Below are 56,390 nucleotides of genomic sequence, written 5' to 3'. Positions count from 1 at the left end.
GCGCCATGCCGTCGAGGAGCTCGACGCGCTTGCGCCGCAACCCGGCGAGGAGGCCGAACTGGCTACCCGGCGACAGGAGATGATGCAGGCCGAGAAGGTCACCACCGAACTCTCCGAAGCCCAGGACGTCCTCACCGGCCAGGCCTCTCCCGTCCCCGCGATCTCCGCTGCCCTGCGCCGCCTGGAGCGGCGCACCGAGCAGGCGCCGCAGCTGATCGAGCCGAGCGTGCGCGCGCTCGATGCCGTGCTCGTCGCCTGTGACGAGGCGCGTGATGCGCTCGAACAGGCGCTGCGCGATGCGCAATTCGACCCGCGCGAGCTCGAGAATGTCGAAGAGCGGCTTTTCGCCCTGCGCGCAGCCGGCCGCAAATACGACGTTCTGCCCGATGATCTCGCCGATCTGCGCGCGCGTTTCGCCGCAGATGTCGCCACAATCGATGCCGGCGAAGAGGAACTCGCCTCCCGCGAGGCTGCGCTGGCGCAGGCCGAGGCCGGATACCGCGAAGCTGCACAACGCCTGAGCGCCGCCCGGGCGAAGACGGCTGCGACGCTCGATGCCGCCGTCGAGAGAGAATTGCCGCCGCTCAAGCTGGAGCGCGCGCGCTTCATCACGCATATCACGGTCGATGAACAGTCGCGTGATGCCAGCGGCTTCGACCGGGTCGAATTCTGGGCCCAGACCAATCCCGGAACGCGCGCCGGACCGATGATGAAGGTCGCTTCCGGCGGTGAGCTGTCGCGCTTCATGCTGGCCTTGAAGGTCGTGCTGGCGGATCGGGGCTCCGCGCCGACCCTCGTCTTCGACGAAATCGATACCGGCGTCGGGGGCGCCGTGGCGGATGCGATCGGCCAACGCCTCGCGCGCCTCGCCGCAAGCACACAGGTGATGGCCGTCACCCACGCCCCGCAGGTCGCAGCGCGCGCCGAACGTCATTTCCTCATCGCCAAGGAATCCATCGCCGAGGAAGAGCGGGTGGCGACGCGCGTCGCACCGCTCATCGAGGAAAGCCGCCGCGAGGAAATCGCCCGTATGCTGGCCGGCGCCACCATCACCAGCGAAGCCCGCGCCGCCGCCATCAAGCTCCTCGAAGGCGCCCTCGCCCGGCACTAGGCCACGCGAGTGCGCGCGCGAGAGTCCAGAGAGCGTGCGCAGGCCCCGTAAGGTGATGTGGTTCAACGGGATCACAGCGATTCGGATCGGGCTGCGATCGCGCAACCCGGCCCGGGTTATACGCCGCCCCATGCCTGGGCTCTGGTTTGAACGCGGTTCGGATGATAAGGGAAAACGGGCAAGGCGGGCGGCATGAAATGCGCCGTATCTGCCGACTGGGCACGGGATCAATGAACGTCACCACCACACGCACCGCACTCGTCACCGGCGTTGCCGGTTTCATCGGCTTCCACCTCGCGCGCCGCCTCCTTGCCGATGGCTGGGTGGTGATCGGCATTGACGGGATGACCGATTATTACGATGTGCGCCTCAAGCAGGCGCGGCTGACCCAGTTGCGCGGCGCGGGCGGCGAGGGCACCAACGCCTTCCGTTTCCATGAGGTGATGCTGGAGGACGCCGCGCGCATTGCGGAGATCTTCGGCGAGGCAAAGCCGGATACGGTGGTGCATCTCGCAGCCCAGGCCGGCGTGCGCTATTCGCTGGAAAATCCGCGCGCCTATATCGATTCGAATCTCACCGGGACCTTCAACGTCATGGAGGGCGTGCGCGAGAGCGCGCCGCGGCATTTCCTCGCCGCCTCGACGAGCTCCGTCTACGGCGCCAACACCGAAATGCCGTTCGGCGAGACGGATCGTACCGATCATCCGATCACGCTCTATGCGGCCACCAAGAAAGCCAATGAGGCGATGCTGCATTCTTATGCGCATCTGTGGAACCTGCCGACGACGGCGTTTCGCTTTTTCACCGTCTATGGCCCCTGGGGCCGCCCGGACATGGCTTTGTTCAAATTCGTCAAGGCCATCCTCGCGGGCGAGCCGATCGATATCTATGGCGAAGGTCGCATGAAGCGTGACTTCACCTATATCGACGATCTGATCGAATCCGTCACCCGCCTGATCGAGACCCCGCCGGAGGCGGGCAAGCCCGTGGAGGGCATCGATGATTCGCTCTCCCCTGCCGCGCCCTGGCGCGTGGTCAATATCGGCGGTGGTCAGCCGGTGGGGCTCCTGCCCTTCATCGAGACCATCGAGCGCGAGCTCGGCCGCGAGGCGATCCGCAACATGCTGCCCATGCAGAAAGGCGATGTGCGCGAAACCGTCGCCTCCGCCGATCTGCTCCAGGCCCTGACCGGCTATCGCCCCGGGACAACGGTCGAGGAAGGCGTGCAGCGTTTCGTGGCCTGGTATCGGGACTATTACGCGATCGGGTGAGCGGACTGAAACAGCCGTTTCGCTCCCGCGTTTTTGCCACACAACCCCATCTTGGCCCACACGCCCCGCCCCTGCACTTGCCCCCGCGTCCCGCGCAGGCTTAATTGCGCGCTGCGAAATCGAAACGGGAGCACGGCGAGATGGCGTGGGATTTCTGGGTGGATCGGGGCGGTACGTTCACGGATGTGATCGGCAAGGATGCGCAGGGCGCGCTCACCTCGCGCAAGCTGCTCTCGGAAAATCCCGGCGCCTATCGCGATGCGGCGGTGCAGGGCATCCGTGATCTGCTCGGCCTCAAGGATGGCGAGCCGATCCCGAAAGGCGCCATCGGCGAGGTGCGCATGGGCACCACCGTGGCGACGAACGCCCTGCTCGAACGCAAGGGCGACCGCACGCTGCTCGTCACCACGAAGGGTTTTCGCGACGCCCTGCGCATCGGTTATCAGGGCCGGCCCGACATTTTCGCCAAGGCGGTCAGGAAGCCCGACGAGCTTTATGACGGCGTCATCGAGATCGACGAGCGCGTTCTCGCCGACGGGACGATCGAGGCGGCACCCGATCCCCGGTCCGTGCGCGCGGCTTTGGAACAGGCGCGCAGCGAGGGCTATCAGGCGGTCGCCATCGTCTTCATGCATGCCTATCGCTATGCGGATCACGAAAAGCTGGTGGCGGGCATCGCGCGCGAGATCGGCTTTCCGCAGGTCTCCGTCAGCCACGAGACCAGCCCGCTGGTGAAGCTCGTCGGGCGCGGTGACACGACGGTGGTCGATGCCTATCTCTCGCCGATCCTCGCGCGCTATGTGCAGCAGGTCTCCGATGCGCTGGAGGTTGAGCGCATCGGCGCGCGGCTGATGTTCATGATGTCATCGGGCGGGCTCACCGCCGCCGATCTGTTTCAGGGCAAGGATGCCGTACTCTCCGGCCCCGCCGGCGGCGTGGTTGGCCTCGCCGAGACGGGACGATCCGCCGGGTTCGGCCAGGTGATCGGCTTCGACATGGGCGGCACCTCCACCGATGTCGCGCATTATGACGGCGAATACGAGCGTGCCTTCGAGACGGAAGTCGCGGGCGTGCGCATGCAGGCGCCGATGATGCTGATCCACACCGTCGCGGCGGGTGGCGGCTCGATCCTGCATTACGACGGTGCGCGGCTGCGGGTCGGCCCCGATTCCGCCGGCGCCGATCCGGGCCCCGCCTGCTACCGGCGCGGCGGGCCGCTGGCGGTGACCGATGCGAATGTCATGACCGGCAAACTGATGCCGGAATTTTTCCCGCGCATCTTCGGCCCCAACCGCGACGAGCCCCTGGATGCCGAGGCCGTGCGCGCGCAATTCGCCGATCTCGCCGCGCGCATCGGCGACGGGCGCAGCGCCGAGGAAGTCGCCGACGGTTTCCTCAAGATCGCGGTCGCCAACATGGCCGAGGCGATCAAGAAGATCTCCGTGCAGCGCGGCTATGACGTCACCCGCTATGCGCTCAACTGCTTCGGCGGCGCCGGCGGCCAGCATGCCTGCCTCGTCGCCGATGCGCTGGGCATGAAGACGGTGCTGATCCATCCGCTTTCAGGCCTGCTCTCCGCCTACGGGATGGGGCTCGCCGATATCCGCGCCACCCGCCAGGGCGCCCTCGACATTCCCCTTGACGACGAGGCACCGGCGGGCCTCGTCGAAACCGCCACGCCGCTCGTCGCCGAGGCTCTGGGCGAGATCGCCCATCAGGGCGTGCCGCTCGATCGCACCCGCATCGTCGTGCGCGCCCATATCCGCTATGCCGGCACCGATACGGCGCTGCCGGTCGAGGCCGCGATGCTGGAAGGCGAAGCCGTGCACGCGGCCTTTGCCAGCGCTGACGCACGAGCCATGCGCGGCGTGTTCGAGGAGGCGCATAAACGCCGCTTCGGCTTCGTCGACGAGACCAAGCCGCTCGTGATCGAGAAGGTCGAGATCGAGGCGATCGGCGGCGGTGCGCAATTCGTCGAGGACGAGGTCGCGGAAACCGCCTCGGGCACCGCGCCGCATGATCACGAGACACGGTTCTTCTCCGAGGGCTGGCGCGAGGCGCGGGTCTATCGCCGGGAGAACATGCAGCCCGGCCATCGCGTGCCCGGACCCGCCATCATCGTCGAGCCCAATCAGACCATCGTGGTCGAGCCGGGCTGGGAGGCGAAGTTGACCGGGCGCGACCATCTCGTGCTCGCCCGCGTCGAAGCTCTCCCGCAACGCGTCGCCGTCGGTACGAAAGCCGATCCTGTGATGCTGGAGATCTTCAACAACCTGTTCATGTCGATTGCCGAACAGATGGGCGTGACGCTGCAGAACACCGCCTATTCAGTCAATATCAAGGAGCGGCTCGACTTCTCCTGCGCCGTGTTCGCCCCGGATGGCCAACTCGTCGCCAATGCGCCGCATATGCCGGTGCATCTGGGTTCGATGGACGAATCGGTGAAGACCGTGATCCGCCTCAACCCGGAAATCAATCCCGGCGACGTCTTCACCCTCAACGCGCCCTATAACGGCGGCACGCATCTGCCCGACATCACCGTCTGCACGCCGGTCTTCGACGATGCAGGCGAGGAGATCCTGTTCTGGGTGGCGAGCCGCGGGCATCACGCGGATGTGGGCGGCGTGGCGCCGGGCTCGATGTCGCCGCTCGCGACGCATATCGAGGAGGAAGGCGTCTATATCGACAATTTCAAGATGATCGATCGCGGGCGCTTCCTGCGCAAGGAGCTCGAGGACCTTCTCACCGGTGCGGCCTATCCGGTGCGCAACGTCACGCAGAACGTCAACGATCTGATCGCCCAGGTCGCGGCCAACGAGAAGGGGGTGGCGGAGCTGCGCAAGATGGTCACCACTTTCGGCCTCGACGTGGTGCGCGCCTATATGGGCCACGTTCAGGACAATGCCGCAGAGAGCGTGCGCAATCTTCTCGACAATCTTACCGATTGCAGCTTCGCATATGAGATGGATCAGGGCTGCGTGATCAGGGTCGCGATCTCGGTCGATCGCAAGAACCGCCGGGCGAAGGTCGATTTCACCGGCACCTCGCCGCAACGCGAGGACAATTTCAACGCACCCATGCCCGTGACCCGCGCTGCAGTGCTTTACGTCTTCCGGGTGATGGTCGATGACGCGATCCCGATGAATGCGGGTTGCCTGCGCCCGATCGAGGTGGTGATCCCTGAAGGCTCGATGCTCTCCCCGCGCTATCCGGCAGCGGTGGTGGCCGGCAATGTCGAGGTCAGCCAGGCGGTGACGAATTGCCTCTTCGGCGCGTTGAAGGCGATGGGCGCCTCGCAGGGCACCATGAACAATCTTACATTCGGCGACGACCAGTATCAGTATTACGAAACGATCTGTTCCGGCTCGCCCTCGGGGCCGGGCTTCGACGGCACGGATGCGGTGCATGTGCACATGACCAATTCCCGCCTCACCGATCCGGAAATCCTGGAAACGCGCTTCCCCGTGGTGCTGGAGGATTTCCACATCCGCAAGGGCTCGGGCGGCAAGGGACGCTGGAAGGCGGGCGACGGCACCAGCCGCACCCTGCGCTTCCTGAAGCCGATGTCCTGCGCCATCCTCGCCTCCCACCGCCGCGTCCGGCCCTTCGGTGTCGATGGCGGCGAGCCGGGCGAGGTGGGGCGCACCTTCGTGCGGCGCAAGGACGGGCGGATCGACGAGCTCGGCGGCTGCGACCAGACGCAGATGGAGGCCGGCGAGGCGGTCACCGTGATCACGCCCACCGGGGGCGGTTACGGCAAGGCGTGATGTGGCAGTGCGCGCGGGCGGCTGAAGCCCCGCGCGCGCCGCGTCAGAAATTGACCCAGTACTGGTCGGCGTGGATCGTGCCGATATGGCGGTAGCCGAGACTCTTCAGGCTTTCGGCATTGTCGTCATCGAAAGCCTCGATCTGGATGAGGCAACGGTTGCGCCCAAGCGCCTGCCGCATGCCGGCGATCACCTCGCTCTCGAAACCCTCGCAATCCATCTTGATCATCAGGGTCTCGCCGGCGACATCCGCGACCCGATCGAACGGCATCACCGTAACCGCATACTGCCCGGCGCTCGCCCCATCCGACTCCCCTTCGCCGACGATGCGGGAGGTGCCGCGATTATCCTGCGCACCTTCGCGAAAGGCGAGCTCGGCCTCTTCCCGTCCCAGAGCGTAGTCGCGCACGGCGATGCGCTCCTCGAGCCGGTTGAGGGCGATATTGCGTTCGAGCAGGCGCCGGTTGTTGCGATCGGGCTCGAAGGCGACAGCGGAGGCGACGACGCCCTGCCCGACCAGCACGCAGGCGTAGAGACCGAGATTCGCGCCGATATCATAGAAGCGATCCGGCTTCTCGCGCCGCGCCCAGTCCATCAGAAAGCGCAGCTGGCGATTGTCGTAGGTATTGACCGCAATACCCTTGGACACGCTGTCGCCGAGGGTACAAACAAAGCGCGTATCGAAATAGCGGGTTTCAAAAGGCGCCTTCCCGTGCCGCCAGCGAAACCACAGCTTGCGGACACTGCCGATCTGGCGGCGCAGCCAGGAATGGCTGCGCGTGTGAACGAAGGGGTGCTTCATCTGTCGTCTCCGCAACGCGTCGAAGACGACTGAGTGCCTCGCTCCCCGGCGCGCGTCAAGCGGATCGCCCCTTACGCCCGCAGCCGCGCATTTTCCGGATCATAGGGGCTCTCGCCGAGCACCGTGGCGATGCAGGGCGCGCCGAGCAGATCCATCTCCATCTGTGTCCCCACCGCGGCGTGATCCGGGCGGACCATGGCGAGCGCCAGCGATTTGCCGACGCGGAAACCATAGGCACCGCTCGTGGTGCGTCCGATCATCTCGCCGGCGCTGAAGAGCGGGTTGTTGCCCAGCGAATCGGCGTCGTTATGGCCACTCACTTCGAGCGTCACGAAGAGATTGCGCAGCCCCTCGGCCTGACGCCGCAGCAATGCCTCGCGCCCGAGGAAATCGCCCTTGTCGAGGCGGATGAAGCGGTCGAGCCCGGATTCGAGCGCCGGATATTCGATCGACATCTCCGTGCCCACCATGCGGTAGGATTTCTCGATGCGCATGGATTCCATCGCCCGGATGCCGAAGGGTGCGAGACCGAGATCAGCGCCGGCCTGCATCAGGGTGTCGAAGATGTGATTTTGATATTCGATGCCGTGATGGATCTCGTAGCCGAGCTCGCCAACGAAATTCACGCGCAGCACCTTCGCCGGGGCGAGCCCGATGCTGGTCTCGATCCCCGCGAGCCAGGGCAGCGCCGCGTTGGAGACGTCGTCGGCGCAGACCCGTTCGAGCAGCATCCGCGCCTTCGGGCCGGCGATCACGAGCACGCCCATGGCGCTGGTGAGATTGTCGAAATCGACAGAGCCGTCGCGCGGCAGGTGCTTGCCGATCCAGTCATGGTCGAGCCGCTGGAAGCCCCCCGCCGAGACGAGGTAGAAGCTGTCATCCGCCTCGCGCTGGATGGTGAATTCCGAATGCACGCCGCCACCGGGCGAGAGTGAATGGCACAGGCCGACGCGCCCGGTCTTTCCCGGCAGACGGTTCGCCACGATCCGGTCGAGGAAGGCCTGCGCGCCCGGCCCCGAAAGCCGCGCCTTGGCGAAGGGGGTCATGTCGAGCAGGCCGACATTCTCCATGACATTGGCGCATTCCGCCCCCACCGCATCGAACCAGCGCGAGCGGCGGAAGGACCAGTGATCCTCCCGCGGCGTGCCGGCGGGCGCAAAGAAATTGGGGCGTTCCCAGCCAAATTTCTGCCCGAACACGGCGCCGAGCGCCTTCATCCGGTCGTGACAGGGGGCCTGGCGCAGCGGGCGCGCGCCGGGGCGCTCCTCATCGGGATAGTGGATGGTGAAGACGCTGGCATAAGCCTCCTCGTTCTTTGCCGCGAGATAGGCTTTCGACGCGTAATCGCCGAAGCGGCGCGGATCGACGCCAAGCATGTCGATCGTGGGCTCGCCCTCGACGATCCATTCGGCGAGTTGCCAGCCCGCCCCGCCCGCAGCGGTAATGCCGAAGCTGTGGCCCTCGTTGAGCCAGAAATTGCGCTTGCCCCAGGCCGGGCCGATGATCGGGCTGCCGTCCGGCGTATAGGCGATGGCGCCGTTATAGACCTGCTTGACGCCGACCTCCCCGAAGATCGGCACGCGCGCGATGGCGCTCTCGATATGTGGCGCGAGCCGGTCGAGATCCTCCTGAAAGAGTTCGTATTCGCTGTCCGCGCCCGGGCCGTCGCGGTAGCAGGCGGGCGCGCCGGCCTCGTAGGGCCCGAGCAGCAGCCCGCCGCGTTCCTCGCGCATGTACCAGGAGCCGTCGGATTCACGCAAAACCGCGAGCTCACTATCGCCCTGCGCGCGGCGCGCCACGATCTCGGGATGCGGCTCGGTGACGATATACTGATGCTCCACCGGCATGACCGGGATGTCGAGCCCGACCATGCGCCCGGTCTGGCGGGCGAAGCTGCCGGTGGCGCAGACGACGTGTTCGCAGGTGATCGCGCCCCTGTCGGTCGTCACGACCCATTCGTCATCGGGCTTCTGCGTGATCGACAGCACGCTGGTATGGCGATGGATCGAGGCGCCCAACGCGCGGGCGCCGGTGGCGAGCGCCTGGGTCAGATCGGCGGGCTGGACATAGCCGTCATCGGGATGGCGGATCGCGCCGACGAGGCCGTCTGGCACCGCGAAGGGCCAGATTTCGGCGACCTGCTCAGGCGTGAGAAATTCGACATTCACACCGATGGATCGCGCCACGCCGGCATATTGGCGGTACTCGTCCATGCGGTCGCGGCTGGTGGCGAGGCGGATATTGCCGACGCGCGAAAGCCCCACATCCTGCCCGGTCTCCGCCTCCAGCGCTCCGTAAAGCGCGACGGAGTATTTGTGGATCTGGCCGACCGAGTAGCTCATGTTAAAGAGCGGCAAAAGCCCCGCCGCGTGCCAGGTCGAGCCGGAGGTGAGCTCCTTGCGCTCGATCAGCACCACATCCGACCAGCCCTTGCGAGCGAGGTGGTAGAGCGTGGAGACGCCGACGACGCCTCCGCCGATGACGACGACACGGGCATGGGAGGGCATCGCGTTCTTCATCATCCACCTCGCTCGTTTCAGGCCATGTCGGCCGCTTGCGTCGCTATGAGAGCCCGACGATCTCTCCGTCCCGGTCGAGCCCGATCCCGAGTGCCGCCGGCTGTCGTGGCAGCCCGGGCATGGTCATGATCTCCCCGCACAAAGCCACGACGTAGCCTGCCCCGGCGGAGAGCTTCACGTCGCGCACCGGCAAAACGTGACCGGCCACGTCCGAGCCGCGCGCGGCATCGGCGGAGAAGCTGTATTGCGTCTTGGCGATGCAGACCGGCAGATGGCCGAAACCGAGCGCTTCGTATTCGCCGAGCTTGCGCGCCGCCATGTCGGACAGGGCGATGTCGGAGGCCTGGTAGAGACCGGTCGCGACCGCGCGGATCTTCTCGCCGAGTGGCGCATCGTCGGGATAGATCAGCCGCACCGGCTCGCGCGGCGCATCGAGTGCGTCGAGTACGGCCTGTGCGAGATCAGCTGCACCGGTACCGCCTTCCGCCCAGTGCCGAGCGAGGACGAGACGCACGCCTTCCTCGGCGCAGATATTCTCGATCGCCGCGCGCTCGGTATCGCTGTCGCCGGTGAAATCGTTGAGGCCGATGATCGGGGCGAGGCCGAACGCGCGCAGGATGCGGATATGCTGGCGCAGATTATCGCCACCGCGCCGCACGGCTTCGACATTTTCGCGACCGAGATCGGCTTTCGCCACCCCGCCCTGCGCCTTGAGCGCGCGTACGGTGCAGACAAGCACCGCCGCGTCCGGACGCAGATCCGCCTGGCGGCATTTGATGTCGAGGAACTTCTCGGCGCCCAGATCAGCGCCGAATCCGGCTTCCGTGACGACAATATCGGCGAGCGCCAAAGCCGCCTTGGTGGCGATCACCGAAGAGCAGCCATGGGCGATGTTGCCGAACGGGCCGCCATGCACGAAGGCGGGGGCATGCTCGATGCTCTGGACCAGATTGGGCTGGAGCGCATCGCGCAAGAGCACGGCCATCGAACCATCGGCACCGATATCACGGGCGGTGACGGGGGTCTTGTCGCGGCGATAGCCGATGACGATGGCGCCGAGCCGGCGTTGCAGGTCGTCGAGATCTTCGGCAAGGCAGAGGATCGCCATCACTTCCGAGGCAGCGATGATGTCGAAACCATCCTCGCGCGGCACGCCATGGGCCGGCCCGCCGAGGCCGATGGTGATGTTGCGAAGCGCCCGGTCGTTCATGTCAATGACGCGCTTCCAGGTGATGCGGCGCACATCGATATCCTGGGCATTGCCCCAGTGCAGATGGTTGTCGAGCATGGCCGAGAGCAGGTTGTGCGCGGCGGTGACGGCGTGGAAATCGCCGTTGAAATGCAGGTTGATGTCCTCCATCGGCAGCAATTGTGCCCGTCCGCCGCCAGCAGCGCCGCCCTTCATGCCGAAGCACGGCCCGAGCGCCGGCTCGCGCAGGCAGACGATGGAACGCGCACCGAGATGGTTGAGCCCGTCATTGAGCCCCACGCTCGTCGTGGTCTTGCCCTCGCCGGCGGTGGTCGGTGTGATCGCGGTAACGAGGACGAGCTTGCCGCGCGGGCGTTCGCGCAGGCCCGCGATCGCGTCATGGGTGAGCTTGGCCTTGTAATGGCCATGCGGGATCAGTGCATCCGGCGTGAGGCCGAGCTTTTCCTCCGCGAGGCCGAGGATCGGGCGCATGCGCGCGGCGCGGGCGATCTCGATATCGGGCGCGCCGGGCGGCGGGAGATCGGCCTGGCGCTTGGTCGCATCCTGCGAAAAGCGGGTCTGGGGAAAGGTGTTCATGATGCGGCATCCTCGACATGTGCGGTTTCTCGTTGGGCCGTTGCGCGCAGATCATCGAGGGCCTGCGCGCGCCAGGACAGAGCCTGCGCTGCGCCGCCGAAACAGTACAGGTGAACCCCTGCAAGGTTCGTGGGCGGGTTCGCGTCATCTGATCCGGCGAAGCCCGCGATCAAGGGCAGCGGATCAAAACGCTTGAGCATCTGCAGTGCATCGGGCCGCCGGCCCAGCAGCCGTGCCGAGGCACCGACACCGCAACGCATGGCAAAGCGGATCAGCGTTCCCATCCCGACAGGTGCGGGAATGCCGATGCGCACAGGCGCGTCGATCCCCGCTGCGCTCAGACGCGCGCACCAGGCGATGACGGGGGCGGCGTCGAAGCTGAACTGCGTCACGATCGTCAGCGACAGGCCATGCGCGCGGGCATGCGCCTGCTTGTACCGCAGGGCCGCCATCAGCGTCGCCTCATCCGCATGCGGATGGCCCTCCGGATGCCCGGCGACATGGAACCGGGTCAGGCCCGCATCGGCGAATTGCGGCATATCGAGGAGGCCGAGCGTATCGGCAAACGGCCCGACGGGCCGGGGCGCATCGCCGGCGATCAGCAAAAGCCTTGTGACATCATGCGCGGCGAGGCCGTCGAGAAAGCGTGCGAGCGTGTCGTTATCGGGCACGGCGCGGGCGGGCAGATGCGGCACCGGTGTGAAGCCGCGCAGCGACAGATCGCGACAGGCATCCAGCGTCTGATCGAAATCCGCACCGGGCAGGAAGGGCACGAAGACTTCCCCGATCGGATCAAGCGCGCCCGGTGCCGGGATACCCTCGGCAATCTGGCGCGGGGCGATCTCGATCGAGGCATCAGCCAGCAGCCGGGCCATCCGACCGGCGCGGGTGAGCGGCGCGGCATCTCCCGTGATCGCCTGAAATTCGCGAAATCCGTCCATGGCCGCCTCGCTCGGTTGCAGGCTGGTGGCGTGTCGCTCTTGGCGATTTTCGGGAAGCGCCCTGTACGGCGCTTCCCGATCTTGCGCTCAGTAGGCGTAGTCGCGCCCCTGGCTGCGTGCGCGTTCACGCGCATTGGCGTTGACCGATGGCCGGAACGGAATGTCACAGACCTCTGCCGCCACCGCGATGCCGGGCGTCTCGGCATATTCATCCGGCAGCCAGACATTGAGCGGCGTGCCGAGTTCCTTGTATTCCACCGGCACCCAGGCGAGCGCGATGTTCACGCCGAGCTCCGGCGAGTACCAGGGCGAGGTGACGTAGCCGATCGGCTCACCGCCCTGCGGGCCGGAGACCAGCCAGAAATCGGGCGCGTAATCGGTGATCGGTTTGCCCCCGAGCTTCATCCCCACCATGATGTTGCGGAAGGGATAGCGCCCGGCTTCGAGCTCGTCGCGCACGGCTTCGAGCTTCGCCTTGCCGATATAGTCGGCGGTCTTCAGGCGCGGCACCTGATAGGCCAGATTGCACTGGAAGGGCAGCGTCTCCTGGTCGATATCCTGCCCCCAGGAGAGGATCCCCGCCGCGATGCGCCGGTGGTGGGCCGGGGCGATCACCATGAGCTGGTGCTTCTCGCCCGCCGCGAGAACCGCATCCCACATCTTCTCCGCATGCAGCGTGGCATCGCGCAGATAGATCTCGTAGCCCTTCTCGCCAGTAAACCCCGTCTGCGAGACGATCACGTCGCAACCGGCAACCTTGCCTTCCATCAGCCCGTAGAAGGGCAGATCGCGCACGGCATCGCCGAACAGATCAGCCATCAGGTCTTCCGATTTCGGGCCCTGGATCTGCACCGGGGAGACGTCGATCTCTGCGATCGTGACATCGAAGCCCTTGCCGATATTGACGCCGCGCATCCACAGCTCCAGATCGCTGTCGGAGATCGAGAACCAGAACTCGTCTTCGGCGATGCGCAGCAGCACCGGGTCGTTGAGAATACCGCCATCCTCGTTGCACAAGATGACGTATTTGCCCTTCATGGGCTGGATCTTCGTCGCGTCGCGGGTGATGACGTAATTGACGAAGGCCTCCGCGTCAGGGCCCTTCACCTGGATCTGCCGCTCGACGGCGACGTTCCACATGGTGACGTGGTTGATCAGCGCGTCGTATTCCGCCATCGCACCGCCGTCATCCGGGCGGGTATAACCGCGCGGATGGTACATGCGGTTATAGACCGTGGCACGCCAGCAGCCGGCCTCGACCGAGAGATGCCAGTAGGGCGACTTGCGCACCCGCGTCGAAATCAGCATCTGGACCGGCGTGGGGCCGGATTGACGCAGATTGATCGGGACGCGTCTGTCGGATTGATCGACGCTCTCGCAATGACCCGCGACGTTGCGCATCAGGGTCGGGATATGCGCGTCAGTGGGCTCGAAGCCCTCGATCGCGGCGCCCTGCGTGACGGGCTGCTCGAGGCCCGTTGATTCCGTTGCATGTTCCGTTGCCATGATGACCCTCGCTTCCTGCTCGCGCTACGATGGAGCCGATGATGTCAGCATGCCTGCAAATGCGCCGGCGTGATGCTCTGGCAACGACGGCGAATACGCAGAAAACGTCGCATATACGTTCCGACTGGCACGTTTTCGTGAGCGACGACATGAATTGCCACGCTTTTTATTGAAAACGCGTGTCGTTTTCGTGATAGTTTCCGTCGCCGGCAAGTCGTTGCATCATGCGGCTTGCTGATTCACTTGAGGCGCGTATCATCGCGCAGGGCGGGATTCGGCGGGAAGGAGGCGGACATGTTCGGCGTACCGGCGGCCCATCAGACGCGGATGATCGACTTTCTGCTCTTGCCGGAATTCTCGATGATGGCCTTCACGGCCTCGGTCGAACCCCTGCGCGCGGCCAACCAGCTCTCCGGCAGGCCGCTCTATGCCTGGCGCAGCCTCTCTCTCACCGGCGATCCGGTCTCCGCCAGCAACGGCGTCGTGGTTCATCCAGCCGGCGGCATCGACGATGCGGGGCCGGGCGCGAGCCTGTTCGTCTGTGCGGGTCTGCGCGCCGAGCGTATCCGCGACAGGGCGCTGTTTGCGCGGTTGCGGGAACTGTCACGCATGGGTGTCGGGCTCGGCGCGGTCTGCACGGGCGCACTCGTGCTCGCGCGGGCCGGGCTGCTTGACGGCTATAACTGCACCATCCACTGGGAGCATGTTGAGGGCTTCGCCGAGGAGTTTCCCGAGCTGAAGATCACCGCAACCCTGTTCGAGATCGACCGGGACCGCTATACCTGCTCGGGCGGCACCGCCCCCCTCGACATGATGATCAACGGCATCGCCCGCGACCATGGCGAGGAACTCGCCGTCGCGGTGGCGGAGCTCCTGCTGCACAATCTGGTCCGCCATCCCCACGACACCCAGCGTATGCCCGTCCAGCACCGCACCGGCATCTCGCATCCCAAGCTGCTCGCCGTAATCGCGCATATGGAGGCGTATATCGAAAGCCCGGTGCCGCTGCGCAACCTGGCCGCCGATGCCGGTCTCTCGCCGCGCCAGCTGGAGCGGCTGTTTCGCGAGAAGATGGGCAAGACGCCATCGCGCTATTATCTCGAACTGCGCCTGCAGCGCGCAAGGCTGCTGCTGCTGCAGACCACCATGCCGATCCTGCAGATCGCGGTGGCCTGCGGTTTCACCTCCGCCTCGCATTTCGCGCGCTGCTATTCGGAACTGTTCGGCCACGCGCCACGGATCGAGCGCGCCCGCGCCGCACGCGTCCCGGGGCTGGAGAGCGAGCCGGGCGACGCCCTCGCCATGGAGGCGTGATGTCGCGGGTTCGTCGGCGCGCGATGTCGCTTCTGCGCAAGCAGCTGTCGCCTTTGCGCTATTGACGACAAGGGCGAATGCTATCGTGCGCGATGAGCTGATTGCGGGGGGCGCCGGCGAGCGAGGGCGGCATGACACGGTATTCCTTATGGTCGTTGCTGCGCGAGGGGCTCCGTGGCCACACGGGCTGGCAGCCGGTCTGGCGCGAGGCCGAACCGAAACCCGCCTATGACGCGGTGATCATCGGCGGCGGCGGGCATGGCTGCGCCACGGCCTATTATCTCGCGAAGGAGCACGGCCTCACCAATATCGCCATCGTCGAGAAGGGCTGGCTCGGCGGCGGCAATGCGGCGCGCAACACCACCATCATCCGCTCGAACTATCTCTATGACGCCAGCGCCGCAATCTACGATCACGCCCTGCAGCTCTGGAAGGGGCTGGGGCGCGAGCTCAATTTCAACATCATGATGAGCCATCGCGGCGTGCTCAATCTCGCCCATGACGATAACGAGGTGCGCCAGCTCAGGCGTCGTGTGGAGGCCAACCGCCTCAACGGCGTCGAGGCCGAATGGCTCGATGCGAAACAGGTGGCGGAATATTGCCCGATCATCAACATGAGCCCGGACTCGCGCTATCCCGTCATCGGCGCGACCCTGCAGCGCTCCGGCGGTGTCAACCGGCACGATGCCGTGGTCTGGGCCTATGCCCGCGCCGCGCATGATCTGGGCGTCGACATCATCCAGAATTGCGAGGTGACCGGGCTGAAGATCGAAGCCGGGCGCATTACCGGGCTCGAGACCAGTCGCGGCACCATCCGCACGCCGAAAGTCGCGAGCGTCGTCGCGGGCCATACCAGCGTGATCGGCGCCATGGCGGGCCTGCGGCTGCCGATCGAGAGCCACCCGCTGCAGGCACTCGTCTCGGAGCCGATCAAGCCGGTCAATCCCTGTGTCGTGATGTCGAATGCGGTGCATGCCTATTGCAGCCAGTCGGACAAGGGCGAGCTCGTCATCGGCGCCGGGATCGACGCGCATCTCTCCTATACCCAGCGCGGGGCGTTTCCGGTGATCGAGGAGGAGATCGCCGCCGTGCTGGAACTCTTCCCGATCTTTTCTCGGCTCAAGCTGATGCGCCACTGGGGCGGCATCGTCGATATCTGCCCCGATGCGAGCCCGATCATCTCGAAGACGCCGGTGAAGGGGCTTTATATCAACGGCGGCTGGGGCACCGGCGGCTGGAAGGCGACGCCGGCTTCGGGCCATGCGCTTGCCGATCTCGTCGCGCGTGACGAGCCCAACGCCATCGCCGCGCCCTATTCGCTTGAGCGCTTCACCACCGGCAGGCTCGTTGCCGAACACGGCGCCGCCGCCGTGGCGCATTAGGGGGAATTGCCATGTTTCGCATCCGCTGCCCCTATTGCGGCGATCGCGACCAGATCGAATTCGGCTATGGCGGCGAGGCGCATATCGCCCGTCCGCGCGAGCCGGAGGCGATCAGCGATGCGCAATGGGCCGATTACGTCTTCATGCGCACCAATACCAAGGGGCTCTTCGCCGAACGCTGGGTACATTCCGCCGGCTGCCGGCGCTGGTTCAACGCCCTGCGCGATACCGCGACGGATCGCTTCGTCGCCACCTATGTGATCGGCGAAAAACCGCCGCTGCCGGTCACGCAAGGCGGGGATGAAGGCGCACCCGTCGAAGAGGGCGCCGAAGCAGAAGCGGCGGAAATCGCAGGTGGAGGCCGGCCATGAGCCCACAGCCCGCACGCCTTGCGCAAAACCGCCTGCCCCAGGGCGGTCTGATCGACCGCACGAAGCCGATCACATTCTTCTTCGACGGCAAGCGCTATCAAGGCCATGCCGGCGACACGCTCGCCTCGGCGCTTCTCGCCAACGGCGTGCATCACGTGGCGCGCAGCTTCAAGTATCACCGCCCGCGCGGCATCCTCGGGGCCGGCCCGGAGGATCCCGGGGCGCTGGTGCGCATCGGCTCCGATCCGGCGACAATGGTGGTCAACCAGCGTGCCACCGAGGTGGAACTGTACGACGGGCTCAAGGCCTTCCCCCAGAATTGCTGGCCCTCGCTGCGTTTCGATATCGGTGTCGTCAACGACCTGATGCACCGGTTTCTGCCGGCGGGTTTCTATTACAAGACCTTCATGGGGCCGCCGGGAAACTGGATGGCCTTCGAACCCTTCATCCGCCGCGCGGCAGGTCTCGGCCCGGCGCCGAGCGCACCCGATCCCGCGCGCTACGAGCACATGAACCGCCATTGCGAGGTGCTGGTCATCGGATCCGGCCCCGCCGGTCTCGCGGCAGCGCGTGAAGCGGCGCGTACCGGCGCGCGGGTGATCCTCGCCGAGGAAAGCGCGGCCTGCGGCGGGCGCATCCTCGCAGAGGCCGAAGGCGATGCGCTGATCGAGGGGCTCGCGCCCCGCGCCTGGTGCGCGGCGGTGCTGGACGAACTCGCCGCGCATCCCGAGGTGACGCTTCTCACCCGCACCAGCGCTTCGGGCTATTATGCCCAGAACTGGGTGACGCTATTCGAGAATTGCACCGATCACCTGCCCCCATCCGAGGCGGGCAATCTGCCGCGCCATCGCCTGTGGCGGGTGCGCGCGCAGCAGGTGATACTCGCCACCGGCGCGATCGAGCGACCGCTCGTCTTCAACGGCAATGACCGCCCCGGCATCATGCTGGCCTCTGCCGCGCGGACCTACCTGCATCGCTACGGCGTGCGCCCGGGCGAGAACGCCGTGATCTTCACCAATAACGACGATGCCTGGCGCAGCGCCTTCGATCTGCATGATGCGGGGACACGCATCGCCGCCATCATCGATACACGACCCGATCCCGCCCATCGCGATGCGGCGCAGGCGCGCGGGATTCCGGTCAGGCTCGGCGCGACCATCCTCGCCACGCGCGGCCGTCGGCGCATCCGCAGCATCGATGTCGCGGCTTTCGATGCTGGCGGCGTGGCCGGCAGGCCCGAGCGCATCGCCTGCGATCTGCTCTGCGTCTCCGGCGGCTGGTCGCCGAACGTGGCGCTGTTTTCGCAATCGGGCGGCAGCCTGCGCCATGACGAGACGCTCGCCGCCTTCGTGCCCGACGCGGCGCGTCAGGCGGTGGTGCCGGTCGGCGCCTGTGCAGGAGATTTTGCGCTGAGCGACGCGATTTCGAGCGGCGCGGAGGCCGGGCGCGCAGCGGCGCGCAAGACGGGATTCGTTGCAGACGCAACCGATCATGCAGCCGGCGAGACCCGCAACGGGACGCCGCCCTACCGCGTCACGCCTGTCTGGGAGCTTCCCTCGAACCGCCCGAAATCGCGCATCCGCGCCTTCGTCGATCACCAGAACGACGTCACCGCCAAGGATCTGCACCTTGCCGTGCGCGAGGGCTATGGCGCGGTCGAGCATGCCAAGCGCTATACCACGACGGGGATGGGCACCGATCAGGGCAAGACCGTGGGCATCAATGCCATCGGGGTGCTCTCGGGCGTGCTCGACAAGCCGATCGGCGAGATCGGCGTCACCACCTACCGCCCGCCCTGGAAGCCGATCAGCTTCGGTGCCGTCGCCGGGCAACATGTCGGCGCGCTGTTCCATCCGCGCCGCACGACGCCGATGCATGACTGGCACGTGGCAAACGGCGCCGTTTTCGAGATCGTCGGCGACTGGTTGCGGGCGCGGGTCTATCAGCAACCGGGGGAGGATTTCGTGGCGGCGCTTCAGCGCGAATGCCGCGCGGCGCGCAACGCCATCGGCGTGCTCGACGCCTCCACGCTCGGCAAGATCGACATACGCGGCAAGGATGCCCGCGCCTTCCTCAACCGCATCTACAGCAATGCCTGGATGAAACTCGAGCCGGGTCGCTGTCGTTATGGTCTGATGACGAATGAGGACGGCATGGTTTTCGATGATGGTGTCACGGCCTGTCTTGCCGATGATCATTTCCACATGACCACGACGACGGGCGGCGCCGCGCGGGTGCTCGCCTGGCTGGAAGAATACCACCAGACCGAATGGCCCGATCTCGAGGTCTATATGACCTCCGTCACCGAACAATGGGCCGTCGCCTCGATCTGCGGGCCGCGCGCGCCGGAACTCGCGGCGGGTCTGTTCGACGATATCGATGCGGATCCGGAACGCTTCCCCTTCATGAGCCATGCATCCGGCCATATCGACGGGGTGCCGGCCCGGGTGTTTCGCATCTCCTTTACCGGCGAGATCAGCTACGAGATCAATGTGCCGGCGAGCTACGGGCTCTGGCTCTGGCGCACCCTGATGGAGCGCGGCGGGCCCTACGGCATCACACCCTACGGCACCGAGGGGATGCATCTGCTGCGTGCCGAGAAAGGCTTCATCATTGTCGGCCAGGAGACCGACGGCACGCTGACGCCGGTCGATCTCGGCATGGGCTGGGCGGTGAAGAAGAACGCGGATTTCATCGGCAAGCGCTCGCTCACCCGCTCCGATACGGCCCGCGACGACCGGCTGCAACTGGTCGGGCTCCTGAGCGATGATCCCGCCTTCGTCATTCCGGAAGGCTCCCAGATCATCGCCTCGGCGCGCGAGCAGAGCCCGCGCACGCCGATGATCGGCCATGTCACGTCGAGCTATTTCAGCCCCAATCTCGGGCGCGCGATCGCCCTCGCCGTCGTCGCCGGCGGGCATGGGCGCATGGGTGAGCGCATCCATGTCGCCCGCCGCGACGCCGAGCCCGTTCCCGCCACGATCACCGGCACCGATTTCCTCGCAGGCCTGAAGGACGCATCATGATCGACGAGCGCCGTGTTTCCCCGCTGGCTCACCGCGAGCCCCTCCATGCCGGCGATTTCGCCCATCTCGCAGAAGACGCCTTTCGCGGGATCGTGAGCGTGCGCGCCGCGCCGATCCATCTCGCAGCGCCCCTCCAGGCGGTGACGGGACGCATTCTGCCGATCCGCGCCGGCCATGCCGATCTGGGGCGTCGCTGCGCCGTGCTCTGGCTTGGCCCGGATGAATGGGCGATTCTTGCCGCGCCCGATACGGCAGCCGGGATCGCGCAGGATCTGTCGCAGGCGCTGGCGCTCTATCAGCATCAGGTGGTGGATGTCAGCGACTACAACACCGTGCTCAGCCTGCGCGGCAGCGCGGTGCGCGCGCTTCTCGCCAAGCTGATCACGATCGACCTGCATCCGCGCCATTTCGCCCGCGGCAGCGGCGTGGCCACCCTGTGCGGCAAGGCGCAGGTCTGGCTGATCTGCCGCGAGGACGAAAAGAGCGCCAGCGAGCCGCTCTTCGATCTCGTGGTGCGCCGCTCCATGGCGGATTACCTATGGTGCCTGATCGCCGATGCCGGTCGCGAATGGGCGTTGCCGCCGCAGGAGTCGATCGGCCAGGTCCCGCTGCACATGCCGGGATAAGGGCCGATCAGCCTGCGCGGATCATCCGCTCACAAGAGCTTCGCGCCGAAATTGCGGTCCGGGTCGAGCTCCATCGGCAGGTTCCCCGTCGGCGCGGCGGCGGGGCCGGCCTGGCGGGCGAGGAAACGGCCCGAGCCGGGAGCGGTTTGCAGCTTGCCCTCCTCGACGAGAGGATTGCCACGCAGGAAGACGCGCTCGGGCCAGCCCGTGACCTCCATCCCCGCATAGGGGGTATAACCCGTGCGGTCGAGCACCAGATCGTCTGATAGCGTGACGCGCTTCTGCGGATCCCAGATCACCAGATCGGCATCCATGCCCACGGCGAGATCACCTTTGTGGGGCAGATTGTAATGCGCCGCCGGCTGCGTCGCGGTCAGCGCGACGAAGCGTGACAGGCCGAGCCTCCCCTTCGAGACCATCGCATCGAACAGGAGCGGCATGCGCAATTGCAGGCCCGGCACGCCGTTGGCGATCTGCTTGAAGTTGACGTCCCTGCCCGCCAGGAACTTGCCGGTCTCGTCCGGAGCATAGGGCGCGTGATCGGATGAGATGGTCAGGAGATCGCCCAGTTCGAGCGCCCGCCACAAGGCGTCCTGATCCTCGAGCTCGCGCGGCGGCGGCGAGAACATCCATTTGGCGCCCTCGAGCCCCGGCTTGTCGAGCGCTTCCCTGGTGAAGAAGAGATATTGCGGGCAGGTCTCGGCGAAGACCTTGATCCCCTCCCCGCGCGCCCGGCGGATCACGGCGGCGCCCTCGCGGGTGGAGACGTGGAAGATCATCACCGGCTGGTCGAGCAGCGCCGACATCGCGATCAGCCGCTCGAACGCCTCCGGCTCGCTGGCGCGGGGGTGGCTGATCGCGTGGTATTTCGGCGCGGTATAGCCGCGATCGACGAGGCGCTTGGCCATCCAGGCGATCATGCCGTGATTCTCGGCATGAACGCAGATCATCGCGCCGTTCTCGCGCGCCACCGCCATCAGATCGAGCATCTGCTCGTCATGCAGGCGGATGGCGTCGTAGGTCATGAAGGCCTTGATCGAGGCATGGCCCTCGGCGATCAGCGCCGGCAGATCCTGCTTCAGGGTCTTCTGCGTCGGATCGGAGACGATCAGGTGGTAATTGTAGTCGATCACCGCACCCTTGCGTGCGAGCGCGGCGTAGTCGTCGACCACCTGGCGCATGTCCTTGCCGACATGCTGGGCGGCAAAGGCGATCACGCTGGTGGTGCCGCCATGGGCGGCGGAGGTGGTGGCGCTCTCCCAGGTATCGGCATTCATCACGCCGCCGCCGGAGAGCTGCTCGATATGGGCGTGGCTGTCGACACCGCCCGGCGTGACGATGCGCCCGCTCGCATCGATCTCGCGCTTGCCCGCGCCGAGACCATGGCCGATCGCGGCGATTCGCTCGCCCGAGACGGCGAGATCGGCCTCGACGCTGCCGGTCGAGCCGGCGAGAAGCGCGTTGCGGATGACGAGATCGTAGGCAGTGTCCGGCATGGTGCGTAAATCCCTTGTGCTTTTGTCCGACTGGACAATTTTCGCCCGCAGGTTTCAACTCCCGACAAGAGGAAAAGCAGATGAGCCGCCGCGCACGCATTCTGGTCATCAACCCGAATTCCAACGAGGCCGTCACCGACGGGCTCGCCGACGCGCTCGAACCGCTGGCCTTCACTGATGGCCCGGAAATCGTCTGCCGCACCCTGCGCGAGGGACCTTTCGGCATCGAGAGCCAGAAGGATGCCGAGAGCGTGACGCTGCCGCTGGCCCGCCTCGTCGCGGAGGATCCGGCGGATGCCTTCATCATTGCCTGCTATTCCGATCCCGGCCTGCATGTCTGCCGCGAGGCGACCCCGCGCCCGGTCTTCGGCATCGCCGAATGCGGCGTGCTCACCGCCCTGTCGCGCGCCGATCGCTTCGGCGTGATCGCCATCAAGGCCGGCTCGATCCGCCGGCATCTGCGCTATCTGCGCCAGATGGGGCTGATGGAGCGGCTCGCGGGCGAGCGTCCGCTGGAAATGTCGGTGGCCGAAACCGCTTCCGGCGAGGGAACGCTGGCGCGGATGATTGCGGTGGGCCGCGAATTGCGCGATCTCGACGGCGCCGAGGCGCTGGTCATGGGCTGCGCCGGCATGGCGCGCCACCGCAAGGCGCTGGAAGACGAACTCGGCATTCCCGTCATCGACCCGACGCAAGCCGCCGTCGCCATGGCGATCGGCGCGGTGCAGGTCGCGCAGATGCGGTGAAACACGGCTTGTCGCGGATCGAGCCGGGCAGGCCAGGCGTCGGAGCGCGACGCCTCCCGCATGGCTTTCCCTCCCGGCCGCGCGGTCGAGGCGGTCGCGCTCCGCTCCCTTGCGGGGGTCAATAAAACGCCACCCGCAGGCGCGGCTCGAGTTGGGCCAAATGATCGAAGTCCCCGAGATTGCGGGTTACCAACAGGCAGCCCAGCCGCGCGGCCTGCGCTGCGAGCACCGCGTCGCTTTGAGATTTGCGCCGGCTTTCCCGATCGTGACCTAGGAGCCGCGCCATGCATCCGGCAAGGATGTTGCCGCGCACGGCGTCTTCCGCCGTGAGATCAAAGATCCGGTGATCCGCGATGGCTGCCAGCAGATCCCGGATCGCGGCGATTGCATCGCTAGTCTCCGGATGTTTCGGGTCGAGCCTGCCGATCAGGAAACTCAATTCGCCGATCACCACCGGTGAATGCATGATCGTGCGCGCCGTTATGCGCTCCTCGATGACCTCAGGCAGCTTTCCCTGCAATTGATCGATGAAAATGCAGGTATCGAGCATGATCCGCTCGCCCGGTACGTCGCTCTCTGCAAAGCGATCCAGCTCCTCCGGCGGGCGAGCGGTGAATATCGTGGTGTGGCGTGCGGCGCGGCAGCGGCGGATGATCCTGTCGATATCCATCCAGTTCCCAGTTCCATGCGGTCAGAGGTCCAGATCGACCTTCGGGTCGATCCTGCCGCGCGCCGCACGAAACGCCTCGGGGAAGCCGTCATCGATCACGAGATTACCCAAAGCGAGTTCGATCAGCTGGCTGTCGCTCGCAACACCCGCCCGCTCGCGCGCGAGGGCGAGGAGCCTTGGATTCACGCGTCCGCCGAGCTTGGCGGTCTTGTCTCTGGTCATGCCGAGGCGATCGAGCAGGCCAAGCACATTGTCCCGCCGCCAGTTTGCCGGATCCTGCCTGTCGTCACGCGTCGTCTCGCTCATGGCACCCTCCTCGATGGCATCAATGTCGAACAAATACGCGAAAATGTCAAACATAGGCTGCGCATCAAACCCCCGAAACGATCGCCCTCCCCGTGCGTTGGCCGTATGCCGTCTTCGTTTGCGCATGAAAGATTGACGGAGATCATGGTGCCCCGTCGCATGGTCCGGCTCAATGGCTGCGTCTGGAACGGCGAAGGTGGCGCGCAACGGGAAGCCGGTTTACGAACCGCGAAAACGAGGGAGTGCACCACATGACCGAGCGTTTGATGATTCCGCATGAATGCCGCGTCGTCGTCGGGGACGGGGGCAAGGTACTTGTTCTATGCAATCACGGCTCACCCATCGCGCCGGATCTGCGGGTCGAGGATGTCTTCAAGGCTCCCGAGAACCCTGCGACTCATGAACAGGGTACCGACAGGCCCGGGCGCGCCATGGGCGTTGATGCGCATCGCTCGGGCGTCGGGCAAACCGATTGGCACCAGATCGCCGAACAGCGCTTCGCCAAGGAGATCGCCGAGACGCTGGAAGATATCCGGCGCGAGCGGGATGTGAAGAGCTTCATACTCGTCGCCCCGCCGAAAATCCTCGCGGAATTGCGGAAGGATATCAGCCATCAGGTCCGCGATCTGGTGGTGGCCGAGGTGGCCAAGGATCTCACCGGCCACCCCGTCCCCGATATCCAGAGCAATCTCGCCGATTGACGGATGTCACGCCTCGGCGGGCTTGTCCTGCGGCGCGACGGCGTATTGGGCGTCATCGACCCGCTCGAGCCATTCCACATGCACACCGTCAATATGCTCGTGAATGGCGATATGCGTCATCGCCCGGTCGGGCGCAGCGCCGTGCCAGTGCTTCTCGCCCGGCGGAATCCACACGGTATCGCCGGGCCGGATGACCCGCACCGGCCCGCCCCAGACCTGGATGTGCCCGATCCCGGCGACCACATGCAGCGATTGCCCGAGCGGATGCGTGTGCCAGTTGGTGCGCGCCCCCGGCGAGAAGATCACGCGGACCGCCTTGGCGCGCGCCGGCTCGGGCGTCTCCACGATCGGATCCTGCCAGACTTCGCCGGTGAAATATTCCTCCGCCACACGGCGCGAGGGCCGGGCTTCGGCTCTGAAGATATCCATGAAACGCTCTCTCCCTGTTGAGCCTGTGATTGGGCCGCAACCACGCGCCCGGGTCAAGCCGCGTATCGCGACACGCCGCTTTGCGCCGCTGCAATGGCGCAGTGTTCGAGGCCTGTGAGGAAGCCTTTGCCAGATGCATTGATCCGGGCCATCATCGCGCGGTCATGAGCGCATCATCGATCCTGCCCCCCTCTCTGCCCCCCTCGCCCGCCCGCCGCAGCGTCGCGCCGCCGCGCGCCTGGACCGAGTCCTATGGCGTGGCGCGCCACCCGGTCTGGCTGTTCGGCGCCGGGCATGTCGGGCGCGCGCTCGTTCTCGCGCTCGCGCCGCTGCCCTTCGCGCTCACCTGGTGCGACAGCCGCGAGGGCGCGTTTCCCGCGCATATCCCGGCCAATGTCACGCCTCTGCATCATGACGCGCCGGATGAACTCGTCGCGCGTATCCCTGCCGGTGCCTTCGTCCTCGTGATGAGCCACAGCCACCCGATCGATCTTGCCGTCACGGCGGCGGCTTTGGCGCGCGATGATCTGCCCTTTGTGGGGCTGATCGGATCGCGCACGAAGCGCGCGCGGTTCGAAAAGCGCTATCGCGAACTCGGCATCGCCGATGCGCGCATCGCGCAGCTTTCCTGCCCGATCGGGATCGCGGGCATTACCAACAAGGATCCCGCCATCATCGCCGCCGCGACGGCGGCGCAATTGCTTGCGCTGCGCGAAACGCTGCCCCATCAGGAGATCACGGACCATGCATGACGACGATGCCCGCTTTCTCGCGCATGCGGTGCGACTCTCGCGCGAGCATATGAACGAGGGCGCCGGCGGGCCCTTCGGTGCGGTAATCGTGCGCGACGGCAAGGTCCTCGCCGAGGGCTGGAACCAGGTCACCTCCGCGAATGACCCCACAGCGCATGCGGAAGTCGTCGCGATCCGGCGCGCCTGTCAGGCCGTCGGTGATTTTTCGCTCAAAGGCGCCGTGCTCTATACCAGCTGCGAACCCTGCCCGATGTGCCTCGCCTCGGCCTATTGGGCGCGCGTGGCACGGATCGTCTATGCCAATACCCGTGCTGACGCAGCGGCGATCGGGTTCGACGATTCCTTCATCTATGACGAGATTCCCAAAGCCCCGGAGGCGCGCAGCCTGCCGATCACCCACCAGCCGAACGCGGATGCGAAGGCGGTGTTCGAGGCCTGGCTGAACAAGCCCGACAGGGTTGCCTACTGATCGTCTTCCCTACTGATCGCTTGCGCGCTGCTTGCGCAGCTCTTCAAGCACATGGACGCGCAGGGCCGAGGAGAGATTCTCCCCCGCGCGCCCGGCATCGATCTCGGCGACGAGTTTCTGCAAGGCGATGCCGCGCGCCGAGGCGATGCGGCGCAGTTCCTCCCAGAACGGCTCCTCCAGCGAGATCGAGGTGCGGTGGCCGGCAATGGCGATGGAACGCTTGATGACCCCGCGCGGCCGGTCAGTCATTGTCGGGCCCGGCATTATCGGCGTCGTCATCATCCCGCGCGCCGAGGCGATGGCCTTCGAGCCGGGCCGTGTCGCGGGCGCGTTCGCTCTCGGTGAGCTGCTTCTCGCTCTTCCTGCGACCGAATTTCACCCGGTTGTCGGCGGCTTCGCGCTCGGCCTGTGCCCGCGCCTTGCGCTTGCGAAACTGACGCAGATTGACGACATCGCCGTTCATCGCCTCACCTCTTCGTCTTCGGCGCCTTTGCCGCGATCATGTCCTGCGGGCGCACGATGGTATCGAAAACTTCCGCCGAGATCTTGCCGGAAGCGAGCGCTTCCTCACGCAGGGTGGTGCCGTTCTTGTGGGCGGCCTTGGCGATATCGGCCGCGGCATCGTAGCCGATCGTCGGTGCGAGCGCGGTGACGAGCATCAGCGAGCGTTCCAGCAGATCGCCAATGCGCTCGCGATTGGCGCTGATTCCGGTGACGCAGTTATCGGTAAAGCTGCGCGCTCCGTCGGCCAGCAGCCGGATGCTCTGGAGCATATTGAAGGCGATCACCGGCTTGAACACGTTGAGCTCCAGATGCCCCTGCGAGGCGGCGAAGGCGATCGTCTGGTTGGCGCCCATGACCTGCGCACAGACCATGGTCAGCGCCTCCGCCTGGGTCGGATTGACCTTGCCCGGCATGATCGAGGAGCCGGGCTCGTTCTCCGGCAGCGACAGTTCCGCCAGCCCCGAGCGCGGGCCCGATCCGAGCAGCCTGATATCGTTGGCGATCTTGAACAGGCCGGTGGCGAGCGCGGTCAATGCCCCATGGGCGAAGACGAAGACATCGTGGCTCGCCAGCGCCTCGAACTTGTTCGGCGCCGTCTCGAAGGGCAGATCGGTCAGGCGCGCGATCTCCTGCGCAAAACCTTCGGGAAAATCGGGATGGGCGTTGAGCCCGGTGCCGACGGCCGTGCCGCCCTGGGCGAGGTCGAGCATGGCCGGCAGGCTCGCCTCGATCCGCCCGATCGCATGGGCGACCTGCGCGGCATAGCCGCCGAATTCCTGCCCCAGCGTGATCGGGGTGGCGTCCTGCATATGGGTGCGCCCGATCTTGATGATATCGGAAAATTCCTCCCCCTTGCCGGCAAGCGCTTCATAAAGATGCATCAGGCTCGGCAGCAGGCTGTGATGGATCTCCTCGACGGCGGCGATATGCATCGCCGTGGGAAAGGTGTCGTTGGAGGACTGGCCCATATTGACGTGATCATTGGGATGGACCGGCGCTTTCACGCCGCGCCCGGCGCCGAGCAGCTCGTTGGCGCGGTTGGCGATCACCTCGTTGGCGTTCATGTTGGACTGGGTGCCCGAGCCTGTCTGCCAGACGACGAGGGGAAATTCCGCGTCATGCTTGCCGTCAGCCACCTCCTGCGCCGCGGTGACGATGGCATCGGCGATTTTCGCATCGAGCAGGCCGAGCGTGTGATTGGTGCGTGCCGCCGCGCGCTTCACCAGCCCGAGCGCGCGCACCATCGGCCTCGGCATGCGCTCTGCTCCGATGCGGAAGTTCTGGAGGGAGCGCTGCGTCTGCGCGCCCCACAAGCGATCGGCCGAGACGGCGATCTCGCCGAAGCTGTCGGTCTCGATACGGGTCTCGTTTTCAGCCATGCTCTTCCTCCCGCACTGTCAACGCCCCACATCATGGGACGTTCGGCCCGAATCGCGAGGCCGTGGAGAATACTATGACGCAAACAGCCCCGATCGGCGAACCCGGGATCAGCGATATGACGGACACGTCGATGCCTGAGACGGGCCTGCGCCCGCCCGCGCCCGCGCCGCGCGACCGCCCGCCTGATCTCTTCGGCTTTCTTTCCGCCGCGCGCAGCAACCCGCTGACGACCTGGACGAAGGCGCATTTCGAAAAGCCGATCCTCTACGGCAAGGGCGTGATGGGCCGCGTGCTCGTGCTCAACGAGCCGCAGGCGATCCGGCATGTGCTGCTCGATAACGCATCCAATTACCGCAAGGACGACCTGCAACGCCGCGTGCTCGCGCCCGGTCTCGGCGAGGGTCTGCTCACCGCCGAGGGCGATGAATGGAAGCTTCTCAGACGCACGCTCGCGCCATTATTCTCGGCGCGGAATGTCACCGGCTTTCTCTCCATCATGGATGACAGCGCGCAGCGCCTCGTCGCCCGCCTTACGCGGCGTCTGCCGCGCGAGCGCGACATGTCGCTGGAAATGACCCGCGTCACCCTTGATGTGCTGGAGCGTACCATCTTCACCCACGGGCTCGACCGCGACCCGGATGCGCTGTCGCGGGCGATCACGCGGTTCTTCGAGGCTGTCGGCCCGATCGATCCGCTCGATGTGCTGCGCCTGCCCGATTTCCTGCCCCGGATCGGGCGCCTGCGTGCCCGCCCGGCCATCCGCTTCTTCGAAGAGGTGGTCGGCGAACTGATTACCCGCCGCCGCGCCCTGATCGAGAGCGGTGCGGATGCACCGCGGGATCTGCTCACCCTGCTGCTCGAGGCGCGCGATCCGGAGACCGGAGAGCCGCTCGACGAAATTTCCGTCCAGGCCAATATCGTCACCTTCATCGGCGCCGGCCACGAGACCACCGCCAACGCGCTGACCTGGAGCCTGTATCTGCTCGCCCGCGCGCCGGAATGGGCGCAGGCGATCCGCAGGGAGGCCGATGCCGTTCTCGGCGACGGCCCAGCCACGCCACAGACACTCGACAAGCTGGTCCATACCCGCGCCGTTCTGGAAGAAGCGATGCGGCTCTACCCGCCGGTGCCCTTCATGAGCCGCGAAGCGCTCGGACCCGACCGGATCGCCGGGATCCGCGTGCCGAAAGGCACCCTCGTCACCATCGCGCCGTGGGTGCTGCATCGCCACAAGACGCTGTGGGAGGAGCCTGATCTGTTTGATCCTGCCCGCTTCCTGCCGGAGTGCCGCGCCAGCATCCCGCGCTTCGCCTATCTGCCCTTCGGCGCCGGTCCGCGTGTCTGTATCGGTCAGAGTTTTTCCATGCAGGAGGCCATCCTGATCCTCGCCCGGGTCCTGCGCGCCGTCGATCTCTCGCTGGCCGGGGATGGCGCCGTCGAGCCGCTGCATCGGGTGACATTGCGCCCGGATCGCCCCGTGGTGATGCATCTGCGCGCGCGGCGTGATTGACGGGCCGGCGCAACAAGACGTCACGCACCGAGACCTTGTGCAGTTCGGGATAAGAAGCGGCATCTGAATTGCGCACGCACCTCGCTCTCCGAGGGACAGGAGGCCCGCCCTCCATGAAAGCCGCGCCCGAACTCCCCTCTCCCTGGTGGAGAGGGGTTGGGGGTGAGGGGCGCATCAGGATAAAGCGCGAGCGTGATGAAGCGCGACCGTCATCCACGGCAGAGTATAATCATCAACGCTCCTCACCCCCGGCCCCCACGGAGGGAGAGGGGAGATCGCGCTGCATCAGCCGCTTCGCCCTCGCCATGTCGGCGGGATCAGCATTGGCTGGTCGTCGTCGAGGGGCAGGCAGGTCGGGGCGTCGTCTGTGGTGGCGGACGGCGTGTGGCGCAGGATGCGGTACTGGCCGGTGGCGTCGCGGTGCACGGTGTAGACGAGTTCGCCATCAGCCTGCGGCGGGGCGCGTCGCCCGCGCAGGATGAGTGCCGTCATGGCGAAGATGAACACCGGCGGGATGACCAGCCACAGCGCCTTGATCCAGTCCGTCAGCGATTGATAGGTGATGAAGAATGCCTGCCAGAATGTTGTCTCGTCCATGCTCGAACTCCCCGAAGACCGGTCCTGAAATCAGGTTCGCGTGGTCACCAGAGGTTCGCTCTGGTGACCGGGGAGTTGGAAAGCCGCCCTCGGACGACCGCACTGGCCTTTAGACCGCAGCCTTGGACATACGCCAGCGCCTCCCCGGCCATGAAGGTCGAGGAGGTGCCTTTTCGGTCGCACCGACCGCTGTGGGAAGGGGTTTCGACGCCCCGGAGCCGGATTTGCCCGGCTCTGTGGCGACAGTAAAACACGTATCAGGCATTGGAAAGAGTGGTTTTGGTTGTATCGGCGTGCAACCAAGCGATCGCCCGGCATCGCCCGTGAGGGAAGAGAGATTCGGCGGGCGTTGCACTGGGTGGCGCGGAGACAACGAGCGACACGCACATCATCTCAATGGCAAAATAATCAGTTGCTGACGGCTTCAATTATCGGGCGGATATTCGGAGCACCGCTTATGCGATCACGCTTCAAGGGCATCGCACCCTCGTCGATCAGGATCCGGTTTCCCGAGCGGGCTTCGTCAATGTCGCTGAAATCAACAGCAAAGACGGGTTTGCGGTAGGCTAGGGCTACCTTTCCGGCATCGAAAGTGCCGCCATTGGACTTTGCCTCGACGACCAGCATCGCGCGGGACAGCCCCATGATAGTCCGGTTTCGACGCATGGCGTTCCAGGACTTCCACGGCGTCTGCAAGGAAAACTGGCTGACGACGAGGATGCGCTCCCAATCCCACAAGCTGCGCAGATCCTTGCGGATCGAAAAACGCGCAAGTCCTTCGGGCAGGACGATGATCGTCTTGCCGCCTGCATCGAGGGCCGCCGCATGGGCGATCTGATCGACACCGCGCGCGTAGCCGGAAACGATCACCTGCCCCTCGTGCGCGAGCATGCCCACGACCTCGCCGGCAATATCGAGTGCACGTGACGAGGCATCGCGCGAGCCGCAGATTCCGACACCGCTTTCCGCGAGAAGCGCGAGATTGCCCAATGCGAAGAGCTGCTGCGGGCGGTCTTCGGCGTAGAGCGCGCTGAGTGAAGGCGGAAACCCGGCATCGTCGGCGTTGCTGTGATAGAGCGCGCGACCGAACTTCCGCTCCAAATCGTCGATAGTGGCGTCGACCCGCGCTGTTTCGTCATCGGCAAGCAAACTCGCCTGTTGCGCCGAAGATGCCGCCTGCCCTGCCAGTGTCTGACGATTATGCCTTGCCGATGCCCACATGGCTCATACGTTGTCCGAGTTGCTCCTCGCCTTGACCATGGCGAGCCCAAAAATACGCCTGGCACCCGCAGCTTTCAACCGTGATGCGACAAACTGCATGGTGCAGCCGCTCTGGTAGAGGTCATCAATCAGAATGACCCGCTTTCCCGCCACTGTCGAGGGATCGACCTGCAAACCCGCCTCTTCCAGAAACGACCATTTCTGGTGCAGCCCGACATCCTTCAGCGATACCTTTTCCGATTGCCATCGCCCCGCGAGACCGACCTCTTTTCGGGATGCTTTTGCGACACCTTCCGCGATCTCGGTCGGGAGGTCGGTCGCCTTGCCCGACGCCGGCGGAACCGCGACGATGATATCAGCATTACGCAGAAACGGCATGTTCTTGACGAAATCCGATGCGCGCGCGATCAGCTCGGTCGTTGCTCCGGCATCATTCTGGTATTTGGCGGCTTTTACCAATTCCCCCAGCTCAGTCTTTTCATCGCCGAGAATATGCATTCCCATGGCGAATGACAGATCCAGATGATCGCGGATGAAGACCGTCTGTCGATGCTCCCCAACGAAGTCTTCGAGCTTCATGGCGACAACTTCGTCCACAGGCGCAAAATAGTTTCCAAAAGGCGTCAGCGTTAATCCAATCCCAAATCGTTTTTGCAGCACCGGACCAATTGTATCAGCAAAAGAAAGAACGAGTTTGTGACTGTAGGAGCGCCCCTCTGGCCACTCTCGCACTGGCTGGTCCTGATTCTCCGTTGCAAAACAAATCCGCCGCGCTCTTCCATCATCGATCATTTTGCGAAAAGCTTCCTCGTTCGGCTCTTTCGGAGCCCCAAGAAACATTTCATCGCTTTCAGCCTCACAAATCCGTTCAGATGACATTTGGCAACTCTCGCGCTAGCTCGTTCGTAAAAGCAATCTATTTATGCATCAGGAGATTGCAAAAGCCCAGCCTCGACGACCAGAATTCCGAGGCGCTGTAACCCGCTCAGCCTCGTTGTTCTGGCGGGCTCACCCCGGGCCGGAATGGTGCCGGCGGGAGAAGGGCCGGCGCATCGCCGACAGGTTGGGAAAGCCGCAATCATGGCTGGCCAAGGTGGAGGGCTGCGAGCGTCGCCTCGACCTCGCCGAATTCATCGCCCTCGCGCGTGCCATGGACATGGAGCCGGCGGCTTTGTTCGATGAGGTGCTACGCGGCTCAGGCAGGGCGGACGCGGCGATGCGCACCTAAAGAGCGGATTTTGCTTCATGGAAACCCCTCTCCCGGGAGAGGGGAGATCGCGCTGGATTGAGCGCTCGGCATGACCGGATGCCCCTCCTGGCGGGGAAGGAATGGGGGGTGGGGAGCGGCGGCGATGCAGATGAACGGCGTTGCCGATTGTCGAAACCGGGCTCACGCCACCCGACACGCCGCTCCCCGCACGCGATTTAAGCCCTGCATCCGCCCCCGGCGCTTGAAGAAACCGGCATCTCGTGACAAGACCGCGCGGTATCAATCGGCGCGCGGGGTGGCTGCGCGCATCCGGCGTCGCGCCAGGCGGGCGTCGACAAAATCGAGACGGGCGTGAGATGAATCTGTTTGCGACTTTCGAGGAGCGCGTGGCGCAGGCGCTGCGGAATCTGCAGCAGGCGGGGGATCTGCCGGGGGATCTGGATATTTCCCGCGCCGTCGTCGAGCCGCCGCGCGATCCCGCCCATGGCGATCTCGCCACCAATGCGGCGATGGTGCTGGCCAAGCCGGCGGGCACCAATCCGCGCGCGCTGGCGGAAAAGATCGCTGCCGATCTGGCGAGCGATCCGCGTATCGTGGCGGCGGAGGTGGCCGGGCCCGGCTTCATCAATCTGCGGCTCGATCCGGCGATCTATCGCGACATGCTGCGTGCGGTGATCCTGCTTGGCGAGGAGTACGGGCGCGGCACTGGCCAGGATACGCGCCCGGTCAATGTCGAATACGTCTCCGCCAATCCCACCGGCCCGATGCATGTCGGCCACGGGCGCGGCGCGGTCTTCGGCGACGCGCTTTGCGCGCTGCTCGCCTTCGCCGGGCATGACGTTTCGCGCGAATATTACATCAACGATGCCGGCGCGCAGGTCGACGTGCTCGCCCGCTCCGCCTTCCTGCGCTACCGCGAGGCGCTCGGCGAGGAGATCGGCGAGATCCCGGAAGGGCTCTATCCGGGCGATTATCTCGTCGGTGTCGGCCAGCAGCTGGCGCAGACCTACGGGCCCGGGCTGCATGATCATACGGAAGCCGAATGGCTGCCGGTCGTGCGCGATGCGGCGATCGAGGCGATGATGGCGATGATCCGCGACGATCTCGCCGCGCTCGACATTCGCCACGACGTGTTCTTCTCCGAGCGCTCGCTCATGGCGGGCGGCACCGATGCGGTGGCCGCCACCATCGCCGATCTGCGCGCACGCGACCTGATCTACGAAGGCCGTCTCCCCCGCCCCAAGGGCGCGCCGGACGAGGATTGGGAGGACCGGGAACAGACGCTTTTCCGCGCCACGGAATTCGGTGATGATGTCGACCGCCCGCTGCTCAAATCCGATGGCTCCTACACCTATTTCGCCGCCGATATCGCGTATCATCGCTCCAAGTTCGAGCGCGGTTTTCCGGTGATGATCGATGTCTGGGGCGCCGATCACGGCGGCTATGTCAAGCGCATGCAGGCGGCGGTGAAGGCCATCACCCGGGGCGAAGGCGCGCTCGACGTCAAGCTGTGCCAGATGGTGCGGCTGCTGCGCGACGGCGAACAGGTGAAGATGTCGAAGCGCTCCGGCGAGTTCGTCACGCTGCGTGAGGTGGTCGACGAGGTCGGCTCCGACGCTGTGCGCTTCATGATGCTCTACCGCAAGAATGATGCGCCACTCGATTTCGATCTGGTGAAGGTGCGCGAGCAATCGAAGGACAACCCGGTCTTCTACGTGCAATACGCCCATGCGCGCTGCCACTCGGTCGCGCGGCAGGCAGCGGAGGCGTTTCCGCAGGCGGATCTGTCCCCCGAGAACCTCGCGACCCGCGCGGCGGCCTCGCAGACGGCGATCGACCCGGCGGAGCTGGAGCTGTTGCGGCGGATCGCGCAATATCCGCGCATCGTCGAAGCCGCCGCAAAAGCGCACGAGCCGCACCGGATCGCGTTCTTCGTCCATGAAATCGCCAGTTTGTTGCATCAGTTCTGGGCGAAGGGCAAAGATTCCACACACTTACGCTTTGTTAACCAAAGCGATGAAGAGTCGAGCCTGGAAAGACTCGCTCTGGCATACGCAATCCGTTGCGTGATCGCCTCGGGTCTTCGTATTCTGGGCGTCGCGGCGCCCGACGAGATGCGCTAGCGGGGCTCCCGCGAGAGCGGGTGGATCATCGGCCCGACGATATCCTCTCCCCGCCGCGCACCGTCGGCACCGCCGGCGAAGGTGAAGGCGGCACGCCGCCTGCGAGGGACGAGGGGCCCGGCCGAACATGAGCGATACGGCGAAGAGACGTCTGGCGATCGACCTCGACGAGATCGAGCGGCAATTGCAACAAAGCGCACCACAACGTGGTGGCGGCAGCGGAAACGGAGCCGGCGCGGGGTCCGGTGACAGTGGCGGCCAGGATCCAGGGGGCACGCCATCGGGCAAACCCGATCCGCTGGCGGAGCTTGCCCGGATCGTCGGGCAGGACGACCCGTTCCGCAGCATTCTCAGCGGCGAACAGGCCGGTACCGAGCCACGCCCCAACGATCCGGATCACGATGCCGTCTTCGGCGATGGCGCCGACGAAACACGTGACCAGCCGGAACCCCCGCCTGCACATCCAGCGGTGCAAGCACAAGCCCCGGTGGGTTATCAAGCCCCGCCGGGTTATCAAGCCCAGCAGGGTTTTGACGACTGGCTGCCCCAGGATGCGCAGCAGGAGCTCCGGGCCGGCGAACAGCCGCCTGCGCCTGCCGTCGGGCCGGTGTCGCCACGGGGCCCGAACGAGTATCGCAATGACGCCCGCGATGACGGCTGGCCGCAAATGTCCGCGCCGATTCCCGCGCCTGGCTCTGCCTACGCGCCGCAGCACCCTCGCGACTGGCAACCATCTCAAGACTGGCAACAGCCGGAATGGCGCGAAGACGATCTCTACGCCGATCCTCGTCGCCCCGATCTGAGCGCGCCACCGGTCTATGCCACCCCGCATCCGGCCGGGCAGACATATGATGGCGGTCATCAGGGCTACGGCGATTACGATGATTACGGCGATGCCCTCGACGATCTCGACAATGCCCCGCGATTGCGCCGTGAGCGGCGCGGCGGTGGCAAGGCGATGATGACGATCGGCGTCGTTCTCGGCGTCGCGGTGATCGGCGTGGCGAGCGCTTTGTATTTCGTGCGCAGTTCCGGCCCTACTGGTGACGGCGCACCACCCCTGATCACGGCCGAAAGCGAGCCGATGCGCGTGGAGCCCGACAATCCGGGCGGTGTCGAGATCCCGGATCAGGACCGCCAGATTTTCGAGCGCTCCACCGAGGATGAAACCCGCGTCGTTGATCGCGAGGAACAGCCCGTCGATATCGGCGAGATCGCGCGCTCCAGTCCGCGCGTCGTCCTGCCGCCGCCGGCCGCAATTCAGGGGCGTGACGGCTCTGCCGATCCGATCGCGGAAGTGCTCGCAGGCACGATGGAATCGCAACCGGACTTCGAGGCGCCGCCAGAAATCTCCGCCGCCGTCGCCGAGCTCGGCGAGCCGCGCCGCGTGCGCACGGTCACGGTGCGCCCCGACGGCACCATCATCCGCAACGGCGACGACGCGCCGCGTGAAACGGCCGCGCTCGATACACCGAGCGCGTTCTCGGCAATGGCCGATGCGAGCGTCCCCGCCCCGGCGACCGAGCGGATGCCCTGGGAGACCGATCCTGCCGAGGATACGGCAGAGGATGTCTCGACGGGAGACGATGCCGTGGCGGCGGCAGATCAGCAGCCGGAGCGCGAGGCCGCCGACGATGCGCTCGCGCCGCTCCTCGTGCAAGATGAGGCACCCGCCGCAGCACAGGGGCAAGCAGCACAGCCCGATATCGCCGATACAACTCCCGAACCCGCCCCGGCGCCGCGCGGTCCGATGGCACTGACGGGCGCCATGCAGATAGCCCCGCAGGCGCAGGAGCAGGAGCAGGAGCAGGAGCAGGAGCAGGAGCAGAGCGCGCCCGCACAATCGCCGCAGCAGACGGCGAGCGTCGCACCGGCGCAGCCGGCGGCTACGGGCGATTATGTCGTCCAGCTCGGCATCAGCAATTCCGAGGATCGCGCCCGGGCGGCCTTCAGCCAGTATCAGAGCCGTTATTCCGGCATTATCGGTGGTGCGGATCCGATCGTGCGGCGGGCGGAGGTCAACGGTAACACCATCTATCGCGTGCGCGTCGGCCCCTATGACCTCTCTTCGGCCAACAGCGTCTGCGACCGGATCAAGGATGCCGGCGGGGATTGCTTTGTCGCCCGCAACTGATGATCAGGCGGCCCGGTGACCAGCCGGGCCGCCTCCCCCGAGACCCTCCACGGAAACTCTGCATGACCCTGTCCGCTGTGATCTACGGATGTTCGGGCCCCGAACTCACGCCGGACGAGGTCGCCTTCTTCCGCGAGACGCGCCCTTTCGGCTTTATCCTGTTTGCGCGCAATATCATCGATCCCGATCAGGTCCGCGCGCTCTGCGCTGCGATGCGCGAGGCTGCCGGCCATGATGCGCCGGTCCTGATCGATCAGGAAGGCGGGCGCGTGCGCCGGCTGCGTCCGCCGCACTGGCTCGACCATCCGCCCGCTGCCAGCTATGGCGAGGCCATCAAGGATCCCGCGCAGCAGATTGCCGCCGTGGCGCTCGGGGCACGGCTGATCGCGCATGAATTGCGCGATCTCGGCATCGACGTCGATTGCCTGCCCTGCCTCGACATTCCCGTCCCCGGCGCCCATGACGTGATCGGCGACCGCGCCTACGGGCATGAACCGCAGATCGTCGGTGCGCTCGGCGGTGCGGCGGCGCGGGGGCTGATGGCGGGTGGCGTCCTGCCCGTGATCAAGCACATACCCGGCCATGGCCGCGCCGGCGTTGACAGCCACCGCGCTCTGCCGGTCGTCGAGACCGACCGGGAGACGCTTGCGGCAACCGATTTCGCACCCTTCAAGGCGCTTTCGCATCTGCCGATGGCGATGACGGCGCATGTCGTTTATACCGCGCTCGACCCGGAGAACTGCGCCACGCTCTCGCAGGTGATCATCAGCGAGATAATCCGGGGCGAGATCGGCTTCGACGGGCTGCTGATGAGCGATGATGTCGGCATGCACGCGCTCGCCGGCGATTTCCGCGAACGCATGCGCGGGCTGTTTGCGGCGGGTTGCGATATCGCGCTGCATTGTTCGGGGGATTTCACCGAGATGCAGGAAGTCGCGCGCGAGACGCCGGCGCTCGCCGGTGAGGCCGCGCGGCGTGCGGATGCCGCGCTCACGCTGCGCAAGGCCCCCGTCGAGGATTTCGATCCTGTGGATGCGCGCGCGCGGCGCGATGCTTTGCTTGCCGGGACGGGCTGATCGGGTGATTCTGCACCGCGCGACAAGGCGCGGGGGCGATTCGCACGAGGTGGCATGGCCGAGATCATCGCATTCGAGGAGGGACGTCCCCGGCGCGAGGCCGCGCCGGATACGGATGCGCTCGTCGTCGATGTCGACGGTTTCGAGGGCCCGCTCGATCTGCTGCTTGAACTCGCCCGGCGTCAGAAGGTCGATCTGACGAAGATCTCGATCCTCGCCCTCGCCGAACAATATCTCGTCTTCATCGAGGAATTGCGCAAGCTGCGCCTCGAACTCGCCGCCGATTATCTCGTCATGGCGGCCTGGCTCGCCTATCTGAAATCGCGGCTGCTCCTGCCAGAGCCGCCGAAGGGCGAGGAGCCCTCCGCCGACGATCTCGCCACCGCGCTGCAATTGCGGCTGCAGCGGCTCGAGACGATCCGCAAGGCGGCGAAGATGCTGGAAGAGCGCCCGCGTCTGGGCCGCGATTTCCACACGCGCGGCGCGCCGGAACCGGTCCGCGTGCGCCACAGGCCGCTCTGGGACGCCACACTCTACGATCTGCTCTCGGCCTATGCCCGCGAGCGCCAGAAGCAGATGTCGTCGCGGGTCACGATGAAACGCCGCACGGTCTGGACGCTGGCCGAAGCGCGCGAGGCGCTGGAGCGGCTGCTTGGTCATGATGTCGGGTCGGACTGGATCGTTCTCGACAGCTATCTGACCGATTACATCGCCAGCCCCGGCCAGCGCGCCACGGTACTGGCTTCGGCACTCTCGGCAACGCTCGAAATGGTACGTGAGGGACGGCTCAACCTGCGCCAGGACGAGGCTTTCGGCTCGCTCTGGGTGCGCCCCGGCAGCGGCAAGCCAGATATCGGGCCACCCACGCCCTCCAAAGGAGAGGCGACCGGATCATGAGCAAGGACGGCAACATGCTCGCCATCGCCGAACGCCTCCATGCGGAACTCGCGCAGGCGCGCGATCTGCTCGAGGGGGTGCGCATCGCCGAGGCCCTGCTCTTCGCCTCCGCCGAACCGCTCGCGGAAGATGAGATCGCGGCGCGCCTGCCGGCGGGTGTCTCCGTCGAGAAGGTGATGGAGGAGATGGTGCGTGCCTATTCCGGGCGCGGCGTGAATTGCGTGTGTATCGCCGGGCGCTGGGCATTGCGCACCGCGCATGATCTCTCCGACGTGCTGGTGCGCGAGGTGCAGGAGCCGCGCAAGCTCTCGCGCGCGGCGATGGAGACGCTGGCCATCATCGCCTATCACCAGCCCGTCACCCGCGCCGAGATCGAGGAGATTCGTGGCGTCTCAACCTCGAAGGGCACGCTCGACACCCTGATCGAGACCGGCTGGGTGCGCCTGCGCGGGCGCCGCCGCTCACCAGGCCGCCCGGTCACCTATGGCACGACACCGAATTTCCTCGATCATTTCGGTCTGGAACAGATCGACGACCTGCCCGGCCTCGAAGAACTCAAGGGCGCCGGCTTCATCGAAGGCCGCATCCCGCCCGGCATGAGCATCCCCTCCCCCTCCGACGCCGAATCCCTGCGCGAAGACGAGGACCCCCTCGACGACAGCGACCTGTTCATGCCGCTCCCGATCGAGGGGGATGACGATGAGGGGGGCGATGACGAGGGGGACGAGGGAGAAGGTGAGGACGAGGAGGATACGCGGGACGGGCGCGGGGGTTCAGCCTGAGCGTAAGGGGTTGCTGCTGCAAGGTTGTGCGATGGGGCGGGCGAGCAATGCATACTACCTTCGTCGCCTGTGCCAGTTCATGTCGCACATCTCAGTCGGCGATTGTGGCGTGATATCGCTGAAGCGCTCCTTCGCCTCGACTATACGCTTTTTGTGGACGTGATCTTCCGGGACGGTCGGAACCGGTATCCCAATACGTTTCATCGCTATCGTGATCGGTTGGATTCTTGTTCCCGTCCCAGTACGAGACATTATGTCTTCCCACATTTCCAATAAGACAGGCTCGCTGATTGATCGCCCCGATGCGCCGACACGGCAAAGTGCGAGAAATTTTTCTTTATCAGATAAGGGTGAAGCGCCGAGGATCACTGGCAATGCCTCTGGCCCAATAAACCCAAGTTTCGTGATTAATCGACGATCCCAGAGATACCTATTTGGTATATCTACCTTATCATATAACGCAACAATTCTGTCACCATATTTTTCGAAGGTATCGGTCGGAGCGGAATGAATCATATCTACAAATAGAGCCATCCGGCGAAAAGCTTCATCTTCATCGGGCCCGACATCAGGCAAGACATCTTCCAAGCCCGTGATTATGATATCGAAATTCTTTCCAATGAAATCGCCGTTATTTACCAGAAAACTGAAGTCCATATCTGCGACTGGTTGTTGTGGATGCGCTATGATATCCATTAACGCAGCAAATTGCACTTTAACTTCTTCACGCTCAATCGCAGTAAGCTGCTTCAACATAGAACTGACATCTTGTGCTCGCCTATCCTGCTGGCGAACAAGCTCAAGGCCCATCGCACGCGCGACATGCGCCATAGTTGAAGAGTGTGGCCTCACTCCAGTCGACAGCGATCGTGAAGTAGAACGATGAAAAAATACTTCACAAGAACCAATAAACGTTTTTCGGTTTTTTCTACAAGAAACGCGCCAAGTTGGGAACAATTTTACCGGCCTAGCTGAACCACCGGAAAAAATATATCGCTCACCATCCGGTGCGATGACTTCGATTTCCATATAATTATAATTCAGCCACCAATGCGTCCTCTCATCCGTTTCAACTTTAATTTCGAATAATGGGCGTTGAGATTTTTCCTTATAAATAAGTACACAAAAATTACTATCAGTAATATTCGAATTTTTATAATATCTATAAACACCTCCTAGGTAGGTTTTAAAATTAACAATTCGCACTTTATCGCGACTTCTTTTATTTATATTCCTAATATGATTGCAATCTTTCCTCTCAATCAATCTACGCGATTCCATGAACAACTCGTCATCGCCAGCCATATGATACGTAATAGGGATATCCGTATTTAAAACAAACCAAGAACTGTCTGAATATAACACCAAATCATTTTCATTAATATCGAATGGAATTTGGACATTCATGTTATTCGAATCATTTTGGGCCCTGAGTGAATAAATAATAAAATACTCTCCAAAAAACAAAGCTGCATAACCTCCAATCATTATTACTGGTGGCAAGAGCCATATCTTTCGAACATTTTTCAAATATACCTCAATAATCATACCTAAAAAAGATAAAGGCACCAGAATCATCGGCAGAAAAACTGACCCAAACACAATAACTACAGCGATAGCCAATAGTGGATATTTAAAAATCAAAGGCAGCCTGAGACCTAGACCTAGCGCCCCCTCCAACAATGGATCAGCAATCATCTGCAACGGCACCAGCGCCAGCGCAAAGCACAGAATCCAAAATGATATCGGGCGAGTTCTATACCCCAAAACACCCTCCTAAAATCGTCGATACAGCGACCTTCCAATGAGGCTACACCATTTTACAATTTTAAAATGCTAAAAATTAAAAATGATTTCCTTGCAAAGGTGAATCGCGCTGCAATCCACAGGAGTGTCCGGAACAGGGGGCGCTGAGATCATCTGGATAACTCCACAGTTTCCAGAATCATTAACAGAGAGAAGCCCCCTCACCCCGCCCGCTCCACAACCTGCTCGATCGCACCGAAAACCGAATGGCCCTTGGCGTCCTTCATTTCGATGCGCACCCTGTCGCCGAAGCGCATGAAGGGCGTGCGGGGCTCGCCGTGGCGCAGGGTCTCGACGGTGCGTTGTTCGGCGATGCAGGAATAGCCGAGGCCGCCTTCCGCAACGGGCAGGCCGGGCCCGCCATCGGCATCGCGGTTGGAGACCGTTCCCGAACCGATGATCGTACCGGCACCGAGCGCGCGGGTGCCTGCGGCATGGGCGATCAGGGTGGGAAAATCGAAGGTCATGTCGGTGCCGGCATCCGGCTTGCCGAAGAGCTGGCCGTTGAGCATGCTCACGAGCGGCAGGTTGAGCCGCCCGCCATCCCAGGCATCGCCAAGACTGTCGGGCGTCACCGCCACGGGCGAGAAGGCGCTCGCGGGCTTGGCGTGGAAGAAGCCGAATCCCTTCGATATCTCGCCCGGGATCAGATTGCGCAGCGAGACATCGTTTGCGAGCATGACAAGCCGGATCGCGGCAGCGCATTCCTCGCGCCCCGCCCCCATCGGCACATCGCCGGTGACGACCGCGATCTCGCCCTCGAAATCGATCCCCCAGGCCTCGTCGGCGAGGCGGATCGGATCGCGCGGGCCCAGAAACCCGTCGGATCCGCCCTGATACATCAGCGGATCGCTCCAGAAACTCTCCGGCATCGCGGCGCCGCGCGCGCGGCGTACGAGATCGACGTGATTGACATAAGCCGAGCCATCCGCCCACTGATAGGCACGCGGCAGCGGCGCGGCGCAATCGTGCTCGTGAAAGCGGAAACTGGGGATGGCTCCACGTTCCAGTTGCCCGGCCAGATCCTGCAGATGCGGCGCGACGGCGTCCCAGTCATCCAGCGCCGCCTGCATGGTCGCGGCGATGCCGCTCGCCTCGGTCGCCCGGGTCAGATCATCGGAGACGACGACGAGGCGTCCGTCGCGGCCTTGTTTGAGGGATGCAATCTTCATGATGCTCGCCTAATCTGGGTGTGATTGCCGGTGGGATTCGGCCTGTCGGGGGGACAGTATAGGATGACCGATCTCGCAAGACGACGTTTTCTCACAGCCGGTGGCCTGATCGCCGCATCGGCGACATTGCCGGGCGCGCGCGCGGCGCGGGCAGACGAGGCGCTGAACCTGCGCATGGCCTATGGCCTGCCGCGCATCCTGACCACGCCCTACGAGGCCGCCGAACGTTTCGCAGCCGACATCGCCGAGGCCAGCGAAGGCGCCATCGCGATTACGCTGACGGACGGGCGCATACGGCTCCCCGCCAGCGCATCCGAGGGCTCGGAGGCAGACGCAGCGGGAAACGTGCCGCAAGATGGGCAGGAAGACGGGCAGGAAGACGGGGAGGAAGACGCGCTGGAGAGCAGCACGCGCGCGATCGAAGCCATCACCGTCGCGCCGACGCCGGAGGTCCTGCTCGACGCCGTCGGCTCCGGGCGCATCGACATGGCCTACATGCCGCTCGATTCCCTCCATGAGCGCGAGCCCGCCCTCGCCTTTGCGGGCGGCGCTCCCTTCGGCCTCAATGCGCGCCAGCATCAGGCGTGGTGGGAACAGGGCGGGGGGCGCGAGAGCATCGACGAAGCGCTCGCCCGGCACGGCTGCATCGCCCTGCCCTGCGGCGGCGCGGGCACGCCGATGGGTGGGTTCTATCCGCGCGAAATAACCGGGCCGGACGATCTCGCCGGCCTGCGCATCCGAATCGACGGGATCGGCGCACAGGTTTTGCGCGAACTCGGCGCCGAGCCGCAAGCAATTCCCGCAGAGGATACGGCACAAGCCTTGCGGGAAGGCGAGATCGAGGCGGCTTGCGGTTTCGGCCCGGTGGATGACGAGATGCTCGACATCCACACCATGGCGCGTTTCTATCACGCCCCCGCCTTCTGGCAGGGCACGGCGAATTTCCATGCGGTGATCAACCTGCAGCTCTGGCGGGCCATGGCGCCCGCCCGGCGCGCGATCATCACCATGGCCGCGCAAGCGACGCATCAGCGGCTGCTGGCCCGCTACGATTACCGCGCCGCCCCAGCATTGCGCCGCCTCGTCATATCCGGGATCGAGTTGCGCTATTTTCCGCAGGAGGTCATGCAGGCTGGCCTCGCCGCGGCGACGCGGGTCCATGACGCCCTCGCACGCCGCGACGCTCTGTATGAACGGGCCTATCGGTCGATGCTGGCCTATCGCACGGACGCGCTGCTGTGGTGGCCGGTGGCCGAACTGTCCTTCGACAGCTTCATGGCACGCTCGCGCGGGGAGCCCTGAGCGGCGATTATGCCGCGCTACGGTTGCGGCGGGCTTCGAGGTCGCGCAGATCGGTGGCGAGCGAAAGGATCTTGCTGCCGGTCATTTTGGTCGGATCGATCGAACCCGAAATGCCGTGCGCGAGATAGATTTCCTCGTGATCGACGCTGCGCATGGCCGAGCCCATGTTCCAGTCGGAAAAATTCCGCTGCGCAATCGGACGCTGCTCAACCAGGGTGACGTCGGCATGGCGCCGGTCGCCGGCAATCCGGCGATAGGTCTCCTCGACGGCATCCTTATCCCCTTCGAGAATCTGCAGAAAATAGGCCTTGTCGAAGATCAGGTATCCGGTCACGCCATTCTCGCCGTTCTTGCGGCGTGCAATTTCCAGGATTTCACGCAGGTTTACGAGCTGGCTGCGATCATCCGCATCGAGCGTGTTCTTGCTGTAATAAACCAACTGGGTCATCGCCATGTTTCTGCTCCGTTGACATATTGTGTTTCTTGCCTGCCGAGAGAGGTAGAGCGCAAAACTTAACAGGAATGAACCAGCTCAATGGCCAAGCTGACCCATTTTTTTACAACTTCAAGGAGAGCACGCAAAAGATGCATATTCAAAAAAACGCCATCAAATACCCCTACGCGCCTTCTTCGGGCCGCATCCCTTTCTGACAAAGGCTTTCGGCTGAGTCGCCCGGGAATTCGCCGAAATCCGTTATGTCGGACTTCGCACATAGCACCACAAAAACTGCAATGAACGATTTGCGTCATTACAATTGGCTTTCCTCAAGGTCATTGGACAATCGCCTCCGCGCGCAAAGGCGCGCGGCAAAGCTGCCGGAAAGGTGGATCGTGGCTTGCAAGAAAGGCCGAGGTTACGGGACGCCCCCGTCAGGACGTGCCGGCTGCCGCCTTCGCACCGGTATCGCCCGCCGCCCGTGCTGCGTCGATCTGGTCGATCGCATCGACGACGGCGTCGAAGGTGAGCAGCGTCGAGGCGTGGCGGGCCTTGAAATCGCGGACGGGTTCGAGGACCTTGAGCTCTTCCCATTTGCCCTGCGGCGGCGGGCCGTTTTCCTTGAGCATGGCCCGCATGGTCGCGCGCAGGTCGCGCAATTCCTGTGCGCTGGATCCGATCACGTTGCGCGCCATCAGCGAGGAGGAGGCCTGGCCGAGCGCGCAGGCCTTCACGTCATGGGCGAAATCACTGACGTGGCCGTCCTCCATGGCGAGATCGACGGTGACCTTGGAGCCGCAGAGCTTCGATACGGCGCTGGCGCGTGCATGCGGCGCCTCGAGCTTGCCGAGACGCGGGATATCTGCCGCGAGTTCGAGGATGCGTTTGTTATAAATATCGTCCAGCATCGCAGATCCGTCTCCGCCGGCATTCCGGCCGCCCTTGTCATTCTCCGCCGATCCGAGCAGGATGCCTGCCCTGTCGTCAAGATAGGCGCTGCGCTTCGAGAAAGCGAGATGCGGCTTTCCGTCGCGATGATTGGTCCGGCTGCGGATGACGCGCGTAAGCATGGCTGTAAGCAGCAAGAAGCGGGAGGCACCACATGGATGCTGTGGTTAAGTCCTTGTCCACGCGTGAGACCTCGGTCGACGCCGACAAGCGGGAAATGCAAAGACCCAGCCGGGAAGAGGCGGAGGCGGCCGTGCGCACGCTGATCCGCTGGGCGGGGGATGATCCGGAGCGCGAGGGGCTGCTGGAGACGCCCAAACGCGTCGCCAAGGCCTATCGCGAATTGTTCGCAGGCTATGAGGAGGATGCGGGCGATGTCCTCGCCAAGGTGTTCGAGGATGTCGAGGGCTATGGCGACATGGTGCTGGTGCGCGACATCCCGTTCCATTCGCATTGCGAGCACCACATGGTGCCCTTCCACGGCAAGGCGCATATCGCTTACTTTCCCTCGCAAGGCGTGGTCGGCCTGTCGAAGCTGGCCCGGCTCGTCGATGTCTATGCCCGGCGCCTCCAGACGCAGGAGACGATGACGGCGCAGATCACCGATGCGATCGAGGATTCGCTGAAACCGCGCGGCATCGCCGTGATGATCGAGGCGGAGCACATGTGCATGTCGATGCGCGGCGTGATGAAGGCGGGCTCCTCGACGGTGACGACGAGCTTCACCGGCATCTTCAAGGACGAGCCGGCGGAGCAGGTCCGCTTCTTCACGCAGCTGCGCGCGGGCAAGGAATACCGCTGACGCATATGAGGATTGCCTTGCGGCTGTTGACTTGTGCCGCGACTTCCCTTTTGTGAAGGCGCTTCGCCTGCGGGCGGGGCGCCTTTGCTCGTACGGGAAGGGATGGAAGCCAGCATGAGCGAGACGCGTTTCGGGAAAGACCTCGACAAATCCACACGCGAAGAGGGTGAAATCTTCGCCCCCCGCTTCAACGCCGACGGCCTGATCACGGCGGTGGCGGTGGATGCCGATACCAAGCGTGTCCTCATGGTCGCCCATATGAACGCAGAAGCGCTGGCCAAAACCCTTGAGACCGGCGAGGCGCATTACTGGTCCCGCTCGCGCAACGAACTCTGGCACAAGGGCGCCACCAGCGGCCAGATCCAGCGCGTCGAGGAAATGCGCGTCGATTGCGACCAGGACGCCATCGAAATGCGCGTCCGCGTCTCCGGCGACGGCAATTGCTGCCACACCGGCCGCCGATCCTGCTTCTATCGCAGGGTGAGCATGGATGAGAGCGGGAAGCCGCGGCTGACGAAGACGGATATGGCGTTTACGGGGTGATGTTTGATCGGGCTCGCCGGGATGCTATGATCTGCGCCGCAACCAACGGAGCCGACCATGCCGCAGCGCGCCGCATCCGAACCGATCACCATCAGCGATGAGCGCATAGCCGAACTCGACGCCCTCGCCCGCGCCACCGACCGCTCCCGCGACGACATCATTGATCAGGCCATCGCACAATATCTCGAAGCCAATAACTGGCAGATGAAGCGCATTGAGGCCGGCATCGACGCGGCGCGTGAGGGCAGGGTCAGGGACGCCGATCGGGTGTTTGCGCGGATTGCGGACAAGCATGGTTGGGCGCGTTGAGGAGATTGGTCTTTGCCGAGCCGGCGGCGGATGATTTGGAAGCGATCGGGGACTATATTGCGCCGGACGACCCCATCCCCGCCAAAACTGTACACCGTGGACAATAGCTATGAAAGATGGTATAAATATCTCCCGCATAGATTGTGAAATCACACCCAATAAATACTAAATTGCCCTCATTCAATGGAGAGGATCCTTTGATACAGTACTTATCAATCGCAATTTCAATATTTGCGTTGCTGATTTCGGGAGCCACTTTATGGCTCACTCATGTTAGACGCGGAAATCTTATGATGACGCAGCCAAACGTAATTTTCTTTGGCCCAGATGGAAACGAAGGTCATTCCAACGGGAAAGAAGATCGAATTTCAAAAATTTACTTACGAACTCTTCTCTACTCGACAGGAAAGAGAGGTATCGTTCTTGAGCATCTTTTTGTTCGGTTGCGACGGGGTGAAACGCAGCAAAATTTCAACATTTGGGTTTTGGGAGAAAGAGAGCTTGCGAGAGGCAGTGGAATCTTTGTCCCCCAAGAAGGCATTGCCGCAAATCATCATTTCTTAGCACCCTCAGACACCCAGAACTTCGATTTTGCGGCAGGCGACTACAAGCTTGAGGTATATGGAAAGGTAGTTGGCAAAAAGAAGCCGATACTTTTGTCAATTATCCAACTTGCAATCGATCGAGACGAAGCAGAGAAGCTTCGAAAAAAAGACTACGGCATCTACTTTGATTGGGGGCCGGACGCTGGGCGCTACCAGAAAAAAATAGAGCCCCGACGACCGCGAACTCTGGATCCCCTAGTAGCGCTTGCGGCGCTTGGCTACGGCAATCCTCCATTTTCTCAGGCAGTTCAGGAGGACACTAAGGCGATGCGTTCACCGAGGACCACAGACTGAAGCTGACACGCCGGCACATGCGCCCTGTCCAAATATTTCCTGCGCAAGGCCCCGATCACCTTGCCCATATCCTTCATGGAGCTCGCGCCCTGCTAGGCGATCTCGGCTTCGACGACGGCGCGAGGATCGCATGTCGGGTGCGACCGCAAGCCGTGGAACTAGCGCATCGAAGGTTGCCTAAAAAGAAATACACACGTAAATATCGTGAAGAACACAAAAAAGAGGCGCTCCGAAGGAGCGCCTCTGATTGGGAAGCCGGGGATCTATTTTGCCGAAGAGATCGCCGATCGTGTCCGGGCCTTTCACTTCTGAAAACAGTGACCGTGCGGGCGCCCGGGAGCCCGAGGGCTGGCATCCCGCAAGCGGAATGCCGGGTGGCATGTTCCTTCAGGCAGCGATGCCGGTCGTTTGATCCATGCTCTTCTCGTCGGTGAATCGGATGGCGCAGGCACCGTCGGTTCGGATGACCTCCGCAGCAGCAACGCTGCCGTTATGCAGTTCGACTTGCACGCGGTCGCCGATGTGCAGGCCCTCGACATGGGAGAGCCTTGCCCCGACCTCACTGATGTCGATCAGGGTGACAGGGATGCGTCGGCCAGCGGCGACGAGCACGATCTCCTGATCGACCCTTCGGCGTATCTGCTCACGGCGATCCCGGACATCTGCGGATACCCCTTCGAGGAATTCATCGACGGCAAGGGACAACGCGCTCCCGACCTGTGAGAGTTCGTCGGAGACCCCCATGACACGACCGGCTTCCTTAGAAGTCGCCTTGATCGCGCCGGCAACGGTATCGACATTGCTGGTCGCGGTCGCGCTGCCATCGGAAGCGACAGCGATCGAATGGGAAATCTCCTTGGTTGCGACATCCTGCTCTTCGACCGCAGAGGCGATCGCCTGCATGAAGCTCTCGATCTCGCGAACCGCATCGTTGATCTCGCTGATCGCAGTCACGCTCGACCGGGTCGATGCCTGCACGGCAGAAACCTGCTCACTGATTTCTGCTGTTGCCCTTGCGGTCTGGCCGGCGAGCGTCTTCACCTCTGCAGCGACGACGGCGAAACCCTTTCCGGCCTCGCCAGCCCTGGCCGCTTCGATGGTCGCGTTGAGAGCCAGGAGATTGGTCTGCTCGGCTATTGCGTTGATCATCTCTACGACGGTGCCGATCCGTTCAGCAGCGTCGGCAAGGCTGGCAACCTCGTTATTCGTCCGCTCTGCGGTCTCGGACGCACGCATGACCACATTCGCCGAACGTTGCGCCTGCTCGGCAATTTCACGAATGGAAGCCGCAAGTTCCTCCGTGGCTGCGGCAACGGATTGTACTTCTGATGACGCCGTCGTCGATGCAATCCGGGCCGAGTCGGCCTGTTCAACCGCCGTCGTCGCGACATTGGTGAGAAGTCCCGCCGTGTCACGCATGGTCTGGGTGCCATCCGTGACCTGGCCCACCGTGCGCGAAATGACCTCGCGAAAATGAGTGATCAGCTTCTCGAGTTGCGCCTGGCGTTGACGCTCGCGGTCACGCTCCAGCTGGGCTTCGCGCTCCAGCCGTTCGCGCGCGATCCCGTTCTCGCGAAACACGGCTACGGCCCGTGTCATGGTTCCGAGCTCATCGCCACGTTCCGCGCCCGCGAGAGAAACGTCAAAGCGCCCCGAGGCAATGGCTTTCATCGATTCGGAGAGATGATCCATCGGGCGCGTCAGGGTGCGCGCAACGAAGTAGCCACCAGCGAGGGCGATCGCCACGAGGACGCCTCCGATCACAAGCATGATGGTTTTCATCTGCGCGAGCGGGGCCATGATCTCATCATGCCCCTGGATGGCCGTTACGGCCCAGTTGGCGCCTTGAAAATTCAACGGTACGGCGGCCTGCAGCGTTGTGATATCGCGATAGCCCGAATCCATGGCGACCCGTGTGTCACCAGCCAGGGCGGCTTCGACGGCTTCGGAGCGCAGACGGGTCGACAGGATGTCGCCATCAGGCGTGAAGCCGGAATCGTTGCGCATCAGACCGTCACGCCCCACGAGGACGGCTTCGCCGGTCTCTCCGAGCCCGCTGCTGCGCGTCATGATCGCATTTATCGCGTCGATCGGCATCTGGAAGACGAGAACGCCCGCCATTTCACCCTGATCCATGACCGGTGTCGAAATGAAGCTCGCCGGCGCATCTGCGCTGGGTCCATAGGGCCTAAAGTCGAAGAAGGACAACTGGCCGGCCTCAGCCGCTCTGGCCGCTCGAAAGGCTTCACCGAGATCCGATTCAGCCCATTCTCCGCCGGATGCGCTGAAATTGGTGGCGTAGTCTTCTTCCTTGAAGACCGAGTAGATCAGGTCGCCTGCATTGTTGAACAGGAAGATGTCGTAATATCCGCGCTCTGTGAGAAGTTCCCGAAACCATGGATGATAACGGGCATGCGCCGCATCATAGGCCAAAGAAACGTCGCCCTGATCGAGCAGATGCTTTTCGCCTGACGGATGCGGGTTATCGTGAATATATGCGCCCTTGAGCAGCGCGGTGACATTTCCACCGATCGCCCCGAAGGCTTCATCAAACACGCCGATAGCCTCGCTGACTGTCGGGTTCGAAGCCACCACGCGCATATCCTGTTCGATCGACGCGAGATAACCCGCGAGCTCGTGAGCGCGTTCGAGGGCGATCGCGCCGAGACGCTGCTCGGTCAATGTCTCGACTGTACTCGCGGCACGCCAGTAACTGCTTGCACCCACGCCTATACCCAGAACCAAAGCGAACCCGGCAATGATGAGTGGAAGCTTTACTCTGATTGGTAGTTTACTTAACATGCTTGATCTCCCAGTTTCAGGAGAATGGTAGAGCGGAATCATAAAAATTTTACATAAATAAATGTATAATATCGGAAAAATGTACGAAGAACGCCCGCGAATGCAACCCGCCTAAATAGATAGATAAGATTTCTCTGCTATAGTGAAATCCATGCGAATGACAATTTCTTGTTTAAAGTACCTTGGCTTGAACATCTTAACTTGCTAATAAGCACCCCTAAAGTGGAGTCATTCCAGCAAATTTCAATCCCTGCATCAGATGGAAGAAGGAACCCGGATGAAGCTCCCTGATTTCAGCCAACGCAACTCCGTTCATACACACGCGCCGACCATGAAGGAGAATCTATTAGAGCGTCCAGCATTTGGCAGATCTTTATTAACTCAATATCTTATTGCGGAGGAAAATCCACATAATCCAGAAATTTCGCTATTTTCCGCTGGAATCGCGCAAATACGCCGAGGAAAATATAAAATTAAAAATTGTTGTTTTAGTTTGAGTTTTATTTTTGATATAAGACGAGATGAATATGCTTGCAAATTTCAAAGAATATATGATTATACAGACTAGACTCGCATCGGCCCTACCGCTTATCACCCCCAAGTACAGACATGCATACGCATCTTCCTTTGCACAAATATAACAAAGTTCACATCAGGAAAGCGAATGGCGGACTGTCATGCTTGGCTGAATTGTACCCAAATTACAAGATAACAAAACCTCGCTCAGAAAGTGATTTTTTCTTCACTGCGAACGCTACATTTATTGGTAATACGAGGATATCTGTCAGAAATTCTGTGCAGATTTTCGCAGAAAATATTGAAAATTGTTTTCTTTGCAAGTATTCTTTTAATGAAAAAGGTTTATTTTCATATAATCACAAAGACACCAACCTTTACAAAGGCAGCTTGATTATTTGTAATATTGATGAGAAATACTCTGTCTCATCTTCTGGGTTAAGCTTCATGCTTCACATGGATAAGGAAAAGCTAATTGAATTTGGGAGAGAATTTCAGCAATTCGAATCAATTAAGATGGCTGACCAGATCTCTAATTTTCAGATTATAGAACAGAATAGCGATTTTCATCTACAAATAAGAAACCTAATTCTTTATTCAATGGATATTTGTGATATGTTTTATACATCAAAAGAATCGGATTTCTCGAAACAATACATTGAAAGAATTTTAATGTTTAAAATTCTTGAACACCTCTTCTATAAAAACAAGCCTAATATAATGGATGAGCATAGTCTGCCTGCACGCAAACATATCACGAAGGCGATTGATTACATTCAGGAGTTTTCAGACAGAACTATAATTCCAGCAGATATTGCTAATTATGTTGGAGTATCGAGCCGATATTTGCAAAAAATTTTTCGCGAAGAAATCGGGATAACGCCGACTCAAGCGATCAAGGAACGAAGACTGGAGTTAGCCTATGAAGCATTGAAGCAATGTGGTGGAAACAATTCAGTCCGCGATATAGCACTGCGCTATGGCTTTACGAATATTGGCGGATTTTCAGGTCTCATTCGCCAAAAGTATGGACGAAGACCATTAGATATAATTCGTTTTGGCTAAAATTCGGCAAGCCATGAACTGAATTTTCCGCATCATGCTTTGACGCGACCGGAGGCCTCGGTCGTATTCTCGCAAAAGCAATGGATTAATTTATAAAAAGCTACCCTCGTTCGGCAAGCAGGTCGGCCTGCCAGTGTCGAATCGGGAGCTTTTAATTGCTATTTTGGCGCAAATACACATCGGACAGCCCAAATCCCCGCGACGCCGTGATGTCCAAACCATCAAAGACTTTCAAGAATTTGGTGACAACATGGATCGGATAAAATCCCCCCCATCACCCCGACAACATCTCCTTCACCACCCCGCTCGCCTTCCCGAAATCCATCCGGCCCGCGTATTTCCCCCGCAAACCCCCGATCACCTTGCCCATATCCTTCATCGAGCTTGCGCCCTGCTCGGCGATTTCGGCTTCGATGGCGGCGCGCATTTCGGATTCGTCGAGTTGTTTGGGGAGGAAGCTCGTGATGATTGCGGCTTCCTCGTTTTCCTGGGCGGCGAGTTCGTCGCGGTTGTTCTCGGCGTAGATGGTGGCCGATTCCTGGCGCTGCTTGATCATCTTCTGCAGCATGGCGAGGATCTCCTCGTCGCTGGCCTCGCCCTTGCCGGCGCCGCGCAGCTCGATGTCCTTGTCCTTGAGGGCGGACTGGATCAGGCGGATGGTGGCGAGCTTGCGCTTTTCGCCGGCGCGCATCGCATCCTTGAGTTCCTGGGTGAAACGTTCGCGCAACATTGAATTCTCCGCATTTCCTGGCCGCGCAGCGTTGACGCCGCCCCGCCGCACCCTTAAGTGACCCATCGACGCAAGCGCCTTATCGGCGCGCGGTCGTACCGCATAATCGTACCGCACATAAGCGAGAAACGAGCCATGTCGCAAGATGATACCGCGCCCACGACCGAATCCGGCTGGCAGGACCTCGCCGCCACGGCTCTTCTCGTGCTGGCCGACGGCACCGTGCTCGAAGGCTTCGGCATCGGTGCGACGGGCGAGGCGGCCGGCGAGGTCTGCTTCAACACGGCGATGACGGGCTATCAGGAAATCCTGACCGACCCCTCCTATGCCGGCCAGATCATCACCTTCACCTTCCCGCATATCGGCAATGTCGGCACCAATGACGAGGATCTGGAGGCGATCGACGCGGTCTCGCCCTCGCCGGTGCGCGGCGTGGTGCTCGCCGCCGCGATCACCCAGCCCTCGAACTGGCGCGCGGCAAGCCATCTCGACGCCTGGCTGAAGGCGCGCGGGCTGATCGGCATCTCCGGCATCGACACCCGCGCCCTCACGGCGCTGATCCGTGATCATGGCATGCAAAACGCCGTCATCGCGCATTCGCCGACCGGCGCTTTCGACGTCGCGGCGCTCAGGCAGAAGGCGGCGCAGCTGCCGGACATGACGGGCCAGGATCTCGTGCCGCTGGTCACGGCGAAGGACGCCTATGAATGGGACGAGACGCCCTGGGAGCTCGGGCGCGGCTATGGCCGGCGCAGCGAGGCGAAAGCCCATGTCGTCGCCATCGATTATGGCGTGAAGCGCAACATCCTGCGGCTTCTGGCCAATGCCGGCTGCCGGGTCACCGTCGTGCCGGCCACCGCGAGCGCCGACGAGATCATGGCCCACAAGCCCGACGGTATCTTTCTCTCGAACGGCCCCGGCGATCCGGCGGCGACGGGGGAATATGCGGTGCCGGTGATCCGTGCGCTCCTGGAGAGGGACGTTCCGGTTTTTGGAATTTGTCTGGGCCACCAGATGCTCGCCCTCGCGCTCGGCCTGAAGACGAAGAAGATGGGCCAGGGCCATCACGGCGCGAACCATCCGGTGAAGGATCACACCACCGGCAAGGTCGAGATCGTCTCGATGAATCACGGCTTCGCCGTCGATGCCGACGACCTGCCCGCCAATGTGCAGGAGACGCATGTCTCGCTCTTCGACGGCTCGAATTCCGGCATCGCGCTGAAGGACAAGCCGGTCTTCTCCGTGCAGCACCACCCGGAAGCCTCCCCCGGTCCGCATGACAGCCATTACCTGTTTGATCGCTTCGTGGGGCTGATGCAGGACCGCGCGCAGGTCACGGCCTGATCCGCGCGGAAGCGCTTGTTGCCGAGGTTGTTGACGGCGCTGGAGGAATCCGGCGCCGTCTCGGTTTCGTTAACCACCGCTTAACCAAGCTCGCGCACGGTGATCCCCAGCCACCGTCAGCGAGTATCCGCCGTGACCAGCACCAGCCTGCCCCTGCCAGCATCGGAGCGCATGCAGCGCGCGCTGCTGGCGCAATTGAGCATCGTGACCGGCGCCGCCTGGGCGCTCGCACTCTATGCCGGCATGCAGGCGCCCTGGGTGAACGACATCATGGCCTTCATCGCCCCGGAAAGCGCGCGCGCCATGAGCACCGGCGCCTATCTCTTCTCGGTGCCGCTGATTCTGCTGCTCGCCCTGGCGGTCACCTATTTCGGGCGCGAAAGCGTCTTTCGCGCGCCCTTCACGCGCAATCCCCGGCTCGCCGGTGCGCTGGCCGGCGGGCTGTTTTCCCTCCTATTCGTGATCTCGCTCATCCGCACGGCCCAGACCCTGCGGCTCGGCGGGGTCTGAACCGGCACCTGCGGGACGCAACAAGGCGAGACGATACGATGCAAATGGGACAATTCTTCCGCGCCTTCTTCGCCGTCGGCATCATCGGCGGCGCCTTCGTGGCCCTCGCGGAAGCCAAGAGCGGCTGGGCGCCCGATCCGCAGACGGGCCGAGCCCTGCTCACGGAGAACTGCGCGAGTTGCCATGCGGTCGACGCGACCGGCACCAGCCCCGTTCCCGAAGCCGTCGCCTTTCACGAGATCAGCGCGCGCTACCCGGTGAAGGCGCTGGAAGAGGCGTTGGCCGAGGGCATCATGGTCGGCCATGACGGCGTGCAGCAGATGCCGGAATTCCGCTTCAACGCGATTCAGATCGGCGATATCATCGCCTATCTCGAGAGCATTCAGGACGAGTGAGATCCCGTATCCTGTGGCGTCCCGGCAACAGGCACGGCGTTGCGAAGGCGTGCGGAGCGTTCCTGCCCCATTTCCGCCGCATCGCAGGCGGCTCCGTCGGATCAACACAACAGATCACGAGCCCGTCATGCCGCCGCTCTCCCACACGCCTCGCGCCCTTTCCCGTCTGATCCTGCGCAAGGCCACCATACCCGGCATCGCGCTGATGAGCATCGTGCTTGGCGCCTGCGTTCCGACCGACGGCGACAGCGTCGCCCTCGCGGGCGATGCAGAAATCGCACAGGCAGGCTCGGCGATCACCGGGCCCGGCCCCGAGGCGTCGACAAGGCTCATGCAATATGCCGGCCTCACCGAGCGCGATGATGCTCCGTTCCAGCAGGGCCGAGCCTCCTTCTATCGCCATGGCAGCCGCACGGCCAACGGCGAGCGTTTCGACCCCTCCGGCATGACGGCGGCGCATCCCTCCCTGCCCTTCGGCACGCGGGTTCGCGTGGTGCATCCCGCGAGCGGCAACGCGGTCGTGGTCCGGATCAATGATCGCGGCCCCTTCACGGGCGGGCGGGTGATCGATCTCGCCGAAGGCGCGGCACGCAAGCTCGGCATCATCCGTGCGGGCGTCGCGCCGGTTGCGCTCTATCGCCTCGATTGAGAACCTGCCTCGGCGCGCATCTCACGCAGGCCGGTGAAACCACGCAGGGCGAGGAACGTGAAGACGGCGTGCGGCACCGCGAAGGCGCTCACCAGCCAGATCGCGATGCGCAGACTGTAGGCGTGGGGCATCGCCGGATCGATGAAGAAGAAAATCATCAGGGCAAGCAGCGCAATCGTCATCGCGGTCGGCAGAATCGTCGCGCGCAGGACGCGCATCATTGCGCGCGATGGATTGCCGATGGCCGGGTTGCGCGCGGCGAAATCGAACAGATGGCGCGGGGCGTGTACGAGCCCGACATAAAGCACAAGGGCGATCAAAGGCGGAAGCATCGCGAAAGCGAGGACAATGACCGCCATCTCACAGACACGCACGACCGCGCGCATGCCATCACCATGCCCGGACAATGTCTGCCAGAGTGAGCGCAGGATCACCAGCGCCCACAGCCCCTGCCAGGCCAGCGCCACAGGCAGCGCCCAGTCATAGATCACCCGCGTGGCCATCGGCACGTCGAGGACGAGCCAGCCCGCGAAGGCCGTGACCTGCGGCAGGCTGAAGAGAACCGCGAGCGAAAAGGGGGCGAGACCGCGCGCGACGATTTCCGGGTAACGCCACAAGGAGCCCTCCTCGACATCGCCGAGCCCGTAATGCAGAGCGGCGAGCAGGATGAGGGCGGGAAGCAGGATCTGCGGCGCGATCATCCAGCCCGCAACGACACTGACGGCAAGAACGCCGTA

The 56,390-nt window shown here is 63.5% G+C and carries 52 protein-coding genes (2 of these 52 running past the window's edge); 30 read left to right on the top strand and 22 right to left on the bottom strand.

Annotated features, from left to right (window positions below):
* The 3 genes from recN to GA0071312_RS09775 all read left to right on the top strand — a co-directional run.
* Window positions 1-1,111, top strand: partial view of a DNA repair protein RecN gene (recN, locus tag GA0071312_RS09785; protein ID WP_074444818.1) — the 3' portion only. It extends 569 nt beyond the left edge of the window; the window shows 1,111 of its 1,680 coding nt (coding positions 570-1,680); the start codon falls outside the window, past its left edge; its stop codon occupies window positions 1,109-1,111.
* A 197-nt stretch (window positions 1,112-1,308) separates the two neighbouring features.
* Entirely contained in the window at window positions 1,309-2,382 is a 1,074-nt protein-coding gene (locus GA0071312_RS09780) for an NAD-dependent epimerase (protein WP_083204479.1), read from the top strand.
* 140 nt (window positions 2,383-2,522) lie between these two features.
* Window positions 2,523-6,149, top strand: a complete 3,627-nt coding sequence (locus GA0071312_RS09775; protein ID WP_074444816.1) for a hydantoinase B/oxoprolinase family protein — start codon at window positions 2,523-2,525, stop codon at window positions 6,147-6,149.
* A gap of 43 nt (window positions 6,150-6,192) precedes the next feature.
* On the opposite strand, the gene GA0071312_RS09770 is transcribed toward GA0071312_RS09775, so the two are convergent.
* The 5 genes from GA0071312_RS09770 to GA0071312_RS09750 form a co-directional block, all read right to left on the bottom strand.
* Window positions 6,193-6,951: an FkbM family methyltransferase gene (locus GA0071312_RS09770; RefSeq protein ID WP_074444815.1), complete on the bottom strand. Its 759-nt coding sequence runs from the start codon at window positions 6,949-6,951 to the stop codon at window positions 6,193-6,195.
* Between the two features lie 71 nt (window positions 6,952-7,022).
* A complete protein-coding gene (locus GA0071312_RS09765; protein ID WP_074446061.1) occupies window positions 7,023-9,458 on the bottom strand; it encodes a GcvT family protein in 2,436 nt (811 codons plus the stop codon).
* A gap of 55 nt (window positions 9,459-9,513) precedes the next feature.
* Window positions 9,514-11,256 carry a formate--tetrahydrofolate ligase gene (locus GA0071312_RS09760; RefSeq protein ID WP_074444814.1) on the bottom strand — a complete coding sequence of 581 codons (1,743 nt, stop codon included), beginning with the start codon at window positions 11,254-11,256 and terminating at the stop codon, window positions 9,514-9,516.
* Complete coding sequence (locus GA0071312_RS09755) at window positions 11,253-12,197, bottom strand: methylenetetrahydrofolate reductase (RefSeq protein ID WP_083204478.1); 945 nt, start codon at window positions 12,195-12,197, stop codon at window positions 11,253-11,255. The genes GA0071312_RS09760 and GA0071312_RS09755 overlap by 4 nt, the downstream gene beginning before the upstream one ends.
* Window positions 12,198-12,284: 87 nt before the next feature.
* Window positions 12,285-13,703, bottom strand: coding sequence for a glycine cleavage T C-terminal barrel domain-containing protein (locus tag GA0071312_RS09750; RefSeq protein ID WP_238947166.1), 1,419 nt, complete (start codon window positions 13,701-13,703; stop codon window positions 12,285-12,287).
* A gap of 294 nt (window positions 13,704-13,997) precedes the next feature.
* On the opposite strand from GA0071312_RS09750, the gene GA0071312_RS09745 reads away from it, so the two are divergent.
* From GA0071312_RS09745 to GA0071312_RS09725, 5 genes are all read left to right on the top strand, one after another.
* Window positions 13,998-15,017 carry a GlxA family transcriptional regulator gene (locus tag GA0071312_RS09745; protein WP_074444813.1) on the top strand — a complete coding sequence of 340 codons (1,020 nt, stop codon included), beginning with the start codon at window positions 13,998-14,000 and terminating at the stop codon, window positions 15,015-15,017.
* A gap of 131 nt (window positions 15,018-15,148) precedes the next feature.
* Complete coding sequence (locus tag GA0071312_RS09740; RefSeq protein ID WP_074444812.1) at window positions 15,149-16,399, top strand: sarcosine oxidase subunit beta family protein; 1,251 nt, start codon at window positions 15,149-15,151, stop codon at window positions 16,397-16,399.
* An 11-nt stretch (window positions 16,400-16,410) separates the two neighbouring features.
* Window positions 16,411-16,770 (top strand): sarcosine oxidase subunit delta, encoded by a 360-nt coding sequence (locus tag GA0071312_RS09735; protein WP_074444811.1) that lies wholly within the window; start codon window positions 16,411-16,413, stop codon window positions 16,768-16,770.
* A complete protein-coding gene (locus tag GA0071312_RS09730; RefSeq protein WP_074444810.1) occupies window positions 16,767-19,796 on the top strand; it encodes a sarcosine oxidase subunit alpha family protein in 3,030 nt (1,009 codons plus the stop codon). The genes GA0071312_RS09735 and GA0071312_RS09730 overlap by 4 nt, the downstream gene beginning before the upstream one ends.
* Complete coding sequence (locus GA0071312_RS09725; RefSeq protein WP_074444809.1) at window positions 19,793-20,422, top strand: sarcosine oxidase subunit gamma; 630 nt, start codon at window positions 19,793-19,795, stop codon at window positions 20,420-20,422. The genes GA0071312_RS09730 and GA0071312_RS09725 overlap by 4 nt, the downstream gene beginning before the upstream one ends.
* Window positions 20,423-20,451: 29 nt before the next feature.
* On the opposite strand, the gene hydA is transcribed toward GA0071312_RS09725, so the two are convergent.
* Window positions 20,452-21,918: a dihydropyrimidinase gene (hydA, locus tag GA0071312_RS09720; RefSeq protein WP_074444808.1), complete on the bottom strand. Its 1,467-nt coding sequence runs from the start codon at window positions 21,916-21,918 to the stop codon at window positions 20,452-20,454.
* A gap of 80 nt (window positions 21,919-21,998) precedes the next feature.
* Here hydA and GA0071312_RS09715 point away from each other — a divergent pair, with 80 nt between their 5' ends.
* Window positions 21,999-22,664 (top strand): aspartate/glutamate racemase family protein, encoded by a 666-nt coding sequence (locus GA0071312_RS09715; protein ID WP_074444807.1) that lies wholly within the window; start codon window positions 21,999-22,001, stop codon window positions 22,662-22,664.
* Window positions 22,665-22,782: 118 nt separating this feature from the next.
* Here the strand turns inward: GA0071312_RS09715 and GA0071312_RS09710 are convergent, their stop codons facing one another.
* Both GA0071312_RS09710 and GA0071312_RS09705 read right to left on the bottom strand, forming a co-directional pair.
* Window positions 22,783-23,334, bottom strand: coding sequence for a type II toxin-antitoxin system VapC family toxin (locus GA0071312_RS09710; RefSeq protein WP_074444806.1), 552 nt, complete (start codon window positions 23,332-23,334; stop codon window positions 22,783-22,785).
* A gap of 21 nt (window positions 23,335-23,355) precedes the next feature.
* On the bottom strand, window positions 23,356-23,640 hold the full coding sequence (locus GA0071312_RS09705; protein ID WP_074446058.1) for a hypothetical protein: 285 nt from the start codon (window positions 23,638-23,640) through the stop codon (window positions 23,356-23,358).
* Between the two features lie 251 nt (window positions 23,641-23,891).
* Between GA0071312_RS09705 and GA0071312_RS09700 the strand changes: the two genes are divergently transcribed.
* On the top strand, window positions 23,892-24,341 hold the full coding sequence (locus tag GA0071312_RS09700; RefSeq protein ID WP_074444805.1) for a host attachment protein: 450 nt from the start codon (window positions 23,892-23,894) through the stop codon (window positions 24,339-24,341).
* Between the two features lie 6 nt (window positions 24,342-24,347).
* Here GA0071312_RS09700 and GA0071312_RS09695 read toward each other — a convergent pair whose 3' ends face one another.
* Window positions 24,348-24,770, bottom strand: coding sequence for a (R)-mandelonitrile lyase (locus GA0071312_RS09695; protein WP_074444804.1), 423 nt, complete (start codon window positions 24,768-24,770; stop codon window positions 24,348-24,350).
* A gap of 164 nt (window positions 24,771-24,934) precedes the next feature.
* Between GA0071312_RS09695 and xdhC the strand changes: the two genes are divergently transcribed.
* A complete protein-coding gene (xdhC, locus tag GA0071312_RS09690) occupies window positions 24,935-25,522 on the top strand; it encodes a xanthine dehydrogenase accessory protein XdhC (RefSeq protein WP_083204670.1) in 588 nt (195 codons plus the stop codon).
* Complete coding sequence (locus GA0071312_RS09685; RefSeq protein WP_074444802.1) at window positions 25,515-25,991, top strand: nucleoside deaminase; 477 nt, start codon at window positions 25,515-25,517, stop codon at window positions 25,989-25,991. The genes xdhC and GA0071312_RS09685 overlap by 8 nt, the downstream gene beginning before the upstream one ends.
* Window positions 25,992-26,000: 9 nt before the next feature.
* On the opposite strand, the gene GA0071312_RS09680 is transcribed toward GA0071312_RS09685, so the two are convergent.
* Genes GA0071312_RS09680 through fumC form a run of 3 tightly spaced genes read right to left on the bottom strand, consistent with a single transcriptional unit; the run spans window position 26,001 to window position 27,874 of the window.
* Complete coding sequence (locus GA0071312_RS09680; protein ID WP_074444801.1) at window positions 26,001-26,240, bottom strand: ribbon-helix-helix domain-containing protein; 240 nt, start codon at window positions 26,238-26,240, stop codon at window positions 26,001-26,003.
* Window positions 26,233-26,454 carry a DUF4169 family protein gene (locus GA0071312_RS09675; RefSeq protein WP_074444800.1) on the bottom strand — a complete coding sequence of 74 codons (222 nt, stop codon included), beginning with the start codon at window positions 26,452-26,454 and terminating at the stop codon, window positions 26,233-26,235. Before GA0071312_RS09675 ends, GA0071312_RS09680 begins: the two co-directional genes overlap by 8 nt.
* A 4-nt stretch (window positions 26,455-26,458) precedes the next feature.
* The gene (gene fumC / locus GA0071312_RS09670; protein ID WP_074444799.1) at window positions 26,459-27,874 is read right to left on the bottom strand and encodes a class II fumarate hydratase; all 1,416 of its coding nucleotides are present in this window, start codon (window positions 27,872-27,874) and stop codon (window positions 26,459-26,461) included.
* 116 nt (window positions 27,875-27,990) lie between these two features.
* Here fumC and GA0071312_RS09665 point away from each other — a divergent pair, with 116 nt between their 5' ends.
* Window positions 27,991-29,385: a cytochrome P450 gene (locus GA0071312_RS09665; protein WP_074446057.1), complete on the top strand. Its 1,395-nt coding sequence runs from the start codon at window positions 27,991-27,993 to the stop codon at window positions 29,383-29,385.
* Window positions 29,386-29,670: 285 nt separating this feature from the next.
* Here the strand turns inward: GA0071312_RS09665 and GA0071312_RS09660 are convergent, their stop codons facing one another.
* The 3 genes from GA0071312_RS09660 to GA0071312_RS09650 all read right to left on the bottom strand — a co-directional run bounded on the left by GA0071312_RS09660 (window position 29,671) and on the right by GA0071312_RS09650 (window position 32,082).
* Window positions 29,671-29,982, bottom strand: a complete 312-nt coding sequence (locus GA0071312_RS09660) for a hypothetical protein (protein WP_074444798.1) — start codon at window positions 29,980-29,982, stop codon at window positions 29,671-29,673.
* Window positions 29,983-30,390: 408 nt separating this feature from the next.
* Window positions 30,391-31,203, bottom strand: coding sequence for a DNA-processing protein DprA (locus GA0071312_RS09655; RefSeq protein ID WP_083204476.1), 813 nt, complete (start codon window positions 31,201-31,203; stop codon window positions 30,391-30,393).
* 3 nt (window positions 31,204-31,206) lie between these two features.
* A complete protein-coding gene (locus GA0071312_RS09650; RefSeq protein WP_108721854.1) occupies window positions 31,207-32,082 on the bottom strand; it encodes a ComF family protein in 876 nt (291 codons plus the stop codon).
* Between the two features lie 115 nt (window positions 32,083-32,197).
* On the opposite strand from GA0071312_RS09650, the gene GA0071312_RS09645 reads away from it, so the two are divergent.
* From GA0071312_RS09645 to scpB, 6 genes are all read left to right on the top strand, one after another.
* Window positions 32,198-32,431 (top strand): XRE family transcriptional regulator, encoded by a 234-nt coding sequence (locus GA0071312_RS09645; protein WP_074444795.1) that lies wholly within the window; start codon window positions 32,198-32,200, stop codon window positions 32,429-32,431.
* Between the two features lie 338 nt (window positions 32,432-32,769).
* On the top strand, window positions 32,770-34,536 hold the full coding sequence (argS, locus tag GA0071312_RS09640) for an arginine--tRNA ligase (RefSeq protein WP_074444794.1): 1,767 nt from the start codon (window positions 32,770-32,772) through the stop codon (window positions 34,534-34,536).
* A 127-nt stretch (window positions 34,537-34,663) separates the two neighbouring features.
* On the top strand, window positions 34,664-36,670 hold the full coding sequence (locus GA0071312_RS09635; RefSeq protein ID WP_074444793.1) for an SPOR domain-containing protein: 2,007 nt from the start codon (window positions 34,664-34,666) through the stop codon (window positions 36,668-36,670).
* A gap of 62 nt (window positions 36,671-36,732) precedes the next feature.
* The gene (nagZ, locus tag GA0071312_RS09630; RefSeq protein ID WP_074444792.1) at window positions 36,733-37,746 is read left to right on the top strand and encodes a beta-N-acetylhexosaminidase; all 1,014 of its coding nucleotides are present in this window, start codon (window positions 36,733-36,735) and stop codon (window positions 37,744-37,746) included.
* 54 nt (window positions 37,747-37,800) lie between these two features.
* Window positions 37,801-38,643 (top strand): segregation and condensation protein A, encoded by an 843-nt coding sequence (locus GA0071312_RS09625; RefSeq protein WP_074444791.1) that lies wholly within the window; start codon window positions 37,801-37,803, stop codon window positions 38,641-38,643.
* Complete coding sequence (gene scpB / locus GA0071312_RS09620) at window positions 38,640-39,425, top strand: SMC-Scp complex subunit ScpB (protein WP_083204475.1); 786 nt, start codon at window positions 38,640-38,642, stop codon at window positions 39,423-39,425. The genes GA0071312_RS09625 and scpB overlap by 4 nt, the downstream gene beginning before the upstream one ends.
* Window positions 39,426-39,479: 54 nt before the next feature.
* On the opposite strand, the gene GA0071312_RS19665 is transcribed toward scpB, so the two are convergent.
* Together GA0071312_RS19665 and GA0071312_RS09610 are read right to left on the bottom strand one after the other, a co-directional pair.
* Entirely contained in the window at window positions 39,480-41,192 is a 1,713-nt protein-coding gene (locus GA0071312_RS19665) for a hypothetical protein (protein ID WP_131817765.1), read from the bottom strand.
* 200 nt (window positions 41,193-41,392) lie between these two features.
* Entirely contained in the window at window positions 41,393-42,403 is a 1,011-nt protein-coding gene (locus tag GA0071312_RS09610; RefSeq protein WP_074444788.1) for a fumarylacetoacetate hydrolase family protein, read from the bottom strand.
* Window positions 42,404-42,466: 63 nt separating this feature from the next.
* On the opposite strand from GA0071312_RS09610, the gene GA0071312_RS09605 reads away from it, so the two are divergent.
* A complete protein-coding gene (locus GA0071312_RS09605; protein WP_074444787.1) occupies window positions 42,467-43,705 on the top strand; it encodes a TRAP transporter substrate-binding protein in 1,239 nt (412 codons plus the stop codon).
* 7 nt (window positions 43,706-43,712) lie between these two features.
* Here the strand turns inward: GA0071312_RS09605 and GA0071312_RS09600 are convergent, their stop codons facing one another.
* Both GA0071312_RS09600 and GA0071312_RS09595 read right to left on the bottom strand, forming a co-directional pair.
* Window positions 43,713-44,159: a BLUF domain-containing protein gene (locus tag GA0071312_RS09600; RefSeq protein ID WP_074444786.1), complete on the bottom strand. Its 447-nt coding sequence runs from the start codon at window positions 44,157-44,159 to the stop codon at window positions 43,713-43,715.
* Between the two features lie 416 nt (window positions 44,160-44,575).
* Window positions 44,576-45,049, bottom strand: a complete 474-nt coding sequence (locus tag GA0071312_RS09595; protein WP_074446056.1) for an iron-sulfur cluster assembly scaffold protein — start codon at window positions 45,047-45,049, stop codon at window positions 44,576-44,578.
* Between the two features lie 194 nt (window positions 45,050-45,243).
* Here GA0071312_RS09595 and folE point away from each other — a divergent pair, with 194 nt between their 5' ends.
* The 4 genes from folE (at window position 45,244) to GA0071312_RS19660 (ending at window position 47,642) form a co-directional block, all read left to right on the top strand.
* A complete protein-coding gene (folE, locus tag GA0071312_RS09590) occupies window positions 45,244-45,891 on the top strand; it encodes a GTP cyclohydrolase I FolE (RefSeq protein ID WP_074444785.1) in 648 nt (215 codons plus the stop codon).
* 114 nt (window positions 45,892-46,005) lie between these two features.
* A complete protein-coding gene (gene hisI, locus GA0071312_RS09585) occupies window positions 46,006-46,434 on the top strand; it encodes a phosphoribosyl-AMP cyclohydrolase (RefSeq protein WP_074446055.1) in 429 nt (142 codons plus the stop codon).
* Window positions 46,435-46,491: 57 nt separating this feature from the next.
* Complete coding sequence (locus GA0071312_RS09580) at window positions 46,492-46,743, top strand: CopG family ribbon-helix-helix protein (protein ID WP_074444784.1); 252 nt, start codon at window positions 46,492-46,494, stop codon at window positions 46,741-46,743.
* Between the two features lie 293 nt (window positions 46,744-47,036).
* A complete protein-coding gene (locus GA0071312_RS19660; RefSeq protein ID WP_131817764.1) occupies window positions 47,037-47,642 on the top strand; it encodes a hypothetical protein in 606 nt (201 codons plus the stop codon).
* Window positions 47,643-48,029: 387 nt separating this feature from the next.
* Here the strand turns inward: GA0071312_RS19660 and GA0071312_RS09570 are convergent, their stop codons facing one another.
* Window positions 48,030-50,369 (bottom strand): methyl-accepting chemotaxis protein, encoded by a 2,340-nt coding sequence (locus tag GA0071312_RS09570; RefSeq protein ID WP_165604002.1) that lies wholly within the window; start codon window positions 50,367-50,369, stop codon window positions 48,030-48,032.
* Between the two features lie 352 nt (window positions 50,370-50,721).
* Between GA0071312_RS09570 and GA0071312_RS19655 the strand changes: the two genes are divergently transcribed.
* A complete protein-coding gene (locus GA0071312_RS19655) occupies window positions 50,722-51,012 on the top strand; it encodes a hypothetical protein (RefSeq protein WP_131817763.1) in 291 nt (96 codons plus the stop codon).
* 113 nt (window positions 51,013-51,125) lie between these two features.
* Window positions 51,126-52,025, top strand: coding sequence for a helix-turn-helix domain-containing protein (locus GA0071312_RS19160; RefSeq protein ID WP_165604001.1), 900 nt, complete (start codon window positions 51,126-51,128; stop codon window positions 52,023-52,025).
* A 274-nt stretch (window positions 52,026-52,299) separates the two neighbouring features.
* On the opposite strand, the gene GA0071312_RS09560 is transcribed toward GA0071312_RS19160, so the two are convergent.
* The gene (locus GA0071312_RS09560; protein WP_074444780.1) at window positions 52,300-52,755 is read right to left on the bottom strand and encodes a GatB/YqeY domain-containing protein; all 456 of its coding nucleotides are present in this window, start codon (window positions 52,753-52,755) and stop codon (window positions 52,300-52,302) included.
* A 135-nt stretch (window positions 52,756-52,890) separates the two neighbouring features.
* On the opposite strand from GA0071312_RS09560, the gene carA reads away from it, so the two are divergent.
* From carA to GA0071312_RS20320, 4 genes are all read left to right on the top strand, one after another.
* A complete protein-coding gene (carA, locus tag GA0071312_RS09555) occupies window positions 52,891-54,099 on the top strand; it encodes a glutamine-hydrolyzing carbamoyl-phosphate synthase small subunit (protein WP_074444779.1) in 1,209 nt (402 codons plus the stop codon).
* 132 nt (window positions 54,100-54,231) lie between these two features.
* Window positions 54,232-54,609, top strand: coding sequence for a hypothetical protein (locus GA0071312_RS09550; protein ID WP_074444778.1), 378 nt, complete (start codon window positions 54,232-54,234; stop codon window positions 54,607-54,609).
* A gap of 38 nt (window positions 54,610-54,647) precedes the next feature.
* Window positions 54,648-55,004 carry a c-type cytochrome gene (locus GA0071312_RS09545; protein ID WP_108721853.1) on the top strand — a complete coding sequence of 119 codons (357 nt, stop codon included), beginning with the start codon at window positions 54,648-54,650 and terminating at the stop codon, window positions 55,002-55,004.
* A gap of 331 nt (window positions 55,005-55,335) precedes the next feature.
* Window positions 55,336-55,653, top strand: a complete 318-nt coding sequence (locus GA0071312_RS20320; protein ID WP_074446053.1) for a septal ring lytic transglycosylase RlpA family protein — start codon at window positions 55,336-55,338, stop codon at window positions 55,651-55,653.
* Here GA0071312_RS20320 and GA0071312_RS09535 read toward each other — a convergent pair.
* On the bottom strand, window positions 55,638-56,390 hold the 3' portion of the coding sequence (locus GA0071312_RS09535; RefSeq protein ID WP_074444777.1) for a Brp/Blh family beta-carotene 15,15'-dioxygenase. 327 nt of this gene lie beyond the right edge of the window; the window shows 753 of its 1,080 coding nt (coding positions 328-1,080); its start codon lies off the right edge, out of view; the stop codon is at window positions 55,638-55,640. The two genes, GA0071312_RS20320 and GA0071312_RS09535, sit on opposite strands and share 16 nt — an antisense overlap.

This window comes from Saliniramus fredricksonii (assembly GCF_900094735.1).
Lineage (GTDB): Bacteria > Pseudomonadota > Alphaproteobacteria > Rhizobiales > Beijerinckiaceae > Saliniramus > Saliniramus fredricksonii.
Note: the sequence above shows the minus strand (reverse complement) of the source record. Positions and strands in the feature narration are given on the sequence as shown.

What these genes read in the sequence shown, in the direction of transcription:
- GA0071312_RS09780 (WP_083204479.1), top strand. Translation starts at nt 1,309, where the DNA reads ATGCGCCGTATCTGCCGACTGGGCACGGGATCAATGAACGTCACCACC.
- GA0071312_RS09775 (WP_074444816.1), top strand. Translation starts at nt 2,523, where the DNA reads ATGGCGTGGGATTTCTGGGTGGATCGGGGCGGTACGTTCACGGATGTG.
- GA0071312_RS09770 (WP_074444815.1), bottom strand. Translation starts at nt 6,951, where the DNA reads ATGAAGCACCCCTTCGTTCACACGCGCAGCCATTCCTGGCTGCGCCGC.
- GA0071312_RS09765 (WP_074446061.1), bottom strand. Translation starts at nt 9,458, where the DNA reads ATGCCCTCCCATGCCCGTGTCGTCGTCATCGGCGGAGGCGTCGTCGGC.
- GA0071312_RS09760 (WP_074444814.1), bottom strand. Translation starts at nt 11,256, where the DNA reads ATGAACACCTTTCCCCAGACCCGCTTTTCGCAGGATGCGACCAAGCGC.
- GA0071312_RS09755 (WP_083204478.1), bottom strand. Translation starts at nt 12,197, where the DNA reads ATGGACGGATTTCGCGAATTTCAGGCGATCACGGGAGATGCCGCGCCG.
- GA0071312_RS09750 (WP_238947166.1), bottom strand. Translation starts at nt 13,703, where the DNA reads ATGGCAACGGAACATGCAACGGAATCAACGGGCCTCGAGCAGCCCGTC.
- GA0071312_RS09745 (WP_074444813.1), top strand. Translation starts at nt 13,998, where the DNA reads ATGTTCGGCGTACCGGCGGCCCATCAGACGCGGATGATCGACTTTCTG.
- GA0071312_RS09740 (WP_074444812.1), top strand. Translation starts at nt 15,149, where the DNA reads ATGACACGGTATTCCTTATGGTCGTTGCTGCGCGAGGGGCTCCGTGGC.
- GA0071312_RS09735 (WP_074444811.1), top strand. Translation starts at nt 16,411, where the DNA reads ATGTTTCGCATCCGCTGCCCCTATTGCGGCGATCGCGACCAGATCGAA.
- GA0071312_RS09730 (WP_074444810.1), top strand. Translation starts at nt 16,767, where the DNA reads ATGAGCCCACAGCCCGCACGCCTTGCGCAAAACCGCCTGCCCCAGGGC.
- GA0071312_RS09725 (WP_074444809.1), top strand. Translation starts at nt 19,793, where the DNA reads ATGATCGACGAGCGCCGTGTTTCCCCGCTGGCTCACCGCGAGCCCCTC.
- hydA (WP_074444808.1), bottom strand. Translation starts at nt 21,918, where the DNA reads ATGCCGGACACTGCCTACGATCTCGTCATCCGCAACGCGCTTCTCGCC.
- GA0071312_RS09715 (WP_074444807.1), top strand. Translation starts at nt 21,999, where the DNA reads ATGAGCCGCCGCGCACGCATTCTGGTCATCAACCCGAATTCCAACGAG.
- GA0071312_RS09710 (WP_074444806.1), bottom strand. Translation starts at nt 23,334, where the DNA reads ATGGATATCGACAGGATCATCCGCCGCTGCCGCGCCGCACGCCACACC.
- GA0071312_RS09705 (WP_074446058.1), bottom strand. Translation starts at nt 23,640, where the DNA reads ATGAGCGAGACGACGCGTGACGACAGGCAGGATCCGGCAAACTGGCGG.
- GA0071312_RS09700 (WP_074444805.1), top strand. Translation starts at nt 23,892, where the DNA reads ATGACCGAGCGTTTGATGATTCCGCATGAATGCCGCGTCGTCGTCGGG.
- GA0071312_RS09695 (WP_074444804.1), bottom strand. Translation starts at nt 24,770, where the DNA reads ATGGATATCTTCAGAGCCGAAGCCCGGCCCTCGCGCCGTGTGGCGGAG.
- xdhC (WP_083204670.1), top strand. Translation starts at nt 24,935, where the DNA reads ATGAGCGCATCATCGATCCTGCCCCCCTCTCTGCCCCCCTCGCCCGCC.
- GA0071312_RS09685 (WP_074444802.1), top strand. Translation starts at nt 25,515, where the DNA reads ATGCATGACGACGATGCCCGCTTTCTCGCGCATGCGGTGCGACTCTCG.
- GA0071312_RS09680 (WP_074444801.1), bottom strand. Translation starts at nt 26,240, where the DNA reads ATGACTGACCGGCCGCGCGGGGTCATCAAGCGTTCCATCGCCATTGCC.
- GA0071312_RS09675 (WP_074444800.1), bottom strand. Translation starts at nt 26,454, where the DNA reads ATGAACGGCGATGTCGTCAATCTGCGTCAGTTTCGCAAGCGCAAGGCG.
- fumC (WP_074444799.1), bottom strand. Translation starts at nt 27,874, where the DNA reads ATGGCTGAAAACGAGACCCGTATCGAGACCGACAGCTTCGGCGAGATC.
- GA0071312_RS09665 (WP_074446057.1), top strand. Translation starts at nt 27,991, where the DNA reads ATGACGGACACGTCGATGCCTGAGACGGGCCTGCGCCCGCCCGCGCCC.
- GA0071312_RS09660 (WP_074444798.1), bottom strand. Translation starts at nt 29,982, where the DNA reads ATGGACGAGACAACATTCTGGCAGGCATTCTTCATCACCTATCAATCG.
- GA0071312_RS09655 (WP_083204476.1), bottom strand. Translation starts at nt 31,203, where the DNA reads ATGTGGGCATCGGCAAGGCATAATCGTCAGACACTGGCAGGGCAGGCG.
- GA0071312_RS09650 (WP_108721854.1), bottom strand. Translation starts at nt 32,082, where the DNA reads ATGTCATCTGAACGGATTTGTGAGGCTGAAAGCGATGAAATGTTTCTT.
- argS (WP_074444794.1), top strand. Translation starts at nt 32,770, where the DNA reads ATGAATCTGTTTGCGACTTTCGAGGAGCGCGTGGCGCAGGCGCTGCGG.
- GA0071312_RS09635 (WP_074444793.1), top strand. Translation starts at nt 34,664, where the DNA reads ATGAGCGATACGGCGAAGAGACGTCTGGCGATCGACCTCGACGAGATC.
- nagZ (WP_074444792.1), top strand. Translation starts at nt 36,733, where the DNA reads ATGACCCTGTCCGCTGTGATCTACGGATGTTCGGGCCCCGAACTCACG.
- GA0071312_RS09625 (WP_074444791.1), top strand. Translation starts at nt 37,801, where the DNA reads ATGGCCGAGATCATCGCATTCGAGGAGGGACGTCCCCGGCGCGAGGCC.
- scpB (WP_083204475.1), top strand. Translation starts at nt 38,640, where the DNA reads ATGAGCAAGGACGGCAACATGCTCGCCATCGCCGAACGCCTCCATGCG.
- GA0071312_RS09610 (WP_074444788.1), bottom strand. Translation starts at nt 42,403, where the DNA reads ATGAAGATTGCATCCCTCAAACAAGGCCGCGACGGACGCCTCGTCGTC.
- GA0071312_RS09605 (WP_074444787.1), top strand. Translation starts at nt 42,467, where the DNA reads ATGACCGATCTCGCAAGACGACGTTTTCTCACAGCCGGTGGCCTGATC.
- GA0071312_RS09600 (WP_074444786.1), bottom strand. Translation starts at nt 44,159, where the DNA reads ATGGCGATGACCCAGTTGGTTTATTACAGCAAGAACACGCTCGATGCG.
- GA0071312_RS09595 (WP_074446056.1), bottom strand. Translation starts at nt 45,049, where the DNA reads ATGCTGGACGATATTTATAACAAACGCATCCTCGAACTCGCGGCAGAT.
- folE (WP_074444785.1), top strand. Translation starts at nt 45,244, where the DNA reads ATGGATGCTGTGGTTAAGTCCTTGTCCACGCGTGAGACCTCGGTCGAC.
- hisI (WP_074446055.1), top strand. Translation starts at nt 46,006, where the DNA reads ATGAGCGAGACGCGTTTCGGGAAAGACCTCGACAAATCCACACGCGAA.
- GA0071312_RS09580 (WP_074444784.1), top strand. Translation starts at nt 46,492, where the DNA reads ATGCCGCAGCGCGCCGCATCCGAACCGATCACCATCAGCGATGAGCGC.
- GA0071312_RS19660 (WP_131817764.1), top strand. Translation starts at nt 47,037, where the DNA reads ATGACGCAGCCAAACGTAATTTTCTTTGGCCCAGATGGAAACGAAGGT.
- GA0071312_RS19655 (WP_131817763.1), top strand. Translation starts at nt 50,722, where the DNA reads ATGAAGCTCCCTGATTTCAGCCAACGCAACTCCGTTCATACACACGCG.
- GA0071312_RS09560 (WP_074444780.1), bottom strand. Translation starts at nt 52,755, where the DNA reads ATGTTGCGCGAACGTTTCACCCAGGAACTCAAGGATGCGATGCGCGCC.
- carA (WP_074444779.1), top strand. Translation starts at nt 52,891, where the DNA reads ATGTCGCAAGATGATACCGCGCCCACGACCGAATCCGGCTGGCAGGAC.
- GA0071312_RS09545 (WP_108721853.1), top strand. Translation starts at nt 54,648, where the DNA reads ATGCAAATGGGACAATTCTTCCGCGCCTTCTTCGCCGTCGGCATCATC.
- GA0071312_RS20320 (WP_074446053.1), top strand. Translation starts at nt 55,336, where the DNA reads ATGCAATATGCCGGCCTCACCGAGCGCGATGATGCTCCGTTCCAGCAG.